General features: G+C 60.3%; 55 protein-coding genes and 1 tRNA gene (1 of these 56 running past the window's edge). 21 read left to right on the top strand and 35 right to left on the bottom strand.

What is annotated here, in order from left to right; all coding sequences use genetic code 11:
* Positions 1–122: 122 nt before the first annotated feature.
* Entirely contained in the window at positions 123–2,399 is a 2,277-nt protein-coding gene (pvdQ, locus tag BLL36_RS23035) for a bifunctional acylase PvdQ (RefSeq protein ID WP_076953881.1), read from the top strand.
* 212 nt (positions 2,400–2,611) lie between these two features.
* Positions 2,612–2,685: transfer RNA gene (locus BLL36_RS23040), tRNA-Cys, on the top strand.
* Positions 2,686–3,009: 324 nt separating this feature from the next.
* On the opposite strand, the gene BLL36_RS31560 is transcribed toward BLL36_RS23040, so the two are convergent.
* Positions 3,010–3,372 carry a site-specific integrase gene (locus BLL36_RS31560; protein ID WP_325052843.1) on the bottom strand — a complete coding sequence of 121 codons (363 nt, stop codon included), beginning with the start codon at positions 3,370–3,372 and terminating at the stop codon, positions 3,010–3,012.
* A gap of 232 nt (positions 3,373–3,604) precedes the next feature.
* On the opposite strand from BLL36_RS31560, the gene BLL36_RS23050 reads away from it, so the two are divergent.
* The gene (locus BLL36_RS23050) at positions 3,605–3,760 is read left to right on the top strand and encodes a DUF4113 domain-containing protein (RefSeq protein ID WP_083735316.1); all 156 of its coding nucleotides are present in this window, start codon (positions 3,605–3,607) and stop codon (positions 3,758–3,760) included.
* Positions 3,761–3,893: 133 nt separating this feature from the next.
* Positions 3,894–4,913: a hypothetical protein gene (locus tag BLL36_RS30730; RefSeq protein ID WP_130925968.1), complete on the top strand. Its 1,020-nt coding sequence runs from the start codon at positions 3,894–3,896 to the stop codon at positions 4,911–4,913.
* A gap of 148 nt (positions 4,914–5,061) precedes the next feature.
* On the opposite strand, the gene BLL36_RS23060 is transcribed toward BLL36_RS30730, so the two are convergent.
* Together BLL36_RS23060 and BLL36_RS23070 are read right to left on the bottom strand one after the other, a co-directional pair.
* On the bottom strand, positions 5,062–5,319 hold the full coding sequence (locus BLL36_RS23060; protein WP_083735317.1) for a DUF6124 family protein: 258 nt from the start codon (positions 5,317–5,319) through the stop codon (positions 5,062–5,064).
* A gap of 850 nt (positions 5,320–6,169) precedes the next feature.
* Positions 6,170–6,424 carry a hypothetical protein gene (locus BLL36_RS23070; protein WP_076953888.1) on the bottom strand — a complete coding sequence of 85 codons (255 nt, stop codon included), beginning with the start codon at positions 6,422–6,424 and terminating at the stop codon, positions 6,170–6,172.
* Positions 6,425–6,664: 240 nt separating this feature from the next.
* Between BLL36_RS23070 and BLL36_RS23075 the strand changes: the two genes are divergently transcribed.
* Complete coding sequence (locus BLL36_RS23075; protein WP_076953890.1) at positions 6,665–7,186, top strand: DUF1993 domain-containing protein; 522 nt, start codon at positions 6,665–6,667, stop codon at positions 7,184–7,186.
* 60 nt (positions 7,187–7,246) lie between these two features.
* Here BLL36_RS23075 and BLL36_RS23080 read toward each other — a convergent pair whose 3' ends face one another.
* The 3 genes from BLL36_RS23080 to gcvA all read right to left on the bottom strand — a co-directional run bounded on the left by BLL36_RS23080 (position 7,247) and on the right by gcvA (position 9,844).
* Positions 7,247–8,008, bottom strand: a complete 762-nt coding sequence (locus BLL36_RS23080; RefSeq protein WP_076953891.1) for an SDR family oxidoreductase — start codon at positions 8,006–8,008, stop codon at positions 7,247–7,249.
* Between the two features lie 27 nt (positions 8,009–8,035).
* Positions 8,036–8,863, bottom strand: coding sequence for a DMT family transporter (locus BLL36_RS23085; RefSeq protein ID WP_076953893.1), 828 nt, complete (start codon positions 8,861–8,863; stop codon positions 8,036–8,038).
* Positions 8,864–8,938: 75 nt separating this feature from the next.
* Complete coding sequence (gene gcvA, locus BLL36_RS23090; RefSeq protein WP_076953895.1) at positions 8,939–9,844, bottom strand: transcriptional regulator GcvA; 906 nt, start codon at positions 9,842–9,844, stop codon at positions 8,939–8,941.
* 222 nt (positions 9,845–10,066) lie between these two features.
* Between gcvA and BLL36_RS23095 the strand changes: the two genes are divergently transcribed.
* From BLL36_RS23095 to BLL36_RS23105, 3 genes are all read left to right on the top strand, one after another.
* On the top strand, positions 10,067–10,675 hold the full coding sequence (locus BLL36_RS23095; protein ID WP_076953897.1) for a DUF6338 family protein: 609 nt from the start codon (positions 10,067–10,069) through the stop codon (positions 10,673–10,675).
* 509 nt (positions 10,676–11,184) lie between these two features.
* On the top strand, positions 11,185–11,793 hold the full coding sequence (locus BLL36_RS23100) for a LysE family translocator (protein WP_076953898.1): 609 nt from the start codon (positions 11,185–11,187) through the stop codon (positions 11,791–11,793).
* A 340-nt stretch (positions 11,794–12,133) separates the two neighbouring features.
* Positions 12,134–13,114, top strand: coding sequence for a GlxA family transcriptional regulator (locus BLL36_RS23105; RefSeq protein ID WP_197678480.1), 981 nt, complete (start codon positions 12,134–12,136; stop codon positions 13,112–13,114).
* Between the two features lie 21 nt (positions 13,115–13,135).
* On the opposite strand, the gene BLL36_RS23110 is transcribed toward BLL36_RS23105, so the two are convergent.
* From BLL36_RS23110 to BLL36_RS23140, 7 genes are all read right to left on the bottom strand, one after another.
* Positions 13,136–15,088: an avidin/streptavidin family protein gene (locus BLL36_RS23110; protein WP_076953902.1), complete on the bottom strand. Its 1,953-nt coding sequence runs from the start codon at positions 15,086–15,088 to the stop codon at positions 13,136–13,138.
* Between the two features lie 149 nt (positions 15,089–15,237).
* Positions 15,238–16,596: an MFS transporter gene (locus BLL36_RS23115; RefSeq protein ID WP_083735318.1), complete on the bottom strand. Its 1,359-nt coding sequence runs from the start codon at positions 16,594–16,596 to the stop codon at positions 15,238–15,240.
* Between the two features lie 20 nt (positions 16,597–16,616).
* Positions 16,617–17,438 (bottom strand): aspartate/glutamate racemase family protein, encoded by an 822-nt coding sequence (locus BLL36_RS23120; protein WP_076953906.1) that lies wholly within the window; start codon positions 17,436–17,438, stop codon positions 16,617–16,619.
* Positions 17,439–17,470: 32 nt separating this feature from the next.
* A complete protein-coding gene (locus BLL36_RS23125; protein ID WP_076953908.1) occupies positions 17,471–18,361 on the bottom strand; it encodes a hypothetical protein in 891 nt (296 codons plus the stop codon).
* Between the two features lie 50 nt (positions 18,362–18,411).
* Positions 18,412–20,067, bottom strand: coding sequence for a hydantoinase B/oxoprolinase family protein (locus BLL36_RS23130; protein ID WP_076953910.1), 1,656 nt, complete (start codon positions 20,065–20,067; stop codon positions 18,412–18,414).
* Between the two features lie 12 nt (positions 20,068–20,079).
* The gene (locus BLL36_RS23135) at positions 20,080–22,158 is read right to left on the bottom strand and encodes a hydantoinase/oxoprolinase family protein (protein WP_076953912.1); all 2,079 of its coding nucleotides are present in this window, start codon (positions 22,156–22,158) and stop codon (positions 20,080–20,082) included.
* Between the two features lie 164 nt (positions 22,159–22,322).
* A complete protein-coding gene (locus tag BLL36_RS23140; protein ID WP_165448108.1) occupies positions 22,323–24,950 on the bottom strand; it encodes a LuxR C-terminal-related transcriptional regulator in 2,628 nt (875 codons plus the stop codon).
* Positions 24,951–25,287: 337 nt separating this feature from the next.
* Here BLL36_RS23140 and BLL36_RS23145 point away from each other — a divergent pair, with 337 nt between their 5' ends.
* Positions 25,288–26,205 carry an ADP-ribosylglycohydrolase family protein gene (locus BLL36_RS23145; RefSeq protein ID WP_076953914.1) on the top strand — a complete coding sequence of 306 codons (918 nt, stop codon included), beginning with the start codon at positions 25,288–25,290 and terminating at the stop codon, positions 26,203–26,205.
* Positions 26,206–26,222: 17 nt separating this feature from the next.
* On the opposite strand, the gene BLL36_RS23150 is transcribed toward BLL36_RS23145, so the two are convergent.
* From BLL36_RS23150 to BLL36_RS23160, 3 genes are read right to left on the bottom strand one after another with little or no spacing between them, the layout of a single operon-like run.
* The gene (locus BLL36_RS23150) at positions 26,223–27,455 is read right to left on the bottom strand and encodes an NAD(P)/FAD-dependent oxidoreductase (RefSeq protein ID WP_076953916.1); all 1,233 of its coding nucleotides are present in this window, start codon (positions 27,453–27,455) and stop codon (positions 26,223–26,225) included.
* Positions 27,456–27,458: 3 nt separating this feature from the next.
* Positions 27,459–28,415, bottom strand: coding sequence for a dihydrodipicolinate synthase family protein (locus tag BLL36_RS23155; RefSeq protein WP_076953917.1), 957 nt, complete (start codon positions 28,413–28,415; stop codon positions 27,459–27,461).
* A 17-nt stretch (positions 28,416–28,432) separates the two neighbouring features.
* Entirely contained in the window at positions 28,433–29,380 is a 948-nt protein-coding gene (locus BLL36_RS23160) for a 4-hydroxyproline epimerase (RefSeq protein ID WP_076953919.1), read from the bottom strand.
* Between the two features lie 175 nt (positions 29,381–29,555).
* Between BLL36_RS23160 and BLL36_RS23165 the strand changes: the two genes are divergently transcribed.
* Positions 29,556–30,323 (top strand): AraC family transcriptional regulator, encoded by a 768-nt coding sequence (locus BLL36_RS23165; RefSeq protein ID WP_197678467.1) that lies wholly within the window; start codon positions 29,556–29,558, stop codon positions 30,321–30,323.
* Positions 30,324–30,563: 240 nt separating this feature from the next.
* Positions 30,564–32,627 carry a maltose alpha-D-glucosyltransferase gene (treS, locus tag BLL36_RS23170; protein ID WP_076953920.1) on the top strand — a complete coding sequence of 688 codons (2,064 nt, stop codon included), beginning with the start codon at positions 30,564–30,566 and terminating at the stop codon, positions 32,625–32,627.
* 182 nt (positions 32,628–32,809) lie between these two features.
* On the opposite strand, the gene ppk2 is transcribed toward treS, so the two are convergent.
* Positions 32,810–33,727 (bottom strand): polyphosphate kinase 2, encoded by a 918-nt coding sequence (gene ppk2 / locus BLL36_RS23175; protein WP_076953922.1) that lies wholly within the window; start codon positions 33,725–33,727, stop codon positions 32,810–32,812.
* A gap of 184 nt (positions 33,728–33,911) precedes the next feature.
* On the opposite strand from ppk2, the gene pstS reads away from it, so the two are divergent.
* The 9 genes from pstS (at position 33,912) to BLL36_RS23215 (ending at position 41,163) form a co-directional block, all read left to right on the top strand.
* Positions 33,912–34,940: a phosphate ABC transporter substrate-binding protein PstS gene (gene pstS / locus BLL36_RS23180; RefSeq protein ID WP_076953924.1), complete on the top strand. Its 1,029-nt coding sequence runs from the start codon at positions 33,912–33,914 to the stop codon at positions 34,938–34,940.
* A gap of 75 nt (positions 34,941–35,015) precedes the next feature.
* On the top strand, positions 35,016–35,984 hold the full coding sequence (gene pstC, locus BLL36_RS23185) for a phosphate ABC transporter permease subunit PstC (RefSeq protein WP_057725518.1): 969 nt from the start codon (positions 35,016–35,018) through the stop codon (positions 35,982–35,984).
* Positions 35,981–36,874: a phosphate ABC transporter permease PstA gene (gene pstA / locus BLL36_RS23190; protein WP_076953925.1), complete on the top strand. Its 894-nt coding sequence runs from the start codon at positions 35,981–35,983 to the stop codon at positions 36,872–36,874. The genes pstC and pstA overlap by 4 nt, the downstream gene beginning before the upstream one ends.
* A gap of 76 nt (positions 36,875–36,950) precedes the next feature.
* Positions 36,951–37,712: a phosphate ABC transporter ATP-binding protein PstB gene (gene pstB / locus BLL36_RS23195; protein ID WP_010210300.1), complete on the top strand. Its 762-nt coding sequence runs from the start codon at positions 36,951–36,953 to the stop codon at positions 37,710–37,712.
* 31 nt (positions 37,713–37,743) lie between these two features.
* Entirely contained in the window at positions 37,744–38,442 is a 699-nt protein-coding gene (locus BLL36_RS23200; protein WP_076953929.1) for a hypothetical protein, read from the top strand.
* A gap of 1 nt (position 38,443) precedes the next feature.
* Entirely contained in the window at positions 38,444–39,019 is a 576-nt protein-coding gene (locus tag BLL36_RS23205) for a hypothetical protein (RefSeq protein WP_076953931.1), read from the top strand.
* A gap of 434 nt (positions 39,020–39,453) precedes the next feature.
* Complete coding sequence (locus BLL36_RS31100) at positions 39,454–39,615, top strand: hypothetical protein (protein WP_157697311.1); 162 nt, start codon at positions 39,454–39,456, stop codon at positions 39,613–39,615.
* Positions 39,616–39,880: 265 nt separating this feature from the next.
* Positions 39,881–40,918 carry a chemotaxis protein CheB gene (locus tag BLL36_RS23210; RefSeq protein ID WP_076953932.1) on the top strand — a complete coding sequence of 346 codons (1,038 nt, stop codon included), beginning with the start codon at positions 39,881–39,883 and terminating at the stop codon, positions 40,916–40,918.
* Positions 40,915–41,163 carry a hypothetical protein gene (locus BLL36_RS23215; protein ID WP_076953933.1) on the top strand — a complete coding sequence of 83 codons (249 nt, stop codon included), beginning with the start codon at positions 40,915–40,917 and terminating at the stop codon, positions 41,161–41,163. Before BLL36_RS23210 ends, BLL36_RS23215 begins: the two co-directional genes overlap by 4 nt.
* Before the next feature lie 25 nt (positions 41,164–41,188).
* Here the strand turns inward: BLL36_RS23215 and hisM are convergent, their stop codons facing one another.
* The 5 genes from hisM to BLL36_RS23240 all read right to left on the bottom strand — a co-directional run bounded on the left by hisM (position 41,189) and on the right by BLL36_RS23240 (position 45,301).
* The gene (hisM, locus tag BLL36_RS23220; RefSeq protein ID WP_076953935.1) at positions 41,189–41,890 is read right to left on the bottom strand and encodes a histidine ABC transporter permease HisM; all 702 of its coding nucleotides are present in this window, start codon (positions 41,888–41,890) and stop codon (positions 41,189–41,191) included.
* A complete protein-coding gene (locus BLL36_RS23225; RefSeq protein ID WP_076953937.1) occupies positions 41,887–42,576 on the bottom strand; it encodes an ABC transporter permease in 690 nt (229 codons plus the stop codon). The genes hisM and BLL36_RS23225 overlap by 4 nt, the downstream gene beginning before the upstream one ends.
* Before the next feature lie 23 nt (positions 42,577–42,599).
* Positions 42,600–43,370, bottom strand: a complete 771-nt coding sequence (locus BLL36_RS23230) for an ABC transporter substrate-binding protein (RefSeq protein ID WP_076953938.1) — start codon at positions 43,368–43,370, stop codon at positions 42,600–42,602.
* A gap of 61 nt (positions 43,371–43,431) precedes the next feature.
* Positions 43,432–44,286 carry a PfkB family carbohydrate kinase gene (locus BLL36_RS23235; RefSeq protein ID WP_076953940.1) on the bottom strand — a complete coding sequence of 285 codons (855 nt, stop codon included), beginning with the start codon at positions 44,284–44,286 and terminating at the stop codon, positions 43,432–43,434.
* 1 nt (position 44,287) lies between these two features.
* Positions 44,288–45,301, bottom strand: a complete 1,014-nt coding sequence (locus BLL36_RS23240) for an SIS domain-containing protein (protein ID WP_076953942.1) — start codon at positions 45,299–45,301, stop codon at positions 44,288–44,290.
* A gap of 234 nt (positions 45,302–45,535) precedes the next feature.
* On the opposite strand from BLL36_RS23240, the gene BLL36_RS23245 reads away from it, so the two are divergent.
* Positions 45,536–46,330: a GntR family transcriptional regulator gene (locus BLL36_RS23245; RefSeq protein WP_076953944.1), complete on the top strand. Its 795-nt coding sequence runs from the start codon at positions 45,536–45,538 to the stop codon at positions 46,328–46,330.
* 49 nt (positions 46,331–46,379) lie between these two features.
* On the opposite strand, the gene BLL36_RS23250 is transcribed toward BLL36_RS23245, so the two are convergent.
* The 13 genes from BLL36_RS23250 to urtC all read right to left on the bottom strand — a co-directional run.
* Positions 46,380–46,631, bottom strand: a complete 252-nt coding sequence (locus BLL36_RS23250) for a hypothetical protein (protein WP_076953946.1) — start codon at positions 46,629–46,631, stop codon at positions 46,380–46,382.
* A 422-nt stretch (positions 46,632–47,053) separates the two neighbouring features.
* The gene (locus BLL36_RS23255; RefSeq protein ID WP_083735319.1) at positions 47,054–47,431 is read right to left on the bottom strand and encodes a hypothetical protein; all 378 of its coding nucleotides are present in this window, start codon (positions 47,429–47,431) and stop codon (positions 47,054–47,056) included.
* 72 nt (positions 47,432–47,503) lie between these two features.
* Positions 47,504–48,196 (bottom strand): DUF421 domain-containing protein, encoded by a 693-nt coding sequence (locus BLL36_RS23260; RefSeq protein ID WP_076954065.1) that lies wholly within the window; start codon positions 48,194–48,196, stop codon positions 47,504–47,506.
* Between the two features lie 11 nt (positions 48,197–48,207).
* Positions 48,208–48,816: a chemotaxis protein CheB gene (locus BLL36_RS23265; RefSeq protein WP_165448109.1), complete on the bottom strand. Its 609-nt coding sequence runs from the start codon at positions 48,814–48,816 to the stop codon at positions 48,208–48,210.
* 269 nt (positions 48,817–49,085) lie between these two features.
* On the bottom strand, positions 49,086–49,919 hold the full coding sequence (locus BLL36_RS23270) for an urease accessory protein UreD (protein ID WP_076953950.1): 834 nt from the start codon (positions 49,917–49,919) through the stop codon (positions 49,086–49,088).
* Entirely contained in the window at positions 49,916–50,569 is a 654-nt protein-coding gene (gene ureG / locus BLL36_RS23275; RefSeq protein WP_076953952.1) for an urease accessory protein UreG, read from the bottom strand. Before ureG ends, BLL36_RS23270 begins: the two co-directional genes overlap by 4 nt.
* Before the next feature lie 25 nt (positions 50,570–50,594).
* The gene (ureC, locus tag BLL36_RS23280) at positions 50,595–52,307 is read right to left on the bottom strand and encodes an urease subunit alpha (RefSeq protein ID WP_076953954.1); all 1,713 of its coding nucleotides are present in this window, start codon (positions 52,305–52,307) and stop codon (positions 50,595–50,597) included.
* A gap of 3 nt (positions 52,308–52,310) precedes the next feature.
* Positions 52,311–53,006: an urease subunit beta gene (locus BLL36_RS23285; protein ID WP_076953956.1), complete on the bottom strand. Its 696-nt coding sequence runs from the start codon at positions 53,004–53,006 to the stop codon at positions 52,311–52,313.
* 44 nt (positions 53,007–53,050) lie between these two features.
* The gene (locus BLL36_RS23290) at positions 53,051–53,806 is read right to left on the bottom strand and encodes an urease accessory protein UreF (RefSeq protein WP_231998978.1); all 756 of its coding nucleotides are present in this window, start codon (positions 53,804–53,806) and stop codon (positions 53,051–53,053) included.
* A complete protein-coding gene (ureE, locus tag BLL36_RS23295) occupies positions 53,803–54,243 on the bottom strand; it encodes an urease accessory protein UreE (RefSeq protein WP_076953958.1) in 441 nt (146 codons plus the stop codon). Before ureE ends, BLL36_RS23290 begins: the two co-directional genes overlap by 4 nt.
* 23 nt (positions 54,244–54,266) lie before the next feature.
* Positions 54,267–54,956, bottom strand: coding sequence for an urea ABC transporter ATP-binding subunit UrtE (gene urtE, locus BLL36_RS23300; protein WP_076953959.1), 690 nt, complete (start codon positions 54,954–54,956; stop codon positions 54,267–54,269).
* 2 nt (positions 54,957–54,958) lie between these two features.
* Positions 54,959–55,696, bottom strand: coding sequence for an urea ABC transporter ATP-binding protein UrtD (urtD, locus tag BLL36_RS23305; protein WP_076953960.1), 738 nt, complete (start codon positions 55,694–55,696; stop codon positions 54,959–54,961).
* Positions 55,693–56,587 carry the 3' portion of an urea ABC transporter permease subunit UrtC gene (urtC, locus tag BLL36_RS23310; protein WP_076953961.1) on the bottom strand. Its footprint extends 254 nt past the window's final position, so the window shows 895 of its 1,149 coding nt (coding positions 255–1,149); its start codon lies off the right edge, out of view; it ends in the stop codon at positions 55,693–55,695. Before urtC ends, urtD begins: the two co-directional genes overlap by 4 nt.

Consider the following 56,587-nt stretch of genomic DNA (forward strand, 5'->3'; position numbering starts at 1 on the left):
TTTGTCACATTCACGCTGCCTTCTATAAACGTCACCCCCGCTAAATTATTCCCGCTGGTTTGCGTTCTTACGCTGGGGTTATTGCCCTTGGTAAGACGGTTAAATCTGACGGTGGAGTGCGCGTGATTATTTGCAAAGGGTTGTCCAGGGTATGTATGGCCGGGGTGTTGCTGGGGGCGAGCCTGGCGGCCTCGGCGCGGGAGCCGGTGACGCAGGCATCGGCGGATATCCGTCGCACCAGTTACGGCGTACCGCATATTCGCGCCACCGATGAACGTGGCTTGGGCTTCGGCATCGGCTACGCCTATGCGCAGGACAACCTGTGCCTGCTGGCCAACGAAGTCGTCACCGTGAATGGCCAGCGCGCCCGGTTCTTCGGCCCCGACCAGGCAACCCTGGAAGAACGCAACAACCTGGCCAGCGACCTATTCTTCAGTTGGCTGAATACGCCGGAAGCGGTTGCCGCGTTCTGGAAAGCGCAAAGCCCGCAGATGCAGCAGCGCATTGACGGCTATGTGGCCGGCTATAACCGTTACCTGAAAGAGCAGGGCGCTCCGGCGCAATGCCAGGCGGCCTGGGTGCGGCCGCTGGTGGCTGAAGACGTGGTCAAATTGACCCGCAGGCTGTTGGTAGAAGGCGGTGTGGGCCAATTCGCCGAAGCCCTGGTCGGCGCGACACCGCCCCAAGCGGCCGTAAGCGTAGCGTCCACAGCCAAGGCCTTTGAGCTGGCCGCCGCCAACCGCGAGCGTTTCGCCTTTGATCGCGGCAGTAACGCGGTGGCGGTGGGGCGTGATCGGTCATTCAACGGGCGCGGCATGTTGCTGGCCAATCCGCACTTCCCGTGGGTGGGCGGCATGCGTTTTTATCAGATGCACCTGACCATTCCCGGCCAACTGGATGTCATGGGCGCCGCGTTGCCCGGCTTGCCGGTGATCAATATCGGCTTTAACCGGCATGTGGCATGGACCCATACCGTGGACACGTCCAAGCACTTCACCCTGTACCGCCTGACCCTGGACCCCAAGGACTCCACGCGCTATATGCTCGATGGCAAATCCATCCCCTTGGATAAAACCACGCTGACCGTGCAGGTTAAACAGGCCGATGGCAGCCTCAAGGACCAGTCGCATACGGTGTATAGCTCGCCATTCGGCCCGGTGGTGCAATGGCCGGGCAAGCTCGACTGGGACAGCCACTACGCGTTCAGCCTGCGTGACGCCAACCTCGGCAACGACCGCGTGCTGCAACAGTGGTACGCGATGAACCGCGCCGACAGCCTCGAAACCCTGAAAATCTCGGTGCACAGCCTGCAAGGCATTCCGTGGGTCAACACCCTGGCCGCCGACGACCAGGGCCAGAGCCTGTACATGAACCAGTCGGTGGTGCCCAACGTCAGCGCGGCCAAACTGGCGCAATGCAGCGACCCGCGCGCCGGCCTGCAAATGATCATGCTCGACGGCGCCCGCAGCGCCTGCGCCTGGGACATCGACCCGCGCGCGGCCCAGCCCGGCATCTTCCCGGCCGACCAACTGCCGCAACTGCAACGCAGCGACTACGTGCAGCATTCCAACGACTCGGCATGGCTGGCCAATCCCAAGGCGCCGCTCACCGGGTTCTCCCCGGTGATCAGCCAGGACCACATCGGCCTCGGCCCGCGTGCGCGCTTCGCCCTGCAACGCCTGCAATCGCTGGATAAACCCATCAGCGTTGCCGACCTGCAAAACATGGTGATGGACAACGAGGTGTACCTGGCAGGGCAAGTCATGCCAGACCTGCTTACGTTCTGCGCCAAACACCTCGGCGCGGACATCACAGCCCTGTGCACCAGCCTGAAAAGCTGGGACCGGCGCGCCAACCTCGACAGCGGCCTGGGCCTGGTGCACTTCATCAACCTGATGCAATCGCTGCAGCAGATCCCCGATGCCTGGCGCGTCCCTTTCAACCCGGCCCGGCCCCTCACCACCCCTCGCGGCCTGTCCATCGACCGCGCTGCTGTGGCCAAAGCCCTGCGCGAAGCCATGCTGGCCTCCAGCGCCGAAGTCGCCAAACTCGGCTTGAGCGCCGACAGCACCTGGGGCGACATCCAAGTCTCCGGCCAAACCCCGATCCACGGCGGCCCCCAAGAACTGGGCATCTACAACGCCATGCAAACCGTGCCCCGCGCCGACGGCAAGCGCGAAGTGGTCAGCGGCAGCAGCTACCTGCAAATCGTCACCTTCGACGACCAAGGCCCCCATGCTACCGGCGTGCTCGCCTTCTCCGAGTCCGGCAACCCGGCTTCCCCCTACGCCAAAGACCAGACCCAGGCTTTCTCGCGCAAACAACTGCACCCGCTGCCCTTCACCGAAGCCCAGATCAAGGCCGACCCGCAGTACCAACAGCTGCACATCAAGGAGTAGGGCAGGCACGCAACCCCTTGATGCCAATGCGAAATATTTTTGAAATCAAGGGGTTGCACGGTATGGTAAATACGTACATAATGGCGCCCATCGAACGCAACGAGGCATTAAAAACCTCAATGTATTCAATGAGTTAGAGTAGAGGCATGGCTTTATGGCCCGCTCAAGTTTTTATGCGATGAGTGCCGGTAGTTGAGGCATTTGACGTTTGAGGCCGAGTAGCAAAATGGTTATGCAGCGGATTGCAAATCCGCCTACGCCGGTTCGATTCCGACCTCGGCCTCCACTCTTGAAAGCCCCGTAGATTAGCGTCTGCGGGGTTTTTTATTGCCTGCGATTTAAGAACCGTTCCGCAACTTTTGGGAGGTCTTCCGCAACCGCCGACATTTTTTAGGTGCGGTGGGGGAGTCGAACGGTGCCTGATAAGGGGAGTTTGTGGTGGGTTATTTCGTGGTGTTAACGATCTCACCGACACGGCGATAGACCTTCTTGGTCATCTCTCCGGTGGTGTGGCCAAGCAAGCGGCTTGCATGAGTCAGCTCGATTTTCACTGGCCGCTTTCGGGCAGATATCCTTGAACTGGACCTGGCGAATCAGTACGGCCAGGGCTTCATCGATGGCGGCACCTGCCTTGATTGCGGCATTCTCGCGGGCGTCGTCCCAGCGGCAGCATCTGCTGGCTCATTCGCAGGCCGGACGTGTTAGTGATAAGTCTCGATGTTCTGATGCCGTTGAGAGCGCGGCGCTCCTGCAGGTCGTTGATAAAGGCACTCAGCCTATATTGAATACCCTCATCTTCTAGGCGCAGGTGAAGCTCCTTCGCGGTTTTTCCCTGCTTGACCATTAGGAACTCTGCGGACAGGTCGGCGGTGGCAACCGCGAGTACGTCGGCTGGGCGCTGGTCGGTTAAGTAGGCCAAGTCCATAGCGTCCTTGAACTCCTGCACCGCCGCGTCGTAGACGGCGTTCCACACTATATCGCCGGCGTAATAGTCCCGAGGGGTTCCTTGTTTCGGCGTACGCCGAAGCAAGGGTTGGCGTTGTTGGTCAGGCTCCACGCGCGCGTGATCGTGAGCATGTGCGACAGCAGCGCGATTTCCCGGTTTGCCCTTACCTTGGCAGTCCGGGCGTCCCTATACTGTGCGACCACCTGAGGCGTGATCGAATCTATTCGCAATCTCGCAGCCAGAGGAAGCGTCCAACGTAATGCGGGCGTTGGAACAGATCAACAGTCGGTGGGGAAGGGGGACCCCGCGTTCGGCTAGTGTTCCTGAAAACTCTGAATGGGGCATGCGCCGCGAGATGATGAGCCAGAGCTGCACGACAAAGATCCATGAACTCTGGAACGTCAGATGTAGCTAAAATATTATTTTGCTTCAGATTATTAAAGTCTTGTTTTCCCATTCTTGTGTTTTATGAGATATGGGTAATTTGGTTTCAAGGGGTTTGAGGTTTTATCTGGATGTTAAGTCTTACAGGTTGGGGGATTAAGTAAGTGCAAAATATAATTTGTATGCTATTAACAGTGATTGTGCCGGTGACTCTAACGACACTTAGTGTGGTTTGGTTTGTAGGGCAGGGTAAGGGTTTCACGAGTAAAGTTATTTCGGTGTTTGACTTGAACTCTGAGTCTGGGTTGATTAAGCAGGGGTTGTTGTGGTTGGTAGTCGGAATACCATTAAGTTTAGGTTTCGCATTTGGTGTTTGGGCATGGGCTGGTTATGATCTGAATTTGAGCGCAGATGGTTACAGGAAATTTATAGAGATAAGCATTTTGCCGTTAGCGATAATGTCAGTTTCGTTACCTTTGGCCGGTCTAGTCTCACGTTTTCATTCTACACAGCAAGCCGCAAAACAAATCTCTATAACAATGATTAAAAATAATCTTGATGCTTTTTCATCGCACCGAAAAGGCATGTTGGAGTATTTCTCGGGCCTTGACTTGATGACGTATTTTGATAAGTATAAATTTGAGTACAAAGCACATCCGGTTCTTCATAAGCGTTTTTTTAGTGGATCTCCTGAAAAAGGGTGGCCTAGCAGAAATGAATTATCTTTTGAAGCGGTGGAGCGGAAGATAGAGCAGGCAGCTATTTATCTACTTCTAGTATTAAGTGGGAATTCAATACACAGGTTGGATGACTACCTTCAAGTCTCACTTAATATATATGGGGCAGCAGATGCTTTGAATATTAGGGAGATAAAGCATGATATGGCAAGAGGAGGGGTGTACGTTAAATGGCTAAATAATGATGGGGGAGTTGTTACTATAGGGCTAAATACTCTGGAAACGTTGGCTGCTTTGCGATTTGTGAGGGAATACTATAATAATTTCTGTGATTTCTCCGGGCGCCCTCGAATGAAGCTGTCTAACGATCTGGAGGATGTATTTTTGAAGACTGAGTATTGGCTGAGGAAAGGTGATTTTATCCAAACTATACACTTGCAGGATATGGTATCGCTGGTTGAAGCGGGAAGAGCGGAATATGGAGAAAAACATCCTCGAGGAGGTTAAGTATGAAAGCTAAGTTTTCAGCCGCGCATAAATTCAATAAGTGCTATCAATTTAGAAGGTGGCATCTTGAAGAGCTAGGAATAAAACGGGGTCAGACCACGACATCGGACTAAGGCCCAGTAGTCTGCCCCTTCGATTTCAGTGCTGTTTAAACGGGTTGAGTGCTGGCTGGATCGATCTTATCAAGTGCCGCATTTACGAGAAGCCCTGCGCTCTCAATGATCTGGGCCAACCCAAATGTTTGAAGACGCTGTGTTCCACTTGCCGCGAACGCTTGTTCGTTCGCTATCGCTGACGCTGAAGCCAATAGCTCACTCGCGTTCACTAGTGCTTCCTCGGAGCTCAAGCCTGGCTTCACGCTGAACACGCTGGTTGCAAATTCATCATCAATCGGGTGTGTTTTCATGAGTGGCATTCCAGTTCATCGCACATGAAATGAATCATCACCGCTGAATACTGATGGGCCGGTTTAATAGTTGCGTCTGGAACTTGGCAGCTTCGATTTGTAGAAAACATCCTCTATACCCTCGGAAAGTTAAGAGGCCACCACCGCCGTTGCGACACGGTTGGGTGGTGGACCGTGCGAGGGTCGCAAACCGGTGTCCGAGGGTACCGGCCGGGCAAAAGCCCGCCTCACACGGTCCACCATAGATGCGGTAAGCAGGCATAAAAAAAGCGCCTGCTACAGAGCTATGGCGCTACCGCGCCTCAGACTACTTCAGGTTGCGACACCCGGCCACAGGATTTACTGCGACGGCGCATCCTAGCCAGGTTGCTTCCTATGGCTCAACCTCGCCGAGTTGTGGGAAATGTCCGAAGCTCGGCAGGCCAGTGGTTTGTCATTCAAATTGCAGTGCTTAAGCCACTCGTCGAGGCAACAGCACTTTCTATCCACGCAAACCCTCTCAACCCTATGCGCAACCCTGCGCTACCAACAGGAGGTGATTTATGGTGGATGACAACAACGGGCCTGCAGCGCCATACCCTGGACCTAAAAAAGAAGTGCCTGATGCTGGCGAGGGTCATGAATCCGGTCTTGATCAAGCCGAGTCCGAGCCCAAGCAGGGGACGGGCGAGAAACCCTCAGACTGGAACCCACCGCCTGGCAACCCAGGATCGGATCAGGACGCCCAGACCGACCGCGACAATGACGGAGCCCGTTAGGCCCAATCCGAACACGTAGAACTTCACGAAACCCGGCCAGTGCGCCGGGTTTCTTCGTTTTCGACGCCGCCACATCCCTGCACCCTATCTATCTATATGACTGAAGACCTGAAGATACGCTGCTCTTTCACCTCACCGGCATACCCACTGATTTTCTCCTGCTGCCCCGTCAGCAGCGCGCAGATTTTCATCAGTGCCACGGCTTCACTCGGCGTTCTGTCGGCGGCCGCCATCGCGGTCAATTCAACCACCGACCACCCGATCACTGCCGCTGCATCTTCCAGGTCATAAAACAATTCCTGCTGAGCGGTCCTGGGGCCGTCAAGGCCTTGTATCAACTCGTCCATCCTGTCTTCCTGGCCGCTTAGGTTTCTATCCCCTGATATCCATCAGAGTCGCTTGGCGAACGTTGAACACAGGCATCCCCGCGTTGCGCTTTCGACGAGCAAGTGTGGCTCACGCGCCCGGCGGGTGTAAATGCCGCGGTCGGCCAGATGCGCAGGCATATTCATAACAACTACCTCGGCGATGTGCTGTACTGGCGGCGATTTTTGAGTCGATCCTGATGCTGAACCCGAGGGAATACGATGCTGATCTACGCCGCAACCATTCCGTGTTTTTCCCAGATGTTGAATACGCTCAAAGGCCTGTTGGCTAAGGGCAATGAGCACGCCAGCGCGCTCGGCTACGATCCGCAAAACCTGCTCGATTCGCGCCTTGCGCCGGATATGCATCATCTGGCGACTCAAGTCCGTTTCGCCTGTACCCAGGCCCAGGACGCTGTCAATCGGCTTAGCGGGCAGCCTACATCGGCGTTGGAAACCCCGCTGTCAATGGACGAGGCCTTCGCGCTGATCGACACGGCGCTGCAGGCACTGGCCGGTGCGGATCGTGAATTGATCGAGGGGCGGGCAGAAGAGTTGATCGTTATCAAGCTTCCCGGCGAGATCACGTTTGAGATGACGGGCAATGAATATGCCGTCAACTGGGCGACGCCACAGTTCTATTTTCACCTGATGACGGCGTACAGCATCCTGCGACATAACGGCGTGCCGTTGGGCAAGGCGGACTATGTGCCGCATATGTTTGCTTATTTGCGTAAAGGCTAGGGCAGGGTTGGTTTGCGGCAGATTCGTTCGCTCGTGCTCGAATCTGCCTTGACCGTCTTCTCACTTACCCCCTGTCACATCCAAAAAGGTCCCGGTAATAAACGACGCCTCTGCACCGGCCAGCCAGAGCACCGCGCGTGCCACTTCTTCGGGTTGGCCGCCGCGGCCCATCGGGATGCTGTCCTTGACGCGGTCCACGCGGCCGGGTTCGCCGCCGCTGGCGTGCATGTCGGTGTAGATATGCCCTGGGCGTATGCAGTTGACGCGTATGCCTTCGCGCGCGACTTCCTTGGACAGGCCGATGGTGAACGTCTCCAGGGCGCCTTTCGACGCGGCGTAGTCGACGTATTCGTTCGGGCTGCCAAGGCGGGCGGCGCCCGAGGATATATTGATCACGCTGCCGCCCTTGCCGTTGTGACGAAACGACATGCGTTTGACTGCCTGCTGCGCGCACAGCATCGGGCCGATGGCGTTGATCGCGAAGATGCGTTGCATGCGGGGGAAGTCGAGGTCTTCGAAGCGCGATTGCAGCCCAAGGACGGCGGCGTTGTTGACCAGTACGTCGATTCGGCCAAATGTCTGGTCAATGGCGGCGAATAGCTGTGCGACCTGGTCCGGGTCGGCACTGTCGGCGCGCACGGCCAGGGCGCGGCGGCCGAGTGCTTTTACATCAGCCACCACGCCCAGTGCGGCGGCCTCGTTGCTCACGTAGCTGATCGCCACGTCGTAGCCTTGCGCAGCCGCAAGCCGCGCTGTGGCCGCGCCGACACCTCGACTTCCGCCGGTGATCAGAATCAGGGGCGCTGAAGAGACAGTATCCATTTGTCGTACCTTTGTGAGGGATGAAGGTCAGCCGATCAGCATCGTGCCGCTGGCAATGACCACGCACGCCAGCACTTTTCGAACGCTCAGCGACTCGCCGAGGAAGATGTAACCGATCAATGCCGCGAACACCACGCTGGTTTCGCGCAGGGCCGAAACGGCGCCCATGGGCGCTTCAGCCATGGCATAGATAACAATGCCGTAAGCCAGCAGGGACACCAGCCCGCCCGCCAAGGCCGTGATGAATCCCGGTCGCTGGGCAAACAGGCTGCGTGTATCGCGCAGGCCGATGTAGACCAATGGCATCAGTACGCCCCAGAGGGCACACATCCATGCGGTATAGGCCAGCGGTGCGCCGGACAGTCGTGCGCCGATTCCATCCGTGACGCTGTAGGCCGCAATGAAACAACCCGTACCCAGGGCGTAGGGCAGGCTGGGGACGGCCAGCCTGCGCTGCTTGAAAGCCAGTGAAATAATGCCGCCCGAGACCAGGGCAATCCCAAACAGCGCGCTGGCGCTCACCGTCTCGTCCGCAAAGGCCAATGCGAACAGCGTGATCAGGATAGGCGAGGAGCCCCGGGCGATCGGGTAGGTTTGCCCGAGGTCGCCGACTTTGTAGCTGCGCACCAGGAACAGGTTGTAACCCACGTGCAAGACGCCTGACAGAACGGCGTACGGCCAACTGGCCACGGCGGGTGCCGGCAGGAACAGGGCGATGCCGGCGCTGGCGACCGCGACCGCCAGGCACATCACGGTCATCGACCACAGCCTGTCGTTGCCGGCACGCAGCAGCGCGTTCCAGCTGGCATGCAGGAGCGCGGCGAAAAGGATGAGTACTACGATAGGCAAGGGCATGCGCAATAGTAGGCACCGGCATCGGCAGTTTGAAAGCGAAGTTCCCTCATCCTGCCATGAGTTATTGCTCATGCTTCAGCGATAGCTGTGTTGGGCCCGCGTAGACTCTTCCAGCAGCCAGTGACGAAAGTTGACGATGTGAGGCTGGGTTTCGACGCCTTTTGGGCAGACAAAATAGTAGGCGACCGGCGATGCGAAGGGCACCTCGAACAACCTGACCAGGCGACCGTCGTTGATCTGGGCTTCAACGTGGCCGCTGCGGACCAAGGCAATGCCCTGGCCGAGCAACGCTGCCTCGATGGTCATGTTGGTGTCGGCAAACCTCACGCTTTCATTCAGTGCGCCAATGCCGACGCCGACGTGCTCGAACCAGGCTTCCCACTTGGGCACCAAGTCTGCGCCGTCACGCGTCAGCAGCGGGTAGCGCAGCAGCTCGGCGGGCTCGTGCGGGGTGCCGAAACGGCTGAGCAGGTCGGGGCTGGCCACGGGAAAAATCTGCTCCCTGAGCATGAACTCCGAGTGCAGGCCGGGGTAGTTACCGTTGCCCAGGCGGATCGCCACGTCGGAATCCGCGCTGGAGAATTTGATCGCCTTGTCGCTGGTTTCCAGCGTGATCAGGATCTCCGGGTGCTGCTGCGACAGGCTGGGCAACCTGGGGAGCAGCCATTTGAGTGCGAACGAGTAGGTGGTGCTGACCTTGAGCCGGACCCTGCCTTTTTGTTCCCGCAGGTCCGACAGCGTGGCCGCAAGGTTGGTGAAAAACTCACGCACGATCGGCGCCAGCGCGGCACCGGCCGGGGTCAGTCGCAACGATTTCCCACGCTGGAACAGCTGCAAGCCCCAGAGCTCTTCGAGGTGCTTCAACTGATGGCTGACGGCGCTCTGGGTGACGTGCAATTCTTCTGAAGCCGAGGTGAAGGTGGCATGCCGGGTGGCAACTTCGAAAGCGCGTAGGGTGGCGGTTGGGGGCAGGTCTCTCATCGGGTTGTGTCTCTGCGAACCTTCAGGCGATTAGTACTCATGACCAGGCGCTCATGGTAGTTGATTTCCGAGCATTAACTGAAGCTCAGGTCTGACGGGGCGCCAAATTCGACCAGACACGTACGAATCTTCCCTAATTGCCTCTTTTTGTCGGTTGCCAGCCTCCTGACCAAAAAGTTTTTCTTATCCTGATGACGCGGCTCACAGCTCATCAGGATATCCATGAACGAAATCGTCAACGACGTTCTACCCATTTTGCACACGTTACTTTCAGGTTTTGTGGCTACGCTCATTTTTTATTGGCTTGCAGACGCCATTAAGCCCACACAATTTGAACGAGTCATCCAGGCGTTATTCTGTACGGGATTGGTCAAGCTGTCGGTGGACGGTCTTGAGTGGATGTTCCTGTATCTCGGGCGTTGGTATTCGATTGGGCACTGGACCGCAGAGACCGGAAACATCTGGTCAATCGCAGTCGCGGTGAGTATCGGGCTGGCGCTTGCGTTCGCGTCCCAGCAGGACGCGCTTTACCGCTTCGCCAGGCGTCTGAAGCTGACTTCGAAAGCATCGATTGGTGAATGGCGGTACGCATTTTCGCGAAATCTCGATCGCTGGGTTGTGCTGCATATGAGGGATGGTCGGCGCTTGACGGGCTATCCCGATGTCTGGCCCAGCGACCCGCAGTGCGGGCATTTTTTAATGGGCTCTCCCGCGTGGTTGGTAGACGGAGATCTCGTAGAGGTACAGGGCATCGCCCAATTACTGGTTGCTAACGCCGATGTGCAATGGATAGAGTTTTTAGCGCTGGAAACGGAGACCAATGATGAATGATCAGAAAACACCCTGCCGGCCGACCCTTGAGCGCAAGTATTTGCGCGACGCGATAAATATCAATTCCGGTCTAAGTCGAAACATACGGCCGACCGTTGTTCCGACGTCACCGCCGCCGCCACCTAAGGTTCATAGCGGATAGGGCGATCCCCGATATCGTCACGGATTCTAGAAAAGCCGATTGGACTCGACCAGATAACGGCCGCAGCACCGGCGGTGTGCTGTACCGTCACGCCTGCCATCGGGTTACACGATAGCCATGACTCGCTCCGGATGGCTGTCTTTTTTGAACCCGCAATAAACCCTGGACAAAGAAAAGCCCGCGTGGGGAGCGCGGGCTAAAGGGATGTTCACTAGGAGCTGAGTTCACCATAGGACGTCGTCTGTGAAAGCTTTGTGAAAGCTTTGGTAAAAAAGTGTATGCCTCAATCGTGCAATGGCTGTACGGGGCGGGGCGCTCGATAACGCTCTACTGTCGCAGGCATATCACACCTTTTGGATGCCGCGTCATGTCTATGTCTACCAGCCTGCTGTCAGCCTTCGTGCTGTTCGCCTTCGTGTCTTCGATCACGCCGGGGCCCAATAACACCATGTTGCTTGCCTCGGGGGTGAACTTCGGGTTCCGCCGCTCGATGCCGCATGCGCTGGGGATCAGCATCGGCTTCATGGTGCTGGTGATTTCGGTGGGCCTGGGGCTGGGCGAAGTATTCAAGGTGTTTCCGTGGGCCTATACGGTGCTGCGTTACGTAGGGGCCGCGTATTTGTTGTACCTGGCGTGGAAGATCGCGACGGCGGGCGGCCTGTCCGACAGCCCCGATGAACAGGGCAAGCCCATGACCTTCCTCGGCGCGGCAGCGTTCCAGTGGGTCAACCCCAAGGCCTGGATCATGGCGCTGGGGGCAATCACCACCTATACGCCGGCAGAGGGCTATGTCACCAATGTGCTGGTGATTGCGCTGGTGTTCGCCGTGGTCAACTTGCCCAGCGTGTGCGTGTGGGTCGGCTGCGGCAGCGGCTTGCGCACTGTGCTGCGTGATCCGCGCTGGGTGCGGCTGTTCAACTGGTCCATGGCCGGCTTGCTGGTGCTGTCGTTGTACCCGATGTTGTTTGTGGCTTGAGGCTCAAACCGGCGAGATGGTAGCCAGCAGGCCGATGCCGATGGTCAATACCAAAAAGCCGAACAGGAAAAGTGCCATCTTGGTCATAAGGCCTCCGAAAGGAAGGGAGTGGGGAAGGCGCCATTGTCCGCCCCGGCGGCTTTTCGATACAGAGGCAGATAGCAAAGAAAAAACCGTATCAGATGCGTCTGCCGCTGTTCTGCCGTGGGCTTTGCGCGGTTGCGGTTTTTTCCAGCTCAGCGCCTGAGACAGCCGACGCGTTTGCCCCTAAGATGGCGCCATTGCATCAACAATAAGAGTGGGCCAACCCTCGATGGAAAGACGTCAATTCAGCGGCGGCATGAAAGGCAAGAACCTGCGCTACCTCAACGAAACCCAGCAGCCGGCGTCGGTCACCCGCGTCGGCTTCCTGTTGCTTGAACACTTTTCCCTGCCCGCATTCACCCAGACCCTCGACACCCTCGTCACCGCCAACCTGCTGCGACCCGAATTGTTCGCCTCGCGCACCTTTGGCTGGGACGATGGCGAAGTCATCAGCGACCTGGGCCTGGTGATCCGCCCCGACGCGCGCCTCGATGCGGCGGCCCTGCAAGATCTTACGTTGCTGGTGGTCTGCGGTGGCTTTCGCACTGAACTCAAGGCCAGCGACGACTTCATCCACCTGTTGCGCAGCGCCGCCGAACACGGCATCAGCCTCGCCGGCCTGTGGAACGGCGCCTGGTTTCTTGGCCGCGCCGGCTTGCTGCAAGGCTATCGCTGCGCCATCCATCCCGAACATCGCCCGGCCCTGGCGGAGGTGTCAAAAGCCACCCACGTCACCAGCGAACCCTACGTGATCGACCGCGACCGCCTCACCGCTTCCAGCCCCTCCGGCGCGTTCCATATGGCGCTGGACTGGATCAAGGGCCTGCACGACAAAGCCCTGGTCGAAGGCATTGAAGACATCCTGGCCTTCGAAGAATCGCGCTACCGGCGCATCAAGCCCACCGAAAACATCAGCGTCAGCGCGCCGCTGCGTGAAGTGGTGAAACTGATGGACGCCAACCTCGAAGAACCCCTGGAACTGGACCAGTTGGCCGTCTACGCCGGCCGCTCCCGGCGCCAGCTCGAGCGGTTGTTCAAGGAGCAACTGGGCACCACGCCGCAGCGCTACTACATGGAACTGCGCGTCACCGAAGCCCGGCGGCTGTTGCAGCACACAGAGTTGTCCCAGGTGGAGGTGCTGGTGGCGTGCGGGTTTGTGTCGCCGAGCCATTTCAGCAAGTGCTACAGCTCGTATTTCGGTTATCGCCCCTCCAAGGAGAAGCGGTTAGTCAAGTGAAGGAGGACCACTACCAAGAACCTAGCCAGTGGTCGCAGGTGAAGGCACTGGCAAGCGCGTGAAATGCAAAGATGAAATTTGCGTCGCCAGGTAGGCATGCGCGGGTGCAACAGGTGAACTGGCCAGTATTAGCAGGCTCAAGGTGTCGGCCATCAAATCCAGGGCGCCGCACACTGCCCGAACCGTGTTGTCCCGATCCGTGGCGATGGTAAGGCTCACGGATTGGAGCGAAAGGTTGCTCTCCTGCGCATTGATATCAGTGAACCCGGTTACCTCTGCGCTGACGTCCTGATTTCTGAAAAAACCCTGAACAATACCGAAGCGCTTCATGCTGTCGCTGTGCACACTAAGCATTAAGAAGGTGCCACCAGCGGCGACCCAGTAGCCCGCCAACGTATTCTCGATGGACATGGGGTCACTCTCTGCACTCGTCCTGATGGGCGTTTGCTGTTCTGCCCGTGTGTAAACCAACTTGTCGATATAAGTCCCCTGGCGTGCCAATTCCGGGAAGTCGCTGGTCGCGACCAACAAGTGGTTCAGTGTCAGCACATCGCCCTTGTCCGTCACACTCAATTGTCCACTTAAGCCCGAGGCCCAATGCCAACTGGGATCTTTCTTTGCGTCGCCGAGGTCATGCCATTCAATGGCCAATGCCAGGGCCTGGCTTTTAGCGCGGGTGGCGGCTGTGCCCGATAAGCACCCTGCTATCGAGTACTCGCCCGTTGAGCCGGTTGATGATCGATAGGTCCCAGTGACTTGGCGCCCTGAAACTTCCAAGGTCATCACAGAGCCATAGTCGTTGGCCCATGTTCCGGCCACCGTAGTTGCCCCGATAGAGGGGCCCGGCAAGGTGACCTTCGTTTCCAGCACCGCTCTTGCGCCTGGCATGAAGGGCTTGGATGAAGACCGTGTGATGATCTGCGGACCATCGGCGCGGTTGAAGAGCCAGATTCCCACCGGCGCCAGCGAATAAACCTCATGACTGCACTTCACCACTTGATACTCATAGACGGTGTAGCAGTGCTCCATGATCAGGGATCCCACTACAACCAGATCGGCCAGGCCCATCGGCGCAAATTGAGGCAATACCTGGCCTTTTTCGGGACCTGCTTCAATCAGGCAATTATAGAGTTCGCTGCCCAAGGTTATTTGTCCGTCTGCAAACTCCAGCAGGATGTCGGGCTGGTCGCTGTGGGCGATACGAGCCAGTGTTTCGCGCATCAGCGCATTGTCACCCTTGAACTGCGATGAGCCGGAATCGAGCGCGAACTTGATATTAGTTCGCAGTTTTTCTGAACCGACCGAATAAGACGTCAGTTCGGTCGACCAGATGTATTCCACTCCGGGGAGTTCGCTGTAGACGCTCCAGGGCAAGAACAGGTGTGGGCCTTGGGTTTTAGCGTTGTCGACGGCCCCCATCTGACAGCTGCCAGTGCGCGTGCTGGCGTCCCAATCGAACGCCACGAAGGGTTGGGTAGGGTCCAGTTGACCTTCACGCATCAACGCCTGGAGTACGAATGAGCTGCGGCCCTCCACGTAGGCACTGCTGCACGGCAGGCCCAGGCCGCCGTCCCAATCCAATTGCTTGAACTGGTCGCCTTCGTAAGCCGCCGCGAGAAACAGCTGGCTGTCGAGGCGGGCATCGTTGGGCAGGATTAGCACGTCGCAAGCCGACTCCACCTGCATCGTGCCCCAAGGCCCGAAACCGTAGGGGCGGCGCAGGCAATCGGTGAACGCAAAGGTACTGGAAGCCTGAATATCAAAACGGCCCCCTGCAAAATGCTTGCATTGGTCGGCAGGGCAAAGTGTCGAGGTGACCCAGCTCATGTTTGTGCCCGTGTCGAGGGAAAACTTGAGCGATTGAGCGGGTGTGCCCAGTTTCAGGGTGCAATACCAGGGCGAGGCGCCATTGCCCTGAAAGGGGCCCCGTTGCATGGGGAATGCGAGGTTGTTCTGCAGCGGTTTACTGGTCATGAAGACTCCATCCTTGAATGAGCGCAGGGCCACTGAACCCAGTCAGTAGCCCTGCACGCGTGACGTCACATTGGATAGGGTTTCGCTGTGAATGGCTGTCGGTGGCAGGCGATGAGGTTCGTCGGATCCGGCGATCAGGCAACGCAGCTTCAGCGCAATGCTTCGCCTTCGGTTTCGGGGATGAACACGACGAGTATCACCGTCACCAATAAAAACCCATTGATGATGGTGGTCGTCAGGTTGAACGAGGACCCATAGGCGATCAGCGCGCCGATCAGCGATGGGGCCAGCACGTTCGCCACTCGCTGCGCGAAGATGGCCCAGCCGTAACCGACTGTGCGCAGTGGCGTGGGGTAGAGTTCGCCAATCCATGCACCCCACACGCCCCAGGCGCCGAGGCTGAAAAACGCCAGTGCAAAGTTGCTCAGGTAGAGCATCTCCAGCGTCTGTGCATTGGCGAAGCCGTAACCGGCCAACACGGACGCGCTGATAAAAGTGACGATGACTTTTTTGCGCCCCAACCGTCCCGTCAGGTATGACGCGGCCATATACCCCGGAATCATGCACAGCGCAGACAGTGCAATAAAACCGTAGCTTTGCGGCAGGCTCAGGCCGCGCTGCTGGAGCAACGTGGGCAACCAGGTCTGCAAGCCCCAATACCCCCAGGAAAATGTGAAGTTAACGGTAATTTGCAGCAGGCTGACTTTGAGCAACGCCTGGCTGAACAGTGCACGCTGGCTGCCCGCCACGCTGCGGTCCACTTGCAATATATGACTTTGCGGTATTTGCACCGTGCCTTGGCTCAACCTGTTGATTGTTGCCCTGGCGTCGGCCTGTCGATCCATGGACGCAAGCCAATAGGGCGATTCGGGCACCCAGCGTGCAACCGCAATTGCCCACAGGCCTCCCAGTGAACTCAACACGATAATCGCTCGCCATCCGTAAGGGAGCAGCCACACCGTGGCGCCCAATGCCAGCAACATTCCGATCGGCCAGCCCGAGGCGAGATAGACCGTCAACGCGCCGCGATGGCGAACGGGCAACAACTCTTGGAAGTGGGCAAATGTCACCACCATCATGCCAACCGCCGCGACGCCGGAGAGTAATCGCAGGGCGTACAGCGTTGAATAGTCCGGTGCAAACGCGCTTGCCAGGGATATCGCTCCGTAAGTACCCAGGCTCCAAACGATGGCGTGTTTACGGCCGATACGTTCGGCCACTTTGCCCCAGGCCAGCGCACCCACCAGCATGCCAATAAACATCGCACCGATCAGGTGGCCGACGGCAAGTGCGTCCAAAGCAAACTCGGCTGCTATCAGGGGCGCGGTGTAGACGATGATCATCATTTCCCACGCTTCGATCGCAAAGACAAAGAACAACACCAGGCAGCATTGCAGGTGGGTGCGGGTCAGGGGGACCTCCCTGAAGACTTCCCCTACGTTGCGCGTGCGCACGCCCGCGTCAGGTATCGGCCGGGCAGGGTGGAGCATTGAAGGTATATCACTCATGGTGGTTTTCCTTTTCGAGGTCAGGCTTTCACACGATTGCCGATGGGCGCGGGGCCCTGGAATAAACCGAAGCGTTGGATCTCGGCTTCCGGAGGCGGCTCACAGCTGCCTGCCCGGCTGGGGCACCAGCCAAATCTGCGTTTCATGCCAGCCATGGATTCCGCTACTTTGAAGGCGGCCACCACCGGATCTATAACGGGCACGCCCACTTCACGCTGCACCTGCTCGAAAAACCCGAATTCAATGGTGCAGCCCAGGACGATGGCCTCTGCGCCGTCTTCTTCGACTGCTCGATGGGCCTGCTCGATGATCTTGCGACGGGTCACGGCATGATCCAACTGGAATTCGTCTACGCCCATGCCCAGCGGCCTTAACGATGCCAACCTGTCGCCCGCGCCATAGCCCTTCACGCGCGCGCGCATCTGCTCGATCCACTTGGTGCGCCCGACGATGATCGAAAAACGATTAGCCAGATGCTCTACCACCTGCAAGCTTGCCTGGCAGGGCGCCACCACCAGGGTCTCCCCGGAAATTTCCCTGGCGTCTTCCAAGGCCGGGTCGTAAAAACAACCCAGCACCAGGGCATCTATGCCTTCCCGTGCGCAATCGCGGGCGATGCGCACGGTGCGCTCGTAGGTGAGCGCCTCGTAAGCGCGATATTCCAGGTGTGTGGGGCTGTGGGGCATGTCAAAAGACACCACTTCCACCTGAGTGGAAGGCTGTTTGATGCTGTGCAGCAGATGAGCGATCGGCTCGTCGAACGTCGGGCAGCCAATGGGGTTGAGCCAACGCACGGTGACTGGCATATCCTGCGGCGCGATGTTGAAGTGGGGACTGTCCATACGGTATTCCTCGATAAGTGTGCCGAGCGGCCTTAGAAAAACTTCACCAGGGCTATGGTCAAGCTATTGGAATAGGGCAGGTTGTCGCTGTGGTAGTAATCGAAGTTCAGGTTGGCCGACAGGTAGAATTTCTGTTTGGCGAAACCGGTGTAGGTCATCGCCGGGCCGATCTTGCCTTCGCGGGACTCCTTGAAGTCCGACGCCGAGCGGTTATTGATGTGGTAGGAATGGTGTAAGCCGAGCCATAAGTCATCGGTCACCAGGTACCCGGCGGCGATGTCCGCCAACCAGAAGCTGACGCCGCCGCGCAGGTTGACGAGGTCACCATTTCCCAGGTCGCTGCTGTGGCGATTGCGTGCCGCGTAGTGGATGCCAACGGGTGTAAACGTGGCGGCAAAGCGTCCCACGCGCAGGTAATTGGCCACGCTGAAGCTGGCGCCATAGCGGTTGGCAAATGCGCCGTAGCCCTTGCCCTCATCGTTACCGTTGGGGAATTCCAGCGAGAGCGTCGGGTTGACCCAGAAGGTGGTGAAGTCGTCAGCGCCATAGGCGCTGGTGGGTTCAACCACGTTGTAGTAATAGGCCAGGCCCAGGTTTGGCGAGGCAACGCCCCACGCGCCGTTGTTACGTGAGGCATTGCTGCCGGTATAGCCGGCGTCGGCTCCAACCCAGAACTGCAACTGGTCACGTTGCGTTCCGGTAAACCCGGTTTCGGAGAAGTACGCCAGTACCGTATTGCTACCCGCGCGCACGTCGCCGTTGGTGGTGCGACTGAACACGGGGAACGATTCCAATGCCCACTTGCCAGGCTCGCCTGGTTGGGCGAAACCGATGAATTGGTCGCCTTGTGCCGGGGTTGTGAAACCCAAAATCAAGGCAAACGCGGGCCCTACCCATACGCGAGATGAGTGCTGCAGTTTCATGAGGGTGCTCTCTCTTTTTTGTTGTTGTGCTTGAAGGCCTAGGGCCAGTGTCAGATCGTCAGGCCGTACACGGAGTGCGCGGTTGCGGCATCGACATAGCCGTTCTTGACGTCCTCGCGTACCGCCTGCGGGTCACGTTGGCGCGCCGAGCCATAACCGCCACCCGCACCGGTACGCACCCTCACCAGGTCTCCGGCATTCAGGGAAATACCGCTGGCCATGCTGTAGCGTTGGCATTGGCCGTCCCGCACGACTTCGACGTAGTTGGGCGTACCTTCCGCGCCTTGCTCCAGGCCCCAGGGTGGGATAACCGAGCGGGTATAGCCGCAGGTCATGAAGCTGCCATCGGCGCGAATGCGATAGTCGATGCAGATGCCTCGGCCGCCGCGGTACTGGCCGTGCCCACCCGGCTCGTCGTTCAGCGCCAGCTGTTCGACATACAGCCCGTAGCGGGCTTCGCAGATTTCAACCGGGCAGTTGTAGGTTTCTCCATGCAGCCCGGAATACACGGCGTTGTTGCCGTCGCGACCGGGCTCCGCGCCCCAGCCACCGATCTCGGGCTCAACCAGGGTGAACATCCGCCCGGTGTCCGGATGAACACCTCCAATGATCGTGGCGCACACCGAGGCGAAATTACCCGCGGGCAAACGGTCCGGGAACTGTTGTGCCAGGCAGCACAGGATCAGGTCATGGACCCTAATCAAATTCTCGAAATAGAAGCCTTCGGCGGCAGGCAGTTGCGCATCGAACAATGAGCCTGGACGAGTCAACACCCGAAGGGGCCGAAACGTGCCGCCATTGGTGATGCCCTGCGGTGCGGTAAGCGCCTTGAATGCCATTTGCGCTGCGACCACTGCGCCATCTCGGCTCAGGTTGGTCGGGCCCAGGCATTGGTCGGGGTTATCGCGCAAATCGATCACCAGTTCGGTTTCGCGAATGTCTATGCCGACCTTGAACAGGCTGCCGTCGTCTTGGCGTTCCTCCAGGCTGAACTGGCCTGGGGGGAGCGCGGCCAGCGCCTTGAGCGAAACTTTTTCGCCCAGGTCCATGAAGTCACTCATCGCCAGCAGAAACAGGGCGCTGCCATACTTGTCGTTCAATTCGCGCAAGCGCACCGCACCGTTGCGCACGGCTGCCACGCCGGCCCACAGGTCACCCTCCATAAAGTCCGGCATGCGCGTGTTGGCGCGTAAAATCTGCAACACCGAGCGAATCGGTTGGCCTTTACTGATCAGCTTGACCGATGCCAGGCGCAATCCCTCCTGGAAGATATCCGTCGCGTCCGTAGACAGCGACCCCGGCACTCTGCCGCCGACATCGTTCCAATGGGCTATGTTGGCGGTCCAGGCGACCAACTGCCCGTCGGCAAATACGGGCATGGCCAGCACGACATCGTTCAGGTGCGTCACCGCGCCATCATGGGGATCGTTGCTGATGAAAACGTCGCCGTCTTCAATGTCTTGGGGCAGTGGGTGATGCTGCAGGATCTTTTTGACTGCCTTGTCCAGCACGCCCACAAAGGCCGGAATGCCGGCGCCAGAACTGGCGATCTCGCCCTTGGCGTCGGTGATGCCGGTGCCCATGTCCAGCACTTCATAGATCACCGGGCTCATGGCGGCGTTGCGCATCGCGCTGAACATCTCGTCTGCGATCGCCTGGAGTGAGTTCTGGATGATGTCGCGGGTAAAGATATCGAGAGTACTCATGGCAAGGTTCCTTCAGCCGTTGATCATGATGTGCAGATTGCCGAGGCGATCCACGTGCACACGGTTACCGGGATGCACCACCACGGTGGTACCGGCGTCTTCGACGATGGCCGGGCCGGAAAAGGACATCAGGGGTTCAAGCAGTTCGTAGTCGTAGAGGCGCGCTTCATGGATGCCTTCCTGGGCGTAGTCCACCCGCCGCAAGCCTTTACAGGCCTCGCTCACAGGGCGACCGGTAACCGGCAGCGCCTGGGGCTGCAACTTGCCGATCCGGGCGACGGCGACCAAGTGAAAACCGATAATTTCCAGCGGGGCCTGCAATCGGTAGGTGTAGTGCTGCTCGTACACGCTGTGGAAGCGTTGTTCGATGGCTGCCCAATCCGCGTCAAGCCGCTCTGGAGGGGTGAGCGCCACCTCTACCGAGTGCTCCTGGTTCTGGTAGCGCAGCTTGCAATGCACCTGAAGCTCCACCTGCTCCGGAGGAATCGCTTCCGTGACGAATTGCTCGCGGGCGGTGCGCATCAGCTCCTCAAGAAACTGCTGGGCCTGCTCAAGATTGCCGTGGTCACCGGTTTCAACGAATCGATTGATAAACAGGTCACGGCGCAAGTCCGAGAGGGTCATGCCCCAGGCGGAAAACACCGCAGCGCTGCGTGGCACCACAACCTTCTTGACACCCAGCTCCCGGGCCAGGGCCACCGCGTGCATCGCGCCCCCGCCGCCGAACGCCATCAAGGTGAGCTCCCGTGGATCGTGCCCACGGCTCAACGACACCAGCTTCAATGCATTGACCATATTGTCGTTGGCCAGACGCACGATGCCGCGTGCCACCTCATCCGTCGGCAGTTGCAGGCGCTGGCCCAGGTCATTGAGGCCCCGCGACACTGCCGGCAGATCAGCCACCACGTCGCCGCCGCAGAAGTAATCCGGGTTGATGCGCCCGAGCATCAAGTTGGCATCGGTCGTCGTGATTTGCGTCCCACCGTTGCCATACGCCGCAGGCCCCGGCATGGCGCCGGCGGACTGAGGGCCGACGTGCAACTTGTCGAAATCGTCAACCCAGGCGATGGAACCACCGCCGTTGCCGATCTCCACCAGATCGACCACGGGCACCATGATCGGGTATCCCGCGCTGGTGCGGTTACGTTCAATCCAGTAGTCGGTCTTGATCGTCACTTGGCCGTTGCGGATTAATGCGCATTTAGCGGTGGTCCCGCCAATATCCAGACCCAGCACGTTCGGCTCGTCGATCAGTCGTCCCAGTTCGGCCGCCGCCCAGAAGCCACTTGCCGGGCCGGATTCGACCATGGTGATCGGTATGTCCCTGGCGTGCTGCACACTGTCGACGCCGCAGTTGGACTGCATGATGTACAACGGGGCCTTGTAGCCACCTTCACGCAAACCGTTCGCCAAGTCGTCGAGGTAGCGTGCGGCAATGGGCTGTACATAGGCTGACAGCACGGTGGTGCTGGAACGTTCGTATTCGCGCCATTCACGGGTGATCTGGTGCGAGGCGACCACTGACACTTCTGGCCAGAGCTCGCGCACTTGCGCCAGAACCGCTTGCTCGTGGGCCGGGTTGGCGTAGGCGTGCAGCAGGCAGATGGCTATGGCTTCCACCTTATCCGCGCGGAAGGCGTCGAGTATCCCGGCGATCTGTGAGAGATCCAGAGGTTCGCGCTCCTGCCCGTTGGTGTGCAGGCGTCCACGCACCTCGCGCCGCAGATAGCGCGGTACAAACGGCGCGGGCTTGACCCATTTGAGATTGAAGTAGTCCGGACGATTGGCGCGGGCGATTTCCAGCACGTCCCGAAAGCCCTGGGTGGTGATCAACGCGGTTTTGACTCCCCGTCGTTCGGTTAACGCATTGATGACCACCGTGGTGCCGTGGGCCATGAAATCCACGGTACCCAGGTCGACTCCGGCTTTGCGGATAACGTTAAGCACACCCTGTGCGAAGTTAGGCGGGGTGGTGTCGACCTTGGCGGTACGAATAGTCTGTTCACCGGTAACGGGGTCGTTTTCGAAGTACACGAGGTCGGTGAACGTACCGCCGACGTCGGTGGCCACACGCACTGTTTTACGGTCCATTCCCACGGGCATCTCCTGCTGGTCTTATGATTTATGAGCCAGCAGAGCGCCTCTGGCTGGTGTTGGAGATGCTAGGGCGCGCCGTTTGCCGACGGCTACACGCAGCGCGGGTAGGTCCGGGCGACATGGCGCGTGGGGACTACCCATGCGGGTAGGGGGATGACTCAGTGCGAGGGAGTGACAACACCCAGGCGCAATGCAGCCGCCATCGCCGCCGTTCGGTTCTCCACGCCTAACTTGGCAAATATGTGCTTGAGGTGAAATTTCACGGTGTTCTCGGAAATATCCATGCCTTGGGCGATCGTCTTGTTCGATTGGCCTTGGGCAAGCAACGACAGGATTTGCGTTTCTTTGGCGCTGAACGGCATGCGTGGGCGAACGGGGTGGGCCCGCCATCCGCGTAATCGGGTAATGACGGGCGCCAGGCAAATGGGCGAATCGACGCAGGCTTCCAACGCAGGCAGCAAGCAGGGCCCGGCCTCCAGCAACAGGCCGGGTAATAGCGGCTCCGGGATCGATGCGAGCGTGGTGTTCTGCTCAAGCGGATGCCCTTTGCCGTAGGCTGCCAGACTCAGCACCTGCAAGCGCCAGGCTGGCAGCTGCAAACCGCGCTGCTGCAGGGCACAAGCGCCCTGTGCAAGTCGATTGAGGGCAGCACCCGAGGCGCCCGAGGCGAACTGCAGCCTGGCCAATGCGAGCATCGATGCTTCCTGGTTGCGCCAATCCTTGGGATCGTCCGCCGCCTTTTCCAGGTGCGCAGCGAACGCTTCCCGGCGTGCCTGGGGCAGGAATCCGGCTTGCACCAACAGGTCGACACGCCAGGCGCTGACCAGTTGCGCCAGCCTTTGCCACTTACGCGCGTCAGCGAGCTGTGCAGCATGCTCCAGTTCGAGCAACGCCGGTTGCATCCCCTGGGTTCGCAGCACCGTGCGCCACGCCACTTCGGCAGTGGCCGCCGCGATATCCAGCCAACCGTCTGTGTGGCTAAGCGAGGCCCAGCCGTCACGAAACCAAGGCATCACTTCGACCCAGGCGCCTTGCCAATACAAGTGCCGGGCCTTGAGGCACCCCACCAGGGCCCGCACTGAACTCTCATTGCCGAATTGGTCGACGGCAACGGTCAATGCATTTTCGACCACCTGCGCGGATGCACGAACGTCACCCGCCAACGCCAGCACTTGTGCCTCATGGATCCGGCAATAGTGCTCGCCGCGTGGGCTGGCCATCAGGCGCATCTTGATGTGCGCCGAACGAATGATCTGCAGCGCCAACGCCGGTTGCCCCTGGTTCAGCGCCTGCAGCGCATACACACACTCCAGCGTGCCGGCGGCCAGCAAGTCATCATCTGGTACGCCATCGTAGCGGGGCAGGTCAAAGCGATCCACATAGGCGCAGGCGAGGGTCCGGACGACATGAAAGTCTGCCGCAAGGCGTCGATCCTGTTGAATGTGGCCCTGCACCAGGTCGAGTAACTGGCCGGCAAGCGCATGCTCGCCCAGCTTGGCGTGCAAGTACGCCTGGAGCAGCAGAAGCTCCGGCTCGGCAGCCAGGGTGTGCTCGTCGAACTGTTGCAGCAGGCTTTGGGCGTAACGGATGCCGTTGTAGAGCACCACTTTCCAGCTGCCGGCGCGTACCACCAGGCTCACCGCCAAGCGCTTGTCACGGGCGCGCAGCGCATAGGTGATCGCCTGAATCCAATCCTTCTCTTCAGCCAGCCAATGGGCTGCCGCATAGTGAATGTCCCTGGCGGCGCTGGCATCAATGCTCTGCTTGAGAAAGTCCTGCAGCAACCGGTGATAGCGAAACCACTGACGGCCGGCATCCAGCGGCACCAGCAAGGCATCGAGGTGGGCCAGTTGCATCAACAACCGTGCGCTGTCGTGGCGGCCACGCACCGCATCAGCCAATTCGGCATTGAAGCGTTCCAGCAGGGCCATGTCGCGCAAAAAAGCCTGGCACTCGGCCGGCAGACGCCGCACCACTTGCCCCGTCAGGTAGTCGGCGATATCGGTGACGCGGCCCGAGAACGCAGTGAGTTCGCGCAGCGACGGATTGCAGTTGGCCCGCCACAGGCGTGCCAACTGCACGGCTACTGGCCAACCCTCGGTTTTTTCATACAGATGAGCGAGCTCGACGGGCGGTATATCGGGGCCCAATATCGCTGCGGTTTGCGCCTGGGTTAGCATCAAGGCGTTTGCCGACACCTCATGCACCCAGCCATTGGCCTTCCACTGCGCGAGCGGCCAGTCAGGGCGGATGCGCGTAGCGACTACCCATTCCAGCCAGGGTGCAGCCTGCTCAAGCAGCGCCTGTACCAGGGTGTCGAGTTCAGGGTTGGCCGCCGCGTGGTAGTCATCAAGGAACAGCGTGACTTGCCTGTTTTCCCTGGCAAGCGCATGGAGCAGGGCAGTGATCGTGCGTTGCGGTTGGGCATCCAGCGACTGGTCGTGGGCAAGCCGGGGCAGGTGCCCGAGATCCAGTCCCGCACGGTCGAGCGTCAGGATCAGATAGGACAGGAAACGATGGGGGTCACTGTCGGCCTCGTCCAATGACAGCCAGGCAACGACGTCGGGCGTAGTTGCCGACAAGAGCGCTTGGCGCCACTGCATCAGCAACGTCGTCTTGCCGTATCCGGCGGGTGCGACCACCAGAATCAGTGGACCTTTGATTCGTGCATGAAAAGCATCCAGCAGCGATGTGCGGGGCAAAGATGCCAGTGATGTCAGCGGTGGCGTCAGTTTGCCAACCCAGCACCACGCGCTGGCTGTGGCGGTAGTAAGTTGTTTTCTCATCGAAGCGGTCTCGTGCGGGAGGGGCCGCTTCTGATTTAACTGCTGCGCTTTCCAGCGAGGCGCGCGCAATCGTCACGTGATGTTTAATGCAGGCAAGCTTGCGGATCAGTCCGTTGGACGTATGCACGAACAGTACGCCGCGGCTTGTCTGCAAGCCCCATTCCAGAGACGTCGAATAAAGCTAGAGAGCCGGTCCTACATGCTTTGTCGGACGCTTCTGATTTTTCGCGCTCGGTAAAAAATCGATTCAGAATGTCGTATTTCGGCTATCGCCTCTCCAAGGAAAAGCGGTTGGTGAAGTAACATTCCGACTGCTCACTTTTTCAAGGAAGCCCCCATGTCGCTCACGCTGTTGGATCGTTATCGCGGTAGCCTGCTGGGCCTGGCGTGTGGCGATGCGGTAGGCACCACCGTCGAATTCATGCCGCGCGGCAGCTTCACGCCGGTGACCGATATGGTCGGAGGAGGGCCGTTCAGCCTGAAACCCGGCCAATGGACGGATGACACGTCGATGGCGCTGTGCCTGGCCGAAAGCCTGATACGTAAAGGTGGGTTTGATGCCGCCGACCAGATGGGACGCTATCTGAACTGGTGGAAGTGGGGCTACTTGAGCTCCACCGGGGAGTGCTTTGATATCGGCATGACCGTACGCACGGCGCTGGCGGAGTTTGAGGCGCACGGTGATCCGTTTGCAGGTTCAACGCAGCCTTTTTCCGCCGGCAATGGTTCGATGATGCGTCTGGCGCCGGTCGTGCTGTTTTACTTTGCAGATCTTCAACGGGTCGACGATTTTTCCCGTCAGAGTTCCCGTACCACCCACGGCGCCCAAGAAGCAATCGAGTGCTGCGTCGTGCTGGCGCGGGCAATCGGCAACGCCTTGAAGGGGGCGACCAAGGAGCAACTGTTGAAGGTCTCATGCGCCGGCCTGACTGCCCCCAAAGTCGTGGCGATAGCCCAGGGGGAGTATTGCGATAAACCCCGCACGGACATCACGGGCAGCGGCTACGCCGTGGCGTCGCTGGAGGCCGCGCTGTGGTGCGTGCAGCACACAGACAGCTTCGCCGACGCCGTCTTGACGGCCGCTAACCTGGGCGATGACGCGGACACCACGGGGGCCATCGTTGGCCAATTGGCCGGTGCGCATTATGGTGTGCAAGGTATTCCCGCGGGTTGGCTGGAAAAGCTGTGCATGGGCGATGACATAGAAGCAATGGCCGATGCACTGTTCAATGCCGCCGCCCAACACCCCGAATAAACAACGGTCCGGTTTTATCAGAACCGATCCAGGCGATATGGCATGAGCGCCTGGCCGCCATTCGCCAACTCCCCGACCCACTCCGCCGTCACCGCCGCCTGCGTCAACCCCAGGTGCTGGTGCCCGAACGCAAGCAGCACCTTGTCGTCACACACCCGGTCAATCACCGGCAACGAATCCGGCAATGACGGCCGGAACCCCATCCAGGGTGTTGCCCCTTGGGCGCTAAGGTTCTCGCGAAACAGCCCCTGGCTCAACCGGTGTAACTGCCAGGCGCGCTGCATGTTCGCTGGGCGCGCAAGGCCTGCGAATTCCACCGTGCCGGCCAGGCGCAGGCCGTCGGTCATGGGGGTCATGATGAATTTTCGTTCCAGGGAGGTGACGGCAAACGGCAGGCGATGAGATTCGCGGGGCAGCATGAGGTGGTAGCCGCGCTCGGTGTCCAAGGGCACCGTTTTGCCGGTCAGTGCGGCAGTGAGCTTGGCCGAGTGGGCACCGCAGGCAATCAGCACCTGGCGTGCGCTCAACGGGCCCTGGTCGGTGACGAGCGACACGCCGTGTTCCCCCACGCGACCCTCCAGCACATGGCGCTTGAGAAATTGCACGCCACTGGCCTCGGCTGCCCGGACCAGTTCGCGTACCACATGGTAAGGGTCGAGGAAGTGACCGGTGCCAGGGAAAAACAGCCCGCCCTGGAGGTTGTCGCTCAACTGCGGTGCTGCCTTGCGTATGGCATCGCCGGACCAGAACGCCACGGGCACCTGCTGCTGTTGCATGCGTTGTTGCAAGGCCTCCAGGGCTGGCCGTGACTGCGCCCGCTCATACACCAGCAGCGAGCCATCCTCACGCAACAAGTCGGCGCGGCCGATGCTGTGCAACAGGCGTTGCCATGCGCCCAGGCTGCCTTCATTGAGCGCGCGCAGCCCCACGACCGTGCGCCGGTAGTTCGCCGGGCGCAGGTTCATGAGCAGGCGCAGGAACCACGGCAGTGCGCGCGGCAGGTATCGCCAGTCCAGGCGCAGCGGGCCCATGGGGTCGAGCAGCATGCGGGGCAAGCGCTTGAGGATCGACAGGTCGGCAATCGGGAACACCTGCTCGGTCGCCAGATGCCCCGCGTTGCCATAGGACGCACCCATGCCGGGTTCCTGCAGGTCGAGCACCACCACCTGCCGGCCCTGGCGCGCCAGTTGCAACGCGCAGGCCACGCCAATAATGCCGGCGCCCACCACGACGATATCGCGCTCGGCCACGGCCTAGGCTTCTGCGTGGTTAGTGTGTTGCGCCGACCAGTCGGCGTACCACTGGCGAAACAGCGCGTACTGGCTCTGGGCGTAGCGGCGCTGGGCCTCGCTGAGCACGTCGGTTTCGTTGAAGTGCACGCTGTAGCCCTGGTCGCCGTTAAGCTCCATCAGGTACTTGTAATACAGCACCAGATCGCAGCCTTCATCGAATGACGACAGCACGGCCAGCGCGGCCTCCAGTTCACGGGCCTGGCGCCGGGCCTGGACATCGCCCTTGGCGGCTTGCTTGCTCAACGCCACCAGTTGCAGGACTTCCCGGGGCAGTGCGTTGCCGACACCGGTGATAGCCCCCGTGGCGTTGCAATTGACGAAACCGTGCACCACCTGGGTGTCGACGCCGACCATCAGGGTGACGCTGTCGTCCTGGGAGGTGATGTGTTCCGCTGCGTAGCGCAGGTCCGCAGCACCGCCGAACTCCTTGAAGCCAACGAGGTTCGGGTGTTCGCGGCGCAGCTCAAAGAACAGGTCGGCGCGGGTGGCGAAGCCGTAGTAGGGGCTGTTGTAGATCACCGCCGGCAGGTTCGGCGCGGCCTTGAGGATCGCCGAAAAGTGGGCCTTTTGCGCAGTGGCGGATGCGCCACGGGACAGCACGCGCGGAATCACCATCAAACCGCTGGCGCCCACCTTGGCGGCGTGGGCTGCATGGGCAATCGCTTCGCGGCTGTTGACCGCCCCCGTACCGACGATGGTCGGCACACCGGCCGCTACCAGGCGCGCGACACCTTCCTGGCGCTCGGCTTCAGTCAGCAACGGCCAGTCGCCCATGGAGCCGCAATACACCACGGCGCTCATGCCGATATCGACTAACTCGCGACCCTTGGCGACCAGTGCGTCGAAGTCCGGCTTGCGATCAAGGGTGCACGGCGTCATCAGGGCGGGGATGCAGCCGGTGAAAATGTTGTTGTTCATTGTCGTTACTCCTCGAGTCAGTTCAGCAGGGCCGGGGCGCCAATGCCCCAGGCGAAAGGGTCGCGTTCGTCGATCAGCAAGGTGCTGTCGGCGGTCATGTAGGCGCTGCCGGTGATGAACGGCCGTATGCGCTCGCCGTCCCATTCATAACGGCCGGTGAACTGGCTGCCGGTGATGCTGGCCTGGACCCAGGTTGCGCCGGGCGCCAGTTTTCCATCGGCCGCCAGGCAGGCCAGCTTGGCGCTGGTGCCGGTGCCACAGGGCGAGCGGTCGTAGGCCTTGCCGGGGCACATCACGAAGTTGCGGCTGTCGGCCAGGTCGTCGTCGGCGAACAGTTCGATATGGTCGATCAGCGCGCCGTCTTCACCGTGGATGCCTTGGGCTTCGAGGGCCCGGAGCATGGCCCAGGTGTATTCGGTCAGGGCGTCGACGTTGTCCATCTGTAAGACCTGGCCGTGCTCCGACACCAGGAAAAACCAGTTGCCGCCCCAGGCGATGTCGCCGTGGACCACGCCATGGCCCGGCACATCTACCTGCACCTGTTGGCGAAAACGGTAGGCAGGCACATTGCGCAAGGTCACGCTGGCGTCTTCGTGCAGCGTCGCCGCCACCGGGCCGACGGGCGTGTCGATGGTGTGCACGCCGGGCTGGATGAGACCCAAGTAGTGCAAGGACGCCACCAGGCCAATGGTGCCGTGACCGCACATGCCGAGGTAGCCGGCGTTGTTGAAGAAAATCACGCCGCACACCGCGCCGGGGGTGACAGGCTCGCAGTACAGCGCGCCAACCAGCACGTCATTGCCGCGCGGTTCCAGCAGGCAGGCGCGGCGCCAGGGGTCGTGCTCGCTGCGCAGGTTCGCCAGCCGCTCGGCAAGGGTGGCGCCGTGCAGGGCCGGAAAGCCGGTCATCACCAGGCGCGTCGGTTCGCCGCCGGTGTGGGAGTCGATCACGTGCAGCCGTTTCATAAGACGCTCACTTGTGAGTGATTGGATAGGCCTAGAGTGAGCCCATGGAGGGCGGCGCGATTGATGTTTTTTGCGTGTATCGATGACGAAATCAGCACAGTTTTCATTGCTCGACAGTGCTCTGGGCATCGGGCAATCTGCTAGGCGTCAAGGCCATCCGTGGGAATCGACCGTCATGATGCAGAGCGCGTTTGCGACCCTTTGCCAAGGGAGCGAGGCGAATCGCCCTCACTCCCTCGAGCAGCTATTGGCCGGTGTCGTACAGCTGTTGCCAATGCTGGATGTGATCCCCAACGCGGCGATTTTCATCAAGGACACCCAGGCGCGTTATGTGCTCGCCAACCTCACCCTGGTGCAACGCTGTGGCCTGAAGCACCTGCAGCCGCTGCTGGGCAAGACCAGCGCCGAAGTGTTTCCCGCGCAACTGGGGCCGGGCTACACCGAGCAGGACCGGCGCGTGCTGGAGCAGGGCTTTATGCTGCAAGACCAGCTGGAACTGCACCTTTATGGCACTCGCGAACCGGGCTGGTGCCTGACCCACAAATGGCCGTTGTACAACCACAGCGGCGCCATCATCGGCCTGGCCGGTATTTCCGTCGACCTGCAAACCGCCAGCGAAAGCCACCCGGCGTACCCGCGCCTGGCTGCCGTGGACGCACACATCCGCGCGCACTTCAACCGCCGCGTCACGTTGGGTGAATTGACGCATATCGCCGGGATTTCCGTGGCGCAGCTGGAGCGTTACTGCAAACGCGTGTTCCACCTCACGCCCCGGCAGATGATCCAGAAAGTGCGCCTGGAGCAGGCCCATCGGTTGTTGCAGACCGGCATGCCGATTACCGAAGTCGCGTTGCAGTGCGGCTATACCGATCACAGCGCGTTCAGTCGCCAGTTCAAGGCGTCGACGGGGTTTACGCCGAGGCAGTATCGGGACACCTGCTAAACACTCGTGTTTTGTAGTGAGCGGGCTTGTCCCGCGCTGGGGGGCGAAGCCGCCCCAAACCAGGCGACTCGGTTTATCTGTCATTCGGCGGCGACTCGGTTAGGGCGGCTTCGCCACCCAGCGCGGGACAAGCCCGCTCACTACGGTCCGTCTCAGGGCAGCAATATCGCAATGCAACGAATGCGCCACACAACCCTCATATGTTCACGAGTAATGCATTCGACGACAGGTACCAAGCTTATGACGGCGGCTGAAAACAACCATGTGAACTGGCTGGTGGAACAATCGATGCTGCATGCGGCACGCCAGCGGGCCAAGCTCTATTCGGGGCAGGGCCGGTTGTGGCAGCAGCCTTACGCGCAAACCCGGCCGCGCGATGCGTCGGCGTTGTCGTCGGTGTGGTTCACCGCCTACCCGGCGTCGATCGTGACCCGCGAGGGCGGCACGGTACTGGAGGCGCTGGGGGATGAAGCGCTGTGGCACGCCTTGTCGAAGATCGGCATCCAGGGCATCCATAACGGCCCGTTGAAAAAGTCCGGCGGCCTGAACGGTACCCGACATACGCCGACCATCGACGGTAACTTCGACCGCATCAGTTTCGAAATCGACCCACAGCTGGGCACCGAGGCGCAGTTGCAGGCGTTGACACGCATGGCGGCGGCGCACAACGCGGTGATCATCGATGATGTGATCCCGTCCCACACCGGCAAAGGCGCGGACTTTCGCCTGGCCGAGATGGCGTATGAGGACTACCCCGGCCTCTACCACATGGTCGAAATCCGTGAAGAAGACTGGCCGCTGCTGCCCGAGGTCGCCGAGGGGCGCGATGCGCAGAACCTCAGCCCGCTGCAGGTCGATGCGTTGCGCGACAAGCACTACATCGTCGGCCAATTGCAGCGGGTGATTTTCTTCGAACCCGGCGTCAAGGAAACCGACTGGAGCGCCACCGACGTCGTGGTGGGCGTGGACGGCAAACCACGGCGCTGGGTGTACCTGCATTATTTCAAAGAGGGCCAGCCGTCACTGAATTGGCTGGACCCCACCTTCGCCGCGCAGCAGATGATCATCGGCGATGCGCTGCATGCCATCGACGTGATGGGCGCGAAGATCCTGCGCCTGGACGCCAACGGTTTCCTCGGTGTGGAACGCAAGCTGGATGGCACCGCGTGGTCCGAAAGCCATCCGCTGTCGATCACCGGCAACCAGTTGCTCGGCGGGGCGATCCGCAAGGCCGGCGGTTTCAGCTTCCAGGAATTGAACCTCACCGTGGATGACATTGCTTCGATGTCCCATGGCGGCGCCGACCTGTCCTACGACTTCATCACCCGTCCCGCCTACCAGCACGCGCTGCTGATGGGCGATGCCGAGTTCCTGCGCTTGATGCTGCGCGAAATGCACCGGCAGGGCATCGACCCCGGCTCGCTGATCCATGCGTTGCAGAACCACGACGAATTGACCCTGGAACTGGTGCACTTCTGGACGCTGCACGCCCACGATACCTTCCTTTACCAGGGCCAGACCTTCCCCGGCAATATCCTGCGTGAGCACATTCGCGAACAGATGTACGAGCGCCTGACCGGCGAACATGCGCCGTATAACCTCAAATTCGTGACCAATGGCGTGTCGTGCACCACCGCCAGCATCATCACGGCGGCGCTGGGCATTCGTGACCTGGAAGCGATCACACCGGCGGATATCCAGCAGATCCGCCAGATCCATTTGCTGCTGGTGATGTACAACGCCATGCAGCCCGGCGTGTTTGCCTTGTCCGGCTGGGACTTGGTGGGCGCGCTGCCGTTGGCGGCCGAAGAGGTCGAGCACCTGATGCAGGACGGCGATACGCGCTGGATTCATCGCGGCGCGTATGACCTGGTGGAGCTGAACCCGGACGCTGAGCTTTCGGCCGGTCACATGCCACGCTCGAAAAGCCTCTACGGCAGCCTGAACAGCCAGTTGCAGGATCCCGAATCGTTTGCCTCGCAGCTACAGAAAATCCTCGCCGTACGCCGGGCCTACGATATCGCCGCCAGCCGCCAGATTCAGGTGCCGGAGGTGGAGAATCCTGGGTTGTTGGTGATGGTGCATGAGTTGCCGGCCGGGAAGGGCACACAAATTACCGCGCTGAATTTTGGCGCTACGCCAATCACCGAGACGCTGCACCTGCCCGATATTGCTGCGGGGATGGTGGTGGACATCATCAACGAACGGGTCGAGGGGGATTTGACCGCCGAAGGCGAATTCACCATTACGCTGGATGCCTATGAGGGGCTGGCGCTGAGAGTTGTCAGCAGCGCGCCGATGTAGCGCTCACATTTTAATCCTGCGCTATCGCTGTAGTGAGCGGGCTTGCCCCGCGCTGGGCGGCGAAGCCGCCCCAAAACCCGTCGATCCGGTTCTATCTGACAGACCGCGGCGATCCGATTGGGGCGGCTTCGCCGCCCAGCGCGGGGCAAGCCCGCTCACTACAGCATGTCGAGAGCTCTGGATCAGTAGAGTTGCGGCACAATGAGCTCCGGCGGCGTCGGGCTGCGCGAGTAATCCTCCTGCCGCTCGCGCTGCGGCAGTTCGATCACCGGCAGTTCGACTTCTTCATAAGGCATCTGCCCGAGCAGGTGGCTGATACAGTTGAGCCGTGCTTTCTTTTTATCGTCAGCCTGCACCACCCACCAGGGCGCTTCGGCGATGTGGGTGCGTTCGAGCATGATTTCCTTGGCCTTGGTATAGGCTTCCCAGCGCCGGCGTGACTCCAGGTCCATGGGGCTCAGCTTCCACTGCTTGAGCGGGTCGTGAATGCGGCTGAGAAAGCGCAGGTGCTGTTCCTGGTCGGAAATCGAAAACCAGTACTTGATCAACTGGATACCGGAGCGGGCGAGCATACGTTCGAACTCCGGCACGGTGCGGAAGAATTCTTCGTACTGGTCGTCATTACAGAACCCCATGACTTGCTCGACGCCGGCGCGGTTGTACCAACTGCGGTCGAACAGCACGATTTCACCGGCGGCCGGCAGGTGTGAGACATAGCGCTGGAAATACCACTGCGTCTGTTCACGGTCATTCGGCGCGGGCAGGGCGGCCACCCGGCAGACCCTGGGGTTCAGGCGCTGGGTGATGCGCTTGATCACGCCGCCCTTGCCGGCGGCATCACGCCCCTCGAACAGGATCACCACCTTGTGGCCGGTCTTGACCACCCAGCTTTGCAATTTCACCAGCTCGCCCTGCAGGCGGAACAGCTCGCTGAAATAAATCCTGCGCGCGGCTTTTTCGCGGCTTTCACCGACATGCTCATCGAACAGTGTGTTCAGGTCGTGCCCGTCTTCGGACAGTTCCAGTTCCAACTCCTCATCACTGTGATCAAGCAATTCACGGTGAATGCGCTGCATCAAGGCGTCTTCTACAGAGGACATGGGCGGAACTCGCGTGGTGGGGATGGCCAAGTCATAGACGCATTTTGTTACCAACCAATTACACCGAATCGCCTGATCGCGAGGGAGGAGGGCGACAACCGGGCGTTTTGCCACTGCACGTTCATAAAACCGTAACAAGATTGTTGCAGAGTTGCCGAGCCCGAAATCACTAGGATTCTCCTTAATGAAACGTCTGATGAAGTCTGCTGCAATCGCCGTTGCGGTTTCTTTGAGTGCCACCTCGGTATTTGCGGCGGAAAACGTCCGCCTGACAGGTTCTGGCGCAAGTTTCCCGGCTCCGATCTACCTCACCTGGTTCAAAGACTTCAGCAAGAAGGCAGAAGGCGTCACGGTTGACTACCAATCCAAAGGTAGTGGCGCGGGCGTGCAGGACTTCCTGAACAAAACCGTCGACTTCGCCGCCAGTGACTCGGCAATGAAAGACGAAGACATCGCCAAGGTTGCCGAAGGCGTGCAACTGCTGCCGATGACCGCGGGCGAAATCGTTCTGGCGTACAACCTGCCGGGCAGCCCAAAAGGCTTGAAGCTGCCGCGCGAGGTGTACTCCAACATCTTCCTGGGCAAGATCACCAAGTGGAACGACCCGCAGATCGTCGCGGCCAACCCTGAGCTGAAACTGACTGACATGCCTATCACCGTTGTGGTGCGTGCAGACTCCAGCGGTACCACAGCGGTGTTCACCAAGCACCTGTCGGCCATCAACCCTGCGTTCAAACAGGACCTGGGTGAAGGCAACACCGTCAACTGGCCAGCCAGCGACAAGTTCATCAAATCGCCGAAAAACGATGGCGTGACCGCCACCGTGCGCCAGACCCCAGGCGCTATCGGTTACATCGAGTACGGCTTCGCCAAGCTGGCCAAGGTCGACTTCGCCCAACTGCAGAACAAGGCTGGTCACTACGTGGTGCCAAACGCCGAAAGCGGTGCTGAAGCCCTGGCTGCGGTGAAGATGCCGGAAAGCCTGGTGGCCTGGCTGCCGGATCCGGATGGCGCCAAGTCCTACCCGATCACTTCCTATACCTGGATGATCTTCCGCAAGAACAACGGCAACCCGGCCAAAGCCAAGGCCATGCGTGAAATGGTCGAGTACAGCCTGACCGAAGGTCAGAAAATTGCCGACTCGATGGGTTACATCCCGCTGCCCAAATCGGTTGTCGACCAGGTTCGCAAAGCTTCCGCCAACATTCAGTAAGGCTTGCCAGGCCGCTCCCGGCGTGGGCTTGCCCGCCATGCCGGAAGCGTTCCCCCCTTGTTCCGGAATCAGCCAATGAACTCACCTTTTGTCGTACCGGTTAACCCGGACTCTGCGTGCCGGCCACCGTCCACGAAGGACTTTGTGGTTGACCGCACCTTCCGTGCCCTTGCACGCATCGGTGTGGTGCTGATACTGGCGCTGGTTTTCGCGCTGGTGTTCGAAGTAGGGCGCAAGGCACTTCCCGGCATGGAAAAGCACGGCTTTGATGTGCTGTTGGGCAGTGTCTGGGATGTGAACCAAGGCAAATACGGCATTCTGCCGGCGATTTGGGGCACGCTGTACAGTGCCTTCATCGCGTTGCTGATCGCAGGTTTCTTTGGCGTCAGCATGGCGATATTCCTGACTCAGGACTTTTTACCGGCCAAGCTGGCTGCAGTGTTTCGCACCATCGTCGAGTTGCTCGCCGCCATCCCCAGCGTCGTTTACGGCCTGTGGGGGATCTATGTGGTGATTCCGGCGATTCGCCCGCTGACGGCGTGGCTGAACAGCGAGCTTGGCTGGATCCCGTTTTTCGGCACCTCCCTGAGTGGACCGGGCCTGCTGCCGGCCGCGTTGGTACTGGCGATCATGATTCTGCCGACCATCGCCGCCGTTTCCCAGGACGCCCTCACGGGCGTGCCGATGAAAACCAAGCAAGCCGCCTACGGCATGGGCACCACCCATTGGGAAGCGATTCTCAAGGTGATGGTGCCATCCGCCGCCACCGGCATCTTCGGTTCCCTGGTGCTCGGCCTGGGCCGCGCACTGGGTGAAACCATGGCCCTGGCCATGCTGGTGGGCAACGCGAACAATATTTCCCTGTCGCTGTTTGCACCGGCCAATACCCTGGCGGCCTTGCTGGCGCTGAACTTCCCCGAAGCCGGCCCGAACGAGATCGAGGTACTGATGTACGCCGCACTGGTGCTGATGTTCATCACGCTTTTGGTGAACATCATCGGTTCGATGATCATGGTCTACGCCCAGCGGGGGACTAAACAATGACTGACCTCTCTTCCCCAATCACCGCCATGCCGAGCCTGCAGCGCCGGTTCGAAGGCCGCGCCCTGCGTAGCCTGGTGCTGACCAGCCTGGTGTGGTTCGGCGCACTGCTGGCCAGCGTGCCGCTGATTTCCGTGCTGTACATGCTGATCACCCGCGGCGGCGCTCGCCTGAGCCTGGAAGTGTTCACCGAATTGCCACCGACCGGGTTCGAGACCGGCGGTGGCTTCGGCAACGCCATGGCGGGTACGTTCGTCATGGTCGGTATCGCGGCCGCCATCGCGGTGCCGGTCGGTATCCTGGCCGCCGTGTTCCTGGCTGAGCTGGGGCCGGACAGCAAACTGGCGAACGCTTCACGCTTCGCCGCCAAGATGCTCACCGGCTTGCCGTCGATCCTGGCGGGCGTGTTTGCCTACGCTTTGGTGGTGATGACCACCGGGACCTACTCGGCGCCTGCCGGCGGCATCGCACTGGCGGTATTGATGCTGCCGATCGTGGTGCTCACGGCTGAAGAGTCGATGAAGATGGTGCCCAAGATCATGAAGGACGCCGCCTACGGCATGGGCTGCACCCGCTCGCAAGTGATCTGGAAAATCGTCCTGCCCACCGGCATGCCGGCAATCCTCACGGGCGTCATGCTCGCCGTGGCGCGCGCCGCCGGCGAAACCGCACCGCTGTTGTTCACCGCGCTGTTCAGCAACTACTGGATCTACCACGACGGCAACCTGGCGGTGATGAATCCGACGGCCTCCCTTGCCGTGTTGATTTACAACTTCTCCGGCATGCCCTTCGACAACCAGCTCGAGCTCGCCTGGGCGGCCTCGTTGGTGCTGGTAATGATCGTGCTGGTCGTGAATATCGTGAGCCGTATTTTCGGCAAGCCCAAGTACTAAGAACGGGAGCAACTGAATTTTGAACACGTCATCTGCGCAAATAGCCGCTCCGTTTATCACCCAGGCACCTGTGGTCATGGACTGCAAGCTGGACAAGATTTTCTACGGCAACTTCATGGCGGTGCGTGATAGCCATGTGCCGATCGAGAAAAACAAGATCACCGGCTTCATCGGCCCGTCCGGCTGTGGCAAATCCACCGTACTGCGTAGCCTCAACCGCATGAATGACCTGGTGAAGGGCTTTCGCTTCGAAGGCCATGTACATTTCCTCGGCCAGGACGTGTACGGCAAGGGCGTTGATCCGGTGGTCGTACGCCGTTACATCGGCATGGTGTTCCAACAGCCGAACCCGTTCTCGATGAGCATCTTCGACAACGTGGCCTTTGGCCTGCGCCTCAATCGCTACAAGGGTGACTTGGGTGACCGCGTCAAGCACGCCCTGCAGGGCGCCGCGTTGTGGGATGAGGTCAAGGACAAGCTCAAGGTCAGCGGCCTGTCGCTTTCCGGCGGCCAGCAGCAACGCCTGTGCATCGCCCGCGCCATCGCCACCGAGCCTGAGGTGTTGCTGCTCGATGAACCCTGCTCGGCGCTTGACCCGATTGCCACGCGCCGCGTAGAGGAACTGATGGTCGAGCTCAAGAAGGACTACACCATCGCGCTGGTGACCCACAACATGCAGCAGGCCATTCGCGTGGCCGATACCACCGCGTTTTTCTCGGTGGATATCTCCCAGGGCACCCGTACCGGCTATCTGGTGGAAATGGGCCCCACCGCGCAGATCTTCGAAAACCCGCGCGAACAAATGACCGGGGACTACATCAGCGGCAAGTTCAGCTGATCCGCCCATCCACCGTTTCTCAGGATTGCCAATGACTGCAACACGTCGTCTTGATTTGCTCGCGATCGAACGCGCACTGCGTAAGGTACAGGGCCGTTTTGCCCAGCTCAGCCGGGACTTTACCGAGCCACGCGACCCGCTGACAGACGAGGTGTTGCACAATGTGCTTGAAGGCTACGCCCTGATTGACGAGTATGTCGCGCGCGGAGTCGACTTGTTCGACCTGCAGCAACTGAACCTGATGCTGGAGATCAATGCCACCGTGCTCTGCGGCAAAGACCCGCAGCGCCGGCAGGAATACGCCCAGCACCTGGCCGCGACCGAAGTGCATTTTTTCAACAATGTCGAAGGTGGCATCAAGGATTTGTACAACTGGTACTGCAAGCACCACGATGAATCGGTGTGGAAGCGCGCCGCCGGGGTCTACGTGCGCGTCCTCAGCAAGCCGCAGTTGTTCATTGAAGGTAATCACCGCAGCGGTTCGCTGATCGTCAGCTACCTGCTGATGCGCGCGGGGTTGCCACCGTTTGTACTGACGCTGGACAACGCCGAGGGCTACTTCAACCCGTCCTCGGTCATACGCAACTCCGCCAAGCATGGCGTCAAGGCTTTGTACGAATTGCCCAAGATCAAGAAGAAATATGCCGCGTTCCTGGAAGATAACGCCCCTGATCCAAGGGAATTTTTCCTGGGCGACACCCCGGCACCCGTTTATCAAGGTGGCTATTGATATGCTCGGCACGCTCAAGCATGCGTTCAAGCGCCAGCGCATTCGTATCTCGTTCGATATCGATGACACGCTGGCTTGCCAGCTCCACCACAGTGCGACCGAACACAGCCGTCTGCCGGCGTGTGTGCACCGCTGGCTGGGCGAACCGCTGCGCAGCGGAACCCGCGCCTTGACCCGTGAGTTGCGGCGCCAGGGCTGCAGCGTGTGGGTCTACACCTCGTCCGGCCGCACCCCGTCCTACATCCGTCGTTGGTTGTTGTTGTACGGCATCCACGTCGACGGTGTGGTCAACAGCGTGCGGCACAACCAGGCCCTTACGGACCGTGGGCTGTCGAGCACCCCGTCGAAATTCCCGCCGGCATTCGACATCGACTTGCATGTCGATGATTCCGAGGGTGTGCAGCTTGAGGGGGTCGATCACGGGTTTCGCGTGGTGGTGGTGGACCCGCAAGACAAGCAGTGGGCGCAGCGGGTGTTGGAGGCGGTTGCACAGGTGCAGACGCAGCTTGCACGGCAGCAACCAAAGAGGCACAAGCTGCCGGTGCGCAGTTATCCGGGGCTTACGTTGAACGGCTGAAGAAGCTTGCCGTATAGGCAGGGTTAAGCAAGGGGGGCGGCTGAGGAATCAGTTGGCCCCCTTTTTTATGCTTGTTCAACTGGGTATGCCTGTTTTACCAACCTTCAGAGACTGACAATTCCCTGTAGTGAGCGGGCTTGCCCCGCGCTGGGCTGCGAAGCGGCCCCAAACCAGGCGAATTGGGTTTGTCTGAAACTGCGCGATGTCTTTATTGGGGCGGCTTCGCAGCCCAGCGCGGGCGGTGCGACGATTCGCCAAGCCCGCTCACTACAAAATGTGTAGATACCTATGTGCATCGCAGGCAAGCCAGCTCCCACAGAAAATCAGTTCGGCGCTTTTTATTTGGCCATTCGTCTAATGCCCGGCACTCTGAATGGCGTGCCGTCTCTCAAGTGTAAGCGCGGATATCCCGAGCATCAGCAAGGAGAGTCAATATGCACAGCAATGAAAACGCCCCCGTTAACGAAGCCGGGCATGATCCTGAGCGTGATGAAGACAATATCCCGTTGCCGCCGGACGACGAGGCACCTCTTGAAGAGGACATGTCCGATGTGGATGCTGCCGATTCGGTCGCGAGCGAGCATCCTGACAACTGACGGTCCTTTGTAAATCCGAAGCGCCCGCCGGCCTCATTCCGGCCGCTGCCCCACAGCGGCCGGGACGATGGATAAGCGCCGGTCGAACGGGCGTTCTCCACGTCCAGTGAATTTTTCCGAACCTTCCCGGCCGCACACCTATCAGAACTAACAAGACGGTCGCCCAATGGCACCGCGCGAGGTACGTGGCTTATCGAAATGTTCAGCGTGAGGCCGCAGTTTCAACCTGTGCACCGGCGGCACAGTCACAGCAAGGACATATCTGATGCATCAAGATAACCCGGTTGACCAAATCATCGTGATCGGCGCTTCCAGCGGCGGTTTAATGGCATTGCGCACATTGCTGGCCCAGCTGCCGAGCGATCTGCAGGCCGCGGTGTTCATCACCATGCATATCGGCGATCAACCCAGCCTGCTGCCGAGCCTGCTGGCTAAGGCGAGCTCATTGGACATCGACTTTGCCTTGTCTGGAGAAACCCCAAAGAACGGCCGGGTCTATGTGGCGCCACCGGACCAGCACCTGCTGATCAAGCGCGGCTCGCTGCAGTTGGTCCGCGGCGCCAAGGAAAATTACTCCCGCCCTGCGATTGACCCGATGTTTCGCTCCGCTGCGATCAGCTACGCAGAGGGAGCCATTGGCGTGATCCTCACCGGCGAGCTTGACGACGGCGTGGTCGGCCTCCAGGCGATCAAGGCTTACGGGGGCAGGGTGTATGTCCAGGACCCCGAGACAGCCGAAGCGCCCTCGATGCCGATGAACGCCCTGCGTCATGTGGAGGTGGACGCTTGCTTGCCGCTCGATGAGCTGGGCAGCGCCCTTGGCCGCCTGGTTCAGCAGCGCGCGCCCCAAGCGCACGCGCCCGGGGAGCCCAAGCGTATCGAGCCCTACGCGACTGAAAACGATCTGACTGAAGACCTCAGTTCAGGCGGGGCCTATGCCCTGGACGCGATAGGCAAGGTCTCGGGCGTATCGTGCCCGGAATGCGGCGGCTCGTTATGGGAGCTGGGCGCCGCACCGCCGCGCTTTCGTTGCCATACCGGCCACAGCTATACCTCGGCTGCGTTGTTTCATGGCCAGAACGGCGTGATCGAGGAAGCGCTGTGGGTGGCCATTCGCGCCATGCACGAAAAGCAGTTACTGCTCGGTCGGCAGATTCAAAGCAGCAAGGCTGTCGGGCGAACGGGCGCGGTAAAAGAGTACGAACTGGCGAGCGAAGGCCTTGAGGGCCACAAGGACACCCTGCGCGCGCTGGTAACAACGCTGCGCCCCGTGTCGTCCAGCCGCGCGGAAACGCCGAAATGAACATCGACACTGATACTCGGGAACAAGTCGCGGCGATCTTTGCCCAGCTCTTGGCGCTGCGGGAAAGCGTGACCGCGCTTGAGCGCGCGCAGGAAGAACGAGCAGGCTCACTGCGGGGTCATCAAACGGTGGACGTAGACGGCGCGTTCCGCTTGGTCTTCCAGAAGCTTCAAGACGAGATAACCCGCATGGAAGAGACGCTGGCTACCCTGGCTGAAGCCACCGGTGACGGGCCCAAGTTCTAGCCACCCTGGCAGAGTGTCCCGCCGTTCAACGTTGGTAAGCCAGCAGCCGGCGCTCAGCCAATCTGAATACGCCTACCAGCGCGCACGCCAGCACCATGTAGAGCAGGGCGGCGATGCCGTAGGCCTGGAACGTTTTGAACGTGGCCGCGTTGACATCCGCCGCGATTTTCAGGATGTCGGGCACGGTCGCGGTAAAGGCGATGGCGGTGGCGTGCAGGACGAAGATCACTTCGTTGCTGTAGGCCGGGAGTGCACGGCGCAGCATGCTGGGTATCAGCACCAGGATGAATACCTGGCTGCGGGTCATGCCCAGCGCCAGCGCGGCCTCGATTTCGCCGCGTGGGGTAGTGCGCAGCACGCCGGCTAGAATCTCGATGGTATAGGCGCAGGTGTTCAGGGCCAGTGCCAGGATCACGCAGTGCATGCCGTCCCGGAAGAACCACCACAGGCTCGGCGATTCTCGGATCAAACTCAGGCTCGCCAGGCCGCTGTAGATGATCAGCAGTTGCACGAACAGCGGCGTGCCGCGAAACACCAGGGTGTAAAGCTGCACCGGCAGTGCCAGCCAGCGATTGCCGTAGGTGCGCACCAGCGCCAGCGGTATGGCCGCGCACAAACCGAGCACGGCAGACGTCACCAATAGCCATAAGGTGACAGCCAGGCCGCTCCAGCGGTAACCGTCTGACCAGAGGAAGTTCGGCCCGAACTCTTTGAGTATCTCGATCATGACATTCTCCGCTGCGGTTCAGGGCTGTAGCGCCTTTCCAGCTGTTTGAGCAGCAGGCTTGAAAGGATCGCGAAGGCGAGGAATATCGCGGCGATCACCAGGTAGAAAAACATCTGCCTTGAGGTCGCATTGCCGGCCTGCTTGGCGACCTGGACCATGTCGTTGAGGCCCAGCAGCGAGATCAGGCCCGCGCTTTTCAACAGCACTTGCCAGATATTGCCAATGCCGGGCAATGCGAACCGCATCATCTGTGGCAGACGAATGCGCCGCAGCACTTGCCAATGGCTCATGCCATAGGCGCGCGCCGCTTCCAGCTGGCCGAACGGGATGGCCTGGAAGGCGCCGCGAAAGGTTTCGGTGCAATAGGCACCGTAGATGAAGCCCAGGGTACCAATCGCCGTGCCGTAAGGGTTCAACTGCAACGATTCACGGCCAAACGCTTCGGCGACTTGGTTGAGTCCGATCTGCGCGCTGTAATAGATCAGCAGCATCAGCACCAGGTCCGGCACACTGCGCACCAGCGTGGTGTACACCGTCGCGGCCAGCCGCAGCGGCGCCAGTGGCGAGAGTTTCGCCAGGGCGCCGAGCAGGCCCAGCAGCAAGGCCACGCAAGCGGCCCACGTGGCAACCTGCACGGTCAGCCACGCGCCCTGGAGAATCAGATAGCCATACCCTTCGAGAAACATGCTTTCAGGCTCCGCACGGGTGTTTATTTGGGCGAGATGTCAAAGTCGAAGTATTTTCTGGCGATGCGATCGTAGGTGCCGTTCTGGTGGATCCGTTCCAGCGCCTGGTTGATCTCGCCGGCCAGGGCTGTGTCGCTTTTACGCAAACCGATGCCGGTGCCCGGGCCGAAGATCTCCGGTGACTTGACCACCTCGCCGGCATAGCCGAAGCCTTTGCCCATGGGTTTCTTCAGCAGGCCTTCAGAGACGGCAATCGCATCATCGAACGCGGCATCCAACCGACCGTTGATCAAGTCCGAATAGGTCAAGTCGCTGCTTTGATACGGCACCACTTCCACGCCTTTGAGGCCCCACATCCGCTTGGCATAAACCTCGAACACGCTGCCCTGCTGTACACCGATGCGCTTGCCCCGCAAGGATTCGGCCGTCGGCTGCAACGGGCTGCCTTCAGGGGCGACCAAGCGTGCCGGGGTGTCATACAGGGTATTGGAGAAGGCGATTTCGGCTTTGCGTGCTTCAGTGATCGACAGGGCGGAGAGGATCGCGTCGAACTTCTTGCCCTTAAGGGCCGAGACCATGCCGTCGAAGGCGTTTTCCACCCAGACGCAACGGCGTTGCAACTCGCTGCACAGGCTTTCGCCCAACTCGATGTCGAAGCCGGTCAGTGATCCGTCCGGCTGCTTGGATTCGAACGGTGGGTAGGTGGGGTCGACCCCGAAACGCAAGGGTTCGCCGGCGCCCCAGGTTATCAGCGGACTGGCCGCGAGCATCAAACCGATCAGACATCTTTTCATCGACAGGGTATCCACGACAGATGGGTGGAACCGCCTCGGGCATTGGCCCGGGCAGCAGGCTTCAGCCTTGAAGGTTCAAGGCGTGTTTGAGCTGTTGGACGCGCTCGCTGTCGACGGCCTGGCCATGGCCAAAGCCGCCGGCCCAGCCGCACACGTGGCCGGCATGTTCGACGCCGCGGGAAAGGCATTCGGCAAGCGGGTGTCCGGCTTGCCAGGCGAGCAGGAACGCCGCGATAAAACCGTCGCCGGCGCCCATGCTGTCCACGAAGGCGCACGGCTGCGCGGGCTGCTCATGCACGCCTTGGGCGTCGACCGCGAGAGCGCCCAGGGCGCCACGGGTGATGACCACCGCCGCCGGCCCCCTGGCGCGCATCGCCTGCGCCAGGTCATGAGCCTCGCTTGACGACAGGTCGGGTGCCGAGAAAAAGGCAATGTCGACCTGCTGGATGAGCGCCTGCCAGTCGAACTCGACCCAGTTGTCCGAGAAGTCGAATGACAGGCGGCCACTGGCCTGGCGAATCTGCGCCAGTTGGTGCTCAAGGCCGCTATAGAGGCTGCTGTGCGCCAGCGCGAAGGTCGCGATATAGGCCAGGTCGTCAGCCTCCAGATGCAATTGGCGACACACACCCGGATCACTGCCAAGAAACACCCGTTCGCCGTTGATGCTGTCGACGCACGCCCAGCCGTTGGCGCCGTCCAGCCTGCTGCAGCGGGCCACATCGACGGCTTCCTGTTGCAGGCAATCGAGCAAATACTGGCCGTACCGATCACTGCCAACGCAGCCAAGGTAGGCGCTGCGAGCCCCCAGCCGAGCGGCGAACACCGCGACGTTGAGTGCGTTGCCACCTGGGTATTCAAGGTGTTGGTCCAGGTACACGTCCAGGGTGTTGTCGCCGACCGCGATCAGGCTGGCCATCTCAATACTCCGTTTTCCACATGTAGCGACGCGTTGTCAGTGGCTGCTGGTGCCAGACCGCGAGATGCGCGGCGATGCGTTCCACGGCGATGCCGACGATGTAGGGCGCGACGATAGCGCGGATCTCGGCGTCGATGCCCGCCATCGGGAAGTCCTTGGCGTCATAGACCATGACCCGTTCGGTGTAGCGCTGGCAGAATTGCACGACCCGCTCCATCTGCGCGCGACTGGGGTCTTCACCGACCAGCAGGAGCAGCGGGGTGGTCGCATCGATGGCTTCGAACGGGCCGTGAAAAAACTCCGCGGCTTCCACCGGCAGGCAGTGCAACCATTGGCTTTCCATGACCACGCAGACGCCGAACACATAGGCGGTGGTGAACATGGGGCCCGAGGCCAGGAAATACATGACGCGATCATCTTTGTAGAGGCGCGCCTCTTCGGTGGCCCGCGGGTCGTTATTGATCGCGGCATCGGCGAGGGCTTGTGGCAATGCCTTGAGTGAGCGGGTGAGCTTGGCCAGCAGCGGCCAGCCTTCGCGTTTGGCCAGGATCCCGCCGATCAAGGCCTGCAGCGTCATGAAGCAACCGAAATAGGCTTCGTCGGTACGTCCCAGCAGGAAGCAATGCTGGACGGCCTGGGCCAGGGGCAATTCGGCGGTCTGGGTCACGCCTACGGTGAGACAAGGTTTGTCCTGCAGAAAGCGTGCGGCGGCGATGGTTTCCTGGGTCGTTCCGGATTTGGACGCCAGGACCACCAGGGTGCGCTCGTCCAGGCGCGGCGGATCGATGTCCATGAAGTCGGCCGGGAAATAACGGCGCACTTCCAGGGTGTGGCTGTAGCGTTCAAGCCAGTACTGCAGGCCGAGCATGATGCGGTTGGGAGCGCCGCAACTGACGAAATAGATGCGGTCGATCCGCGTTGCCAGCTCCTGGCCATACGCTTGGGCGTCGTCGACGATATGCACGGATTGCTGCAAGGAAGCGATAAATGCATCCCGGTTGAACTGGGTCGCCATGTGAGCTCCTGGGGGCTTGTTGCGGTTCATGATCTCTATTTAGACCAAAAGCTATACCATGAAAAATACCATTACAAGGCTTATTCCCCGTGGTCTAATCGGCGTATCGCATCGTTTTCGCAATGTTTCTTGAGGCGATTTTGTCGCTGGTGTTACCCCTGCCGCGTTTACGGGCGATTGATGGGGTTTGCGATAACCCTGGCAGTGCCGAAAAAATAATCCAGGATGTAGACCATGAAAGTAACCCCTCCAAAATCTTCCGACGTTGCCCTGCTGGCGCCCGAACGCAAGCAGGTGGCCTGGCAGGCCGTGCAGGCTTTGCTGGAAATGCTGGAGCGCCCGGAGTTCGGGCCGACCGAGCGGATCCCGGCGGAGCGGGACCTCGCCGAGCACCTGGGGATCAGCCGGATGACGCTGCGCAAGGCCCTGCAAACGCTGGTCGATCGCGGCATCCTGGAGCGTCGGGGCAACCGTGGCACCTTTGTCACGGCCCCAGGTGTCGAGCGACCGCTCAATACCGTGGCGCGCAAAGGCATTGCCGAAGTGGTCGAACAGGCGGGTGCGCGGCCGGGAAGTAAATTGCTCTACTTCGAGCAGACCCAGGCCAGCGCGCGCGTCGCCAGGTTGCTGAAGATCCAGGAAGGTGATGCGTTGCTGACTATCCGGCGCCTGCGCACCGTGGATCAAAAACCGTTCTGCATCGAGACCAGCTACATTCCCGCCGCCCGCGCACCCGACCTGGTGGCGGCGGACCTGATCGAAGGGGCCTCGCTGTATGCGTTGTTGCTGGCGCGCTACCAGATCGAAATAGACAGCGACGAGGGCACGCTGGGCGTCGCCACGATGAACGACCAGGAAGCGCGCCTGCTTGACGTCGAGCCCGGAACGGCAGCGCTGGTCTATCGCGGCGTGATCTTTGATCGCCAGGGCCAGCCGGTCGAATACCTCGTCTCGGTCAACCACCCTCAGCGCGTGATTTTCAAATTGGCGGACAGTCGGGTCAGTAGCTTCAATAACGACGGTCCGTAAGCTCCGCTACCCCGCTACCCCGCAACCCACCAACCCTGGCCCCTTCACCCTAATACTGAGGCACAGACCAGACCGAAAGCTCCTTGAGCTTTATTTCCGTGGAAATATCGAACTCGGTTTGAAGCAACTGCGCCGCATCGTCCGTGATGCTGGCCGAGCACTGCAGGCCCAGCACAAAACCGTTCGCTCTCGCGCCGGCCTTGACCGCCATGATCATCGACCCGGACTTTTGAATCTCCGCCATGATTTTGTCCGCCTGGCGACTAATCGAAACGGGAAGCTGTTTTTTGAAATCGACCATTTTTTACTCCAAACACACACAGGGCATTACTGGCTTAACGCCATTATCCGGAGCTGCATGCTCTCTGATCTAGGAGATTCATGGAAGGTGGCTGCGTTCAAAAAATAAGGATCCCATCCCGCTCAACGTTGCAAGAGTGCATCATTACTCGACGGTACAGATCCAGAGATGGTTGTGTCGATAGGGCGCACGGGTGAAATGGACATCTGAAACCAGTTTCATGCCCCGCTCTTGCAGTGCTTCGGTCAGTTGTACGAGTGTCTCTGCCTGGATAGTCATTGCTGTCACCTCGTCAGATTTACCGCGTTCATAATTCTTGACCGGGCGGGCAACTGGCTAATTCAAAATTTCTACGGGGACGATTGATGCACGGTGCTTTCGACTCCGACATTGGATTTAGAGTGTGGGGGCTGTTTCAACGCTCAATGCCCCGGCAGCGGGTAGTGCTTGATGCGGCAAGGGTAGTCCTTGCCGTCGCCCTTACAGGTGCCATCCAGGTACCGGTAATCAACGCGCACCACTTGCCCTTTTTTTGGCCAGGTCCGGCGTGGAAGCACAGCCTGGTAGTCCGCAGTTTCCGGCATAAACAGGATAGTCGCGCCTTGTTCCGGGCAGATCACAGTGGCCGTCTTTGCGCTTACTTTCAGGATCTCGGCCTGCAACTGTGGAAATGGTTTTGTCACGGTATCGGTAATACGCAACTCCGTCCTGCAGATTTGCCACGATGACGCCAGGACGGGTTGGCAGAACATTGAAAGCATTACCGTAAACAGCAGGTAGCAGGGTGCCTGAGTTTTCATTATTGGCGTTGCTCTTCGATCAATGTGTTAGAGGGGAGGCAATGCCAAGTGGCGGGAGAGTGGCGGATACCATCACCTGCATCTTCGGCTGCTTAACGCTGTTGACCAGATGTCTTGATCGCATCGCAGGCAATGTGCACCTTGTTCTTCCTGAAGATGCACAGTGAAACCGCAATTCACGCAGCAATAGAGCGCAGAAGTCGGTGCTGTCTTGAACTCTGGGCGGTGCTCCACCGGAAGGACGGATAACCCAGGCCGAAGGTCTTGCTCGTCATAGAAATAAAGGCTGATATCGCCGTCAGTCTCCACTAACCCCAACCTCACCTGGCCCAAGTGTTCAACGCCTTGTTGCCGCAATTCCATCAGCAGTTCGCTCGCTGAGATGTTCAGCTTTTCCAGCGACTTGAGCTCGTATTGGCCTTCGCTGATAACCGTCACAGGCAAACCATCAATCCACGCTTCAAATGTCTTGCTCTTCGTCATGATCAGCACGGTAGTGCGATAAAGGAGCAGCAGCGTTAGAAAAACCATGGCAACCGGCAACAGCGGAACGTCGTGGTAGAACGACACATCCCCGGCAGCGGAGCCCAGCGTCAGGATAACGACGAGCTCAAAGAGTGATAGCTGCCTTATGCCACGCCTGCCGCTTGATTTTAAGAATAGAAAAACAGCAAAAAAGGCAAAGGTGGCTCGCAAGCCAACCTCTAACAAAAACGACAGAGGGAACTCATCTATCAACATCCGCTGTAGATCGAAGGGTGACATCATTGCCTCTGTCAATTTAGAGCAATCGGCCCGAAAGAACGCCTGACTGCGTGAAGCAGAATGGTCGCCAGTGCTTTGGCGTCGACCAGGACATCCGGGTCATCCTTGTCGATGGCTTCAGCAGGCATACTCGCTACGTTAGCATCGTTCGGGTCTTGAACGAGGTTCAAACCACCCAGCGCCCCAATGGCAATCGCTCCGTGCGCTCCATCAGCCCCATTGCCCGACAGGATCACGCTGATCACTCGGGGGCCGAAGACGTCAGCAGCGGTCTGAAACAGACGGTCGACTGCTGGCCGGCTGAAATTCACTTTCGGCCCGTCACTTAAACAAACCAGGCCAGAAGCCGAAACCTCAAGGTGTTTGTCGGGCGGAGCCAGGTAGACACGGCCAGGCAGGATAGCGTCGCCCTGTTCGCCATAAGCGACCGGCATGGATGAGGATTGCTGAAGAATGGTCGCCATCATCTTTGGGCTTGAAGAGTGCGTATGCAAAACGATCAAAATTGCCGCAGGGAATTGCGCTGGCAGACCACCGAGTATTTCTTTCAATGGTTCAATACTTCCCTCTGACCCGCCGATAACAATGATGTCTCTGTGCTGGACACTATTGTCTGACATCATTTTCTCTCCTGCTTGGGGGCTTATCGGTAGTCTTTGGCACGAGGTGTAGCGATCAAGAAAGGGACCGGTTGATGCCATGCCACCGAGTTTAGCGTTTCAGTCCCGGACGTCTACCGTGTGCGCGTGATTTATAGTCGGGCAGCAAGCAGGCTTGGTCTTGAGAGCCAACGATTCACTCTATGAAAGGGCAAACCTATTAACTCATTTCCTGGTTCAGGTTTAGCAGCATTCTTCCTTGATCAACACCTTCAAGTTGCAATCAGCGCTCATTTGCGGCGTATCCGGGGCGCCACGCCGGTCAGGTGTTCGCGCATGCATGCCCAGGCTTTGTGAAGGCTGTTGCGCAGGGACACGGCATCAAGCGTCATGATACGCAACGCAACCCCGCAATCGTTGGGCAAAGCGCTGATACCCAGATAGCTGCCGGGGTGAGCGGGCAGGGCATGGCGCAAGGCCGCTTTCAGCGCTTGCACAGGCAAGCCTTGACCCACGAGCATAAATGTCGCCAGGGTCTGGTAGGCATCACTGACCCCCGGTAATTGGCGCAGCAGGTCTTGCCCGTTCAGCGCCAGGCGATCGCCGGCCAGTAACTGGCCCGCGGGGCTGCGCACTTGCAGGTCGGCGCGGTAGAAATCGAAGAGGCCGGTACTGTCTTGAGGCGTGTGCAGGCAGAACGCGTCGCACAGCATCACCCTGGCGCCCGCGTGCAGATTCACCCTCACCTGGCTGTGCAGTTTCGCTTGGGGAAACAGGATCGTCGCCATCGGCAGGTACTCCAGCAATGCCCCTCGCTCTGCGGTCAGGCTGACGCTCTGGCGTGCCGATTGCTCGAGCATGCTGTGGGCTACGGTCGCCGCGCCAGTGCTGACATGGACTTGGCTGTCCGGCCCGGCATGCAGGTCCATCTGTAAATCCTGCCCTGCGAAAATCCCGCCCGAGCACGACTGCACATACACGGCGGCCATGCCTTTCGGATCGTCCGGCAGCTTCAGGGTACGGCCCAGATGAAAGGGATAGCCCACGCGCTGCTCGCTGATATAACTGACGCCGGACGGCGCTTTGCTGAAGGCAATCCGGGCCTGCGCCTGCGGCGCGCTCATGGTCGATCAAACAACACGGCGCGGCTGATGGCTTCGACTACCGCGTCAACCCCATCACCCGTCGCACAGTTGGTGAACAGCACCGGCCGACCGTTGCGGGCTTCGGCTGATTCGCGACGCATGCGCGGCAGATCAACGCCCACATAGGGTGCCAGATCGTATTTGTTGACCACCAGCAGATCACAGCTCAACACCCCAGGCCCTCGTTTGCGCGGGATGTCATCGCCGCCCGCGACATCAATGACAAAGATCCAGTAATCCACCAGGTCCAACGAGAACGTCGAGGCCAGGTTATCGCCGCCGGACTCGATCAGCATCAGGTCCAGGTTGGCGAATCGCGCTTCCAGTTCGTCGGCCATTTGCAGGTTCAGCGTCGGATCTTCGCGGATCGCCGTGTGCGGGCAGGCGCCGGTTTCCACCGCCAGCACCCGTTGCGGGTCGATCAGGCCGCTGCGCTGCACCCGCTCGGCGTCCTCACGGGTCGCCAGGTCGTTGGTGATGATGGCCAGCTCGGTGCCGCGCGCGATGAAGCGCGGGATCAGTTGCTCCAGCAGGCGCGTCTTGCCCGAACCGACCGGGCCGCCGATGCCGACTCGCGCAGCGCCGGGGTGGGCTTGCGGCTGCGGTACGGCAATGAATGCAGTGCTCATATCAGGTTCCTTGTATAGGCGGTGATCAGCGCAGCATGTAACGCTGGGCCAAGGGCACTTCGCTGACCGGCTCGCAGGTCAGGCGCTCACCGTCGGCGTACACATCGAAGGTCTGTGGGTCGACGCGAATGTCTGGGCAGGCGTCGTTGTGCAGCATGTCGGACTTGCGCAGCGTGCGGGTGCCGAAGGCCGGCAACAGGGTTTTTTTCAGGCCCAGCTTCTCGGCGGTATTGGCCTCTACCGCGAGGCGGTTGACGAAGTTCACCGACAGCGCCTGTTTGGCTTCGCCAAAGGCACCCCATTGCGGGCGCATGAGCAGAGGTTCGCAGGTGTACAGCGACGCTGCCGAGTCGCCCATCACGCCGTGCACGATAAAGCCGCCCTTGACCACCAGCTCCGGCTTGATGCCGAAAAAGGCAGGGCGCCACAGCACCAGGTCGGCGAGCTTGCCCGGCTCCAGCGAGCCGATGTAACTGTCGATCCCGAACACCCGCGCAGCATTGATCGTGTACTTGGCGATGTAACGCTTGATGCGTTCGTTGTCGCCCGATGCGGTTTTTTCTTCCGGTAGGCGGCCGCGTTGATCTTTCATCTTCGAGGCCAGTTGCCAAGTGCGGCAGATCACCTCGTTGATGCGCCCCATGCCCTGGCTGTCGGAGCCCAGGATCGAAATTGCCCCGGTATCGTGCAGGATGTCTTCGGCGGCGATCGTCTGCGGACGTACTCTGGATTCCGCGAACGCCACGTCTTCCGGCACGTCCGGATTGAGGTGATGGCAGACCATGATCATGTCCAGGTGTTCGTCGAAGGTGTTGACGGTGTACGGATTGGTCGGGTTGGTCGAGGAGGGGATGCAGTTGGATTTTCCCGCCACGCTGATGATATCCGGGGCGTGACCGCCGCCTGCACCTTCGGTGTGGTACATGTGAATCGTGCGGTCGCCGATGGCGGCCAGCGTGTCCTCCAGAAAGCCCGATTCATTCAGCGTGTCGGTGTGCAGTTGTACCTGGAAGTCGTATTCATCGGCCACCTTGAGGCAAGTATCGATCACGGCGGGCATTGCGCCCCAATCCTCGTGGATCTTCAAACCCAGGCAACCACCGCGCAGTTGGCCGAGCAGCGATTGCGGCTTGCTGGAATTGCCTCTGCCGAGAAAGCCGAAATTGATTGGCCAGGCCTCAGCGGCTTGCAGCATCTTGCCGACGTTCCATTCGCCGCCGCAGTCGATGCCCACGGTAATCGGCCCGAGCGAGCCGCCGATCAGCGTCGTCAGGCCCGCCGCCAGCGCGTGGTCGCAGAGTTGCGCGGAGTCGAAATGCACGTGCACGTCGATCCCGCCGGGCGTGACGATCAGGCCTTCAGCGTCGCGCACGGTGGTTGCGACGCCACAGATCAACTGCGGATGGACACCGTCCATGACCTGCGGATTACCGGCCTTGCCGATGGCCACGATCTTGCCGTCCTTGATGCCGATGTCGCCTTTGACGATGCCGACCACCGGGTCGATGATCAGCGCGTTGCAGATCAGCATGTCCAGCGCGCCGTCTGCGCTGTCATGCCCCGGCATCAGGCCCATGCCGTCGCGCAGGCTCTTGCCGCCGCCGTGCAGGCATTCATCGCCGGGTACCGCGTGGTCGAATTCCACCTCGGCCAGCAGCGAAGTATCCCCCAGGCGCACGGCGTCGCCGGTGGTGGGGCCGTACATCGCGGCGTATTCCTTACGGGTCATCGTTGCCATGGGTCACGCCCCCTTGAACTGTTGCGCGCGTGCTCGATCGAGCGCGATGGCTTTGCAGGCCGGATCGTGCAGGTTGCCATTGGTCAAACCGCTGAAACCGTGGATGTCACCCGTGCCGCCGAACTGCACCAGTTGCACTTCGCGCAGCTCCCCGGGCTCAAAACGCACGGCGGTACCGGCGGGAATGTCCAGGTGCATGCCGAAGGCGGCGGCGCGGGGGAAATCCAGCGCCTTGTTGACTTCGAAAAAGTGGTAGTGGCTGCCGATCTGCACCGGCCGGTCGCCGGTATTGACGGCCCGTACGGTGGTGGTGGGGCGACCGCTGTTGAGCTGTATATCGCCCTGCGGCGAGATGATTTCGCCAGGCGTCGGCATGACGGCCAGCGGCAACTGGCCGGGGCGAATCGGCTGATGCACTGTGACCAGTTTGGTGCCGTCGGGGAACGTACCTTCCACTTGGAGCACCGGCAGCAGATCGGCCACGCCGGGCATGACATCGTCAGTGTTGAGGAGCGTCGAGCCGAAACCGATCAACTCGGCCACGCTGCGACCCTCACGGGCGCCTTCGAGTATTTCATCGGCAATCAGCGCCGAGGCTTCCGGAAAATTCAGGCGCAGCCCTTTGGCGCGGCGCTTGCGCGAGAGTTCGGCGGCGGTGTACAGCGTCAGCCGCTCAAGTTCGGTGGGCGTCAGCAGCATGTTCAAGCTCCTGTGTTGGCGGCAGGCGTTTGGTGCCTGCCACTTCAATTGGCGAAAAGACGCAGGTCCTGGGTTTCGTGACGCATCACGGCGATCTCGGCCATGGGCGTGAAGCCGCTGGCGTCGTCGACGGCAAGCGGAGCCTGGGCCAGCAGTTGCAGCAGCAAGGGCTGGATGCCAGTGAGCACCCGCTGCGCATCCACATGCCCCATCACGCCCAGGCGCACAGCGGCGCTGACCAGTGCGGTGCTTAACCCATGGGCGGCAGCGAGTTGGCAGTGATCGAGTTGCATGCCGAGTCGTTTCCACAGCAACCCTTGCAGCACCGGTAGATGCCCCGGCGTTGCCCGGGCGAGTACCTGTTGCTGGTAAGCGGCGGCGCCGGGAGTGCCGAGCGCGACATGCACGCCCAGCAACGATTGGCCAACCCGACGTGAGCCCTGGCGCAGTTCCTCTGCCAGGGTCAGGGCCTCGATGTGACTGTCCAGGTCCATCAGGGTGGCGAGGTCAGCCGCTGCGTGCCAGGCGGCGCATAAAAACACCCGGTCAAAACTGTTCCAGCGATGGCGCAATTGACCTTCGACGAAGGCCCGCACCTGAACGCTGCGATCATGCTGCAGGCCGCGCTGACGGCGCCTGACAGGGGCGGGGGCGGCCATCGTGTCGTTCTGCCCCAGGCGTGCATCGGCCACCAGCGTTTCCAGCCCCCATGACCAGGCGACCGCACCGCCGGGGAAAAAACTGTCAGCCTGTTGCAGCGCCAACAGGCTGCTGCGCAACTCGGCCGTTACGGCGCTCACAGGCGCCGCACCCGGCCGTCCGCGAGCATCGGCGCCAGGCGCTCGAGGTAATCGGCCTGCGGGCCATTCAGCGGGATCCGTAACGTCGCGCCTGCAAAGCGCACGGCCCAGTGCATGTTGCCGGCGAAATACCCCAACTCCAGGGCTGCGGCGGCGTCCCTCGGTTGCAGGTCGAGAAACTGCACGTCCTGCATTTGCACAACGATGGCGCGGTGACCGTCGAGCATCAGCACCGAGCCGTTACGCAGTTGCTCGTGGCGTTCCAGCCGGATCGCACAGTCGGTGCCGCGATCACTGGCCAGGCGCAGCCGATGACGTTGAATATCGCTGGCCGACAGGCTGAGGGTTTCGACCTGGCCTGCGTGGCTGAGGTCATGTAAACGATCGGCGAGGGCAGGGTCGCTGGCCTGCCCCAGAATGCGGTCAAGGATCAACATGGCGGGTGCTCCCAGGTCCGGTTTCAGATGGTCAGGTAGCGCAGGATGCGCTCGCGGTCCACGGTTTCGCGGACCTCGCTGTGGACGAACTCGCCTTTTTCGATGATCAGGTAGCGGTCGGCCACCGCCATCGCAAACGACAGCACCTGTTCGGAGACGATCAGCGAAAAACCCCGTTCTTTTTTCAGCAGGTTCAGGGCTCGGGCGATGTCCTTGATGATCGACGGCTGAATGCCCTCGGTCGGCTCATCCAGGATCAGCACCTTGGGGTTGGACACCAGCGCGCGGGCAATCGCCAGCTGCTGTTGCTGGCCGCCGGAGAGGTTGCCGCCCTTGCGTCGGCGCATCTCGAACAGCACCGGGAAGTACTCGTAGATGTAGTCGGGAATCGGCGCGGCGGGGGCGCCCTGCATGCCTGTGAGGATGTTTTCCTCCACCGTCAGGTATGGAAAGATCATCCGCCCCTGCGGCACGAAGCCCACCCCGGCGGCGACCCGCTCATAGCTCTTGCTGGCGCCGAGTTCCCGGCCCGCCAGCGTGATGCTGCCGCTGCGCGCCGGCAGCATGCCCACCAGGCTTCGGAGCAGGGTGGTCTTGCCCATGCCGTTGCGACCCATGATCGCCAGGGATTCGGCCGGTGCGAGGGTCAGGTCGAGGTTGCGCAGCACATGGCTGTCGCCGTAGTACACGTTCAGGTTATTGACGGTCAGCATGCTCAGTGCCCCAGGTAGACGTCGATGACGCGAGGATCGTTTTGCACCTGATCCATCGAGCCGTAGGCCAGGGTCTTGCCCTGGTGCAGGACGGTGACTTTGTCAGCCACCGACTTCACGAACTCCATGTCGTGCTCGATGATCACCATGGCGCGGCCCTTGGCGATACGCTTGAGCAGGCCCGCGGTCTTTTCCCGCTCGCCTGCACTCATGCCCGCCACTGGCTCATCCAGCAGCAACAGTTCCGGGCGCTGCATCAGCAGCATGCCGATCTCCAGCCACTGCTTTTGGCCGTGGGACAACAGCCCGGCTTTGCGCCCCAGCTGGTCCTGCAGGAAAATCATCTCGGCGGTCTGCTCGATCTCTGCCTGCAGGGTCGGGTCTTTGCGGGCGAACAGGCAGTTGAAAATGCCGCGTTTGCCAGGCGATGAGATGTCGAGGTTCTCGCGTACGGTGAGGTCTTCGTACACCGAAGGGTTCTGGAACTTGCGCCCGACGCCCGCACGGGTGATCTGGTACTCGATCATGTTGGCCAGTTGCAGGTCCTTGAAACGGATACTGCCGGCGCTCGGGCGGGTTTTGCCGCAGATCATGTCAAGCAGGGTGGTCTTGCCTGCGCCGTTAGGGCCGATCACCACGTGCACCTGGTTTTCTTCGACATAGAAATTAAGGTTGTCTACCGCCTTGAATCCGTCGAACGACACCGTGAGGTCTTCGACACTCAGCAACAGGGCGCTCATGACTGCACCTCCTGTTTGCCGTGGCCAAGGCGTTGCAGTAAACCGGCCAGCCCGGTCGGCAAGAACAGCACCACGCCCATGAACAGGAAGCCGATGAAGTACTGCCAGAAATTGACGAAATTTTCCGACAGGTAGGTTTTGGCCACGCCAATCAGCAACGTGCCGTACACCGCGCCCACCAACGACAGACGCCCGCCGAGGGCTGCGTAAATGACGATCTCGGTTGACGGGATGATGCCCACCAGCGACGGCGACGCCAGGCCCACCTGCAGGGTGAACATCACCCCGCCGAGCGCCGAGATCAGCGCCGCCACGGCAAAGATGAACGCTTTGAACAGCGCCGTGTTGTAGCCGGAAAACCGTACGCGGTCTTCACGGTCACGGATCGCCACCACCACCTTGCCCAGCCGGCTGCGCAGGATGAACCCGCACAACGCCACGCAGCCCAGCAGCAACAGGCTGGTGATCAGGTACAGGATCCAGGGCGTTTGAGGCGTTTGCAGGCTCAGGCCAAAGGCGGTCTTGAAGTCGGTCAGGCCGTTGACCCCGCCGGTGTAGCCTTGCTGGCCGATGATCATGATCGACATGATCGCCGCCAACGACAGGGTGATGATCGAGAAATACACGCCGCCCACGCGTTTCTTGAAATACGCGTAGCTGAACACAAAGGCGAGCAATGCCGGGAGAATGAGGATCGCGGCAAAGGTGAATGTGGCGGACTCGAAGGGCTTCCACCACCAGGGCAGCGCGTCGACGCTGTTCCAGATCATGAAGTCCGGCAACGCCGAGCCGTAGAACGCGGCAAGCGCGCTCGCCGCTTCGTCGGTCGCCGTGGCTTCAAGTTTCAAGTACATCGCCATCATGTAGCTGCCAAGGCCAAAGAAGATGCCC

It is taken from the genome of Pseudomonas cedrina subsp. cedrina (genome assembly GCF_001983175.1).
Lineage (GTDB): Bacteria > Pseudomonadota > Gammaproteobacteria > Pseudomonadales > Pseudomonadaceae > Aquipseudomonas > Aquipseudomonas cedrina.

Bases quoted from the DNA above. Each gene is read 5' to 3' on its own strand.
- BLL36_RS23250 (WP_076953946.1), bottom strand. From the start codon at position 46,631: ATGGTCGATTTCAAAAAACAGCTTCCCGTTTCGATTAGTCGCCAGGCG.
- BLL36_RS23205 (WP_076953931.1), top strand. From the start codon at position 38,444: ATGCTCGGCACGCTCAAGCATGCGTTCAAGCGCCAGCGCATTCGTATC.
- BLL36_RS23165 (WP_197678467.1), top strand. From the start codon at position 29,556: ATGATGCAGAGCGCGTTTGCGACCCTTTGCCAAGGGAGCGAGGCGAAT.
- BLL36_RS23160 (WP_076953919.1), bottom strand. From the start codon at position 29,380: ATGAAACGGCTGCACGTGATCGACTCCCACACCGGCGGCGAACCGACG.
- pstC (WP_057725518.1), top strand. From the start codon at position 35,016: ATGAACTCACCTTTTGTCGTACCGGTTAACCCGGACTCTGCGTGCCGG.
- pstA (WP_076953925.1), top strand. From the start codon at position 35,981: ATGACTGACCTCTCTTCCCCAATCACCGCCATGCCGAGCCTGCAGCGC.
- BLL36_RS31100 (WP_157697311.1), top strand. From the start codon at position 39,454: ATGCACAGCAATGAAAACGCCCCCGTTAACGAAGCCGGGCATGATCCT.
- BLL36_RS23080 (WP_076953891.1), bottom strand. From the start codon at position 8,008: ATGGATACTGTCTCTTCAGCGCCCCTGATTCTGATCACCGGCGGAAGT.
- ureE (WP_076953958.1), bottom strand. From the start codon at position 54,243: ATGTTGATCCTTGACCGCATTCTGGGGCAGGCCAGCGACCCTGCCCTC.
- BLL36_RS23230 (WP_076953938.1), bottom strand. From the start codon at position 43,370: ATGAAAAGATGTCTGATCGGTTTGATGCTCGCGGCCAGTCCGCTGATA.
- BLL36_RS23210 (WP_076953932.1), top strand. From the start codon at position 39,881: ATGCATCAAGATAACCCGGTTGACCAAATCATCGTGATCGGCGCTTCC.
- BLL36_RS23075 (WP_076953890.1), top strand. From the start codon at position 6,665: ATGCTGATCTACGCCGCAACCATTCCGTGTTTTTCCCAGATGTTGAAT.
- BLL36_RS23085 (WP_076953893.1), bottom strand. From the start codon at position 8,863: ATGCCCTTGCCTATCGTAGTACTCATCCTTTTCGCCGCGCTCCTGCAT.
- BLL36_RS23235 (WP_076953940.1), bottom strand. From the start codon at position 44,286: ATGGCCAGCCTGATCGCGGTCGGCGACAACACCCTGGACGTGTACCTG.
- BLL36_RS23265 (WP_165448109.1), bottom strand. From the start codon at position 48,816: ATGTCAGACAATAGTGTCCAGCACAGAGACATCATTGTTATCGGCGGG.
- BLL36_RS23140 (WP_165448108.1), bottom strand. From the start codon at position 24,950: ATGAGAAAACAACTTACTACCGCCACAGCCAGCGCGTGGTGCTGGGTT.
- urtE (WP_076953959.1), bottom strand. From the start codon at position 54,956: ATGCTGACCGTCAATAACCTGAACGTGTACTACGGCGACAGCCATGTG.
- BLL36_RS23200 (WP_076953929.1), top strand. From the start codon at position 37,744: ATGACTGCAACACGTCGTCTTGATTTGCTCGCGATCGAACGCGCACTG.
- BLL36_RS23070 (WP_076953888.1), bottom strand. From the start codon at position 6,424: ATGGACGAGTTGATACAAGGCCTTGACGGCCCCAGGACCGCTCAGCAG.
- ureG (WP_076953952.1), bottom strand. From the start codon at position 50,569: ATGAGCACTGCATTCATTGCCGTACCGCAGCCGCAAGCCCACCCCGGC.
- BLL36_RS23260 (WP_076954065.1), bottom strand. From the start codon at position 48,196: ATGTCACCCTTCGATCTACAGCGGATGTTGATAGATGAGTTCCCTCTG.
- BLL36_RS23145 (WP_076953914.1), top strand. From the start codon at position 25,288: ATGTCGCTCACGCTGTTGGATCGTTATCGCGGTAGCCTGCTGGGCCTG.
- BLL36_RS23130 (WP_076953910.1), bottom strand. From the start codon at position 20,067: ATGAGTACTCTCGATATCTTTACCCGCGACATCATCCAGAACTCACTC.
- BLL36_RS23270 (WP_076953950.1), bottom strand. From the start codon at position 49,919: ATGAGCGCGCCGCAGGCGCAGGCCCGGATTGCCTTCAGCAAAGCGCCG.
- BLL36_RS23110 (WP_076953902.1), bottom strand. From the start codon at position 15,088: ATGACCAGTAAACCGCTGCAGAACAACCTCGCATTCCCCATGCAACGG.
- ureC (WP_076953954.1), bottom strand. From the start codon at position 52,307: ATGGCAACGATGACCCGTAAGGAATACGCCGCGATGTACGGCCCCACC.
- BLL36_RS23115 (WP_083735318.1), bottom strand. From the start codon at position 16,596: ATGAGTGATATACCTTCAATGCTCCACCCTGCCCGGCCGATACCTGAC.
- ppk2 (WP_076953922.1), bottom strand. From the start codon at position 33,727: ATGTCCTCTGTAGAAGACGCCTTGATGCAGCGCATTCACCGTGAATTG.
- BLL36_RS23100 (WP_076953898.1), top strand. From the start codon at position 11,185: ATGTCTATGTCTACCAGCCTGCTGTCAGCCTTCGTGCTGTTCGCCTTC.
- BLL36_RS23225 (WP_076953937.1), bottom strand. From the start codon at position 42,576: ATGTTTCTCGAAGGGTATGGCTATCTGATTCTCCAGGGCGCGTGGCTG.
- BLL36_RS23255 (WP_083735319.1), bottom strand. From the start codon at position 47,431: ATGAAAACTCAGGCACCCTGCTACCTGCTGTTTACGGTAATGCTTTCA.
- pstS (WP_076953924.1), top strand. From the start codon at position 33,912: ATGAAACGTCTGATGAAGTCTGCTGCAATCGCCGTTGCGGTTTCTTTG.
- BLL36_RS23105 (WP_197678480.1), top strand. From the start codon at position 12,134: ATGAAAGGCAAGAACCTGCGCTACCTCAACGAAACCCAGCAGCCGGCG.
- BLL36_RS23120 (WP_076953906.1), bottom strand. From the start codon at position 17,438: ATGGACAGTCCCCACTTCAACATCGCGCCGCAGGATATGCCAGTCACC.
- hisM (WP_076953935.1), bottom strand. From the start codon at position 41,890: ATGATCGAGATACTCAAAGAGTTCGGGCCGAACTTCCTCTGGTCAGAC.
- pstB (WP_010210300.1), top strand. From the start codon at position 36,951: ATGGACTGCAAGCTGGACAAGATTTTCTACGGCAACTTCATGGCGGTG.
- BLL36_RS23245 (WP_076953944.1), top strand. From the start codon at position 45,536: ATGAAAGTAACCCCTCCAAAATCTTCCGACGTTGCCCTGCTGGCGCCC.
- BLL36_RS23125 (WP_076953908.1), bottom strand. From the start codon at position 18,361: ATGAAACTGCAGCACTCATCTCGCGTATGGGTAGGGCCCGCGTTTGCC.
- BLL36_RS23240 (WP_076953942.1), bottom strand. From the start codon at position 45,301: ATGGCGACCCAGTTCAACCGGGATGCATTTATCGCTTCCTTGCAGCAA.
- urtD (WP_076953960.1), bottom strand. From the start codon at position 55,696: ATGAGCGCCCTGTTGCTGAGTGTCGAAGACCTCACGGTGTCGTTCGAC.
- BLL36_RS23155 (WP_076953917.1), bottom strand. From the start codon at position 28,415: ATGAACAACAACATTTTCACCGGCTGCATCCCCGCCCTGATGACGCCG.
- treS (WP_076953920.1), top strand. From the start codon at position 30,564: ATGACGGCGGCTGAAAACAACCATGTGAACTGGCTGGTGGAACAATCG.
- BLL36_RS23060 (WP_083735317.1), bottom strand. From the start codon at position 5,319: ATGAAAACACACCCGATTGATGATGAATTTGCAACCAGCGTGTTCAGC.
- BLL36_RS23050 (WP_083735316.1), top strand. From the start codon at position 3,605: ATGCGGGCGTTGGAACAGATCAACAGTCGGTGGGGAAGGGGGACCCCG.
- BLL36_RS23135 (WP_076953912.1), bottom strand. From the start codon at position 22,158: ATGGACCGTAAAACAGTGCGTGTGGCCACCGACGTCGGCGGTACGTTC.
- BLL36_RS23215 (WP_076953933.1), top strand. From the start codon at position 40,915: ATGAACATCGACACTGATACTCGGGAACAAGTCGCGGCGATCTTTGCC.
- gcvA (WP_076953895.1), bottom strand. From the start codon at position 9,844: ATGAGAGACCTGCCCCCAACCGCCACCCTACGCGCTTTCGAAGTTGCC.
- BLL36_RS23095 (WP_076953897.1), top strand. From the start codon at position 10,067: ATGAACGAAATCGTCAACGACGTTCTACCCATTTTGCACACGTTACTT.
- BLL36_RS23285 (WP_076953956.1), bottom strand. From the start codon at position 53,006: ATGCTGCTGACGCCCACCGAACTTGAGCGGCTGACGCTGTACACCGCC.